This window comes from Lactiplantibacillus sp. 30.2.29 (assembly GCF_018991255.1).
Lineage (GTDB): Bacteria > Bacillota > Bacilli > Lactobacillales > Lactobacillaceae > Lactiplantibacillus > Lactiplantibacillus pentosus.
The window spans coordinates 57672-115342 of the sequence record NZ_JAGYGU010000006.1 but is presented as its reverse complement, the minus strand read 5'-3'; the positions used below and the strand labels follow the sequence as shown (position 1 = coordinate 115342).

53 protein-coding genes, 2 pseudogenes and 1 riboswitch (2 of these 56 cut by a window edge) are annotated in these 57671 nt (G+C 47.8%); of the genes and pseudogenes, 38 read left to right on the top strand and 17 right to left on the bottom strand.

All coding sequences use genetic code 11. The features are described from left to right. The 5 genes from KGF65_RS04995 to pgmB all read left to right on the top strand — a co-directional run. Positions 1-445, top strand: the 3' portion of a protein-coding gene (locus tag KGF65_RS04995; RefSeq protein ID WP_216748175.1) for an SDR family NAD(P)-dependent oxidoreductase. 416 nt of this gene lie to the left of the window's left edge; only the last 445 of its 861 coding nucleotides appear in the window; the start codon falls outside the window, past its left edge; its stop codon occupies positions 443-445. A gap of 32 nt (positions 446-477) precedes the next feature. Next, positions 478-1323 (top strand): acetoacetate decarboxylase family protein, encoded by an 846-nt coding sequence (locus KGF65_RS04990; RefSeq protein ID WP_216748174.1) that lies wholly within the window; start codon positions 478-480, stop codon positions 1321-1323. 25 nt (positions 1324-1348) lie between these two features. Next, positions 1349-2002, top strand: coding sequence for a nitroreductase family protein (locus tag KGF65_RS04985; RefSeq protein ID WP_101872586.1), 654 nt, complete (start codon positions 1349-1351; stop codon positions 2000-2002). A gap of 403 nt (positions 2003-2405) precedes the next feature. Further along, positions 2406-3941 carry a CdaR family transcriptional regulator gene (locus tag KGF65_RS04980; protein ID WP_101872588.1) on the top strand — a complete coding sequence of 512 codons (1536 nt, stop codon included), beginning with the start codon at positions 2406-2408 and terminating at the stop codon, positions 3939-3941. Between the two features lie 327 nt (positions 3942-4268). After that, a complete protein-coding gene (pgmB, locus tag KGF65_RS04975; RefSeq protein ID WP_003637315.1) occupies positions 4269-4940 on the top strand; it encodes a beta-phosphoglucomutase in 672 nt (223 codons plus the stop codon). Positions 4941-5038: 98 nt separating this feature from the next. On the opposite strand, the gene KGF65_RS04970 is transcribed toward pgmB, so the two are convergent. Beyond that, entirely contained in the window at positions 5039-6055 is a 1017-nt protein-coding gene (locus KGF65_RS04970; RefSeq protein WP_216748173.1) for a choloylglycine hydrolase family protein, read from the bottom strand. A 1535-nt stretch (positions 6056-7590) separates the two neighbouring features. Here KGF65_RS04970 and KGF65_RS04965 point away from each other — a divergent pair. Together KGF65_RS04965 and KGF65_RS04960 are read left to right on the top strand one after the other, a co-directional pair. Then, positions 7591-8934 carry a threonine/serine exporter ThrE family protein gene (locus KGF65_RS04965; protein ID WP_101872590.1) on the top strand — a complete coding sequence of 448 codons (1344 nt, stop codon included), beginning with the start codon at positions 7591-7593 and terminating at the stop codon, positions 8932-8934. Positions 8935-9148: 214 nt separating this feature from the next. Beyond that, complete coding sequence (locus KGF65_RS04960; protein WP_101872591.1) at positions 9149-9895, top strand: tyrosine-protein phosphatase; 747 nt, start codon at positions 9149-9151, stop codon at positions 9893-9895. A 99-nt stretch (positions 9896-9994) separates the two neighbouring features. On the opposite strand, the gene KGF65_RS04955 is transcribed toward KGF65_RS04960, so the two are convergent. Both KGF65_RS04955 and KGF65_RS04950 read right to left on the bottom strand, forming a co-directional pair. Further along, entirely contained in the window at positions 9995-11419 is a 1425-nt protein-coding gene (locus tag KGF65_RS04955) for a 4-hydroxyphenylacetate 3-hydroxylase N-terminal domain-containing protein (protein WP_105923456.1), read from the bottom strand. 77 nt (positions 11420-11496) lie between these two features. Then, the gene (locus KGF65_RS04950; RefSeq protein WP_021338311.1) at positions 11497-11946 is read right to left on the bottom strand and encodes an ASCH domain-containing protein; all 450 of its coding nucleotides are present in this window, start codon (positions 11944-11946) and stop codon (positions 11497-11499) included. A gap of 145 nt (positions 11947-12091) precedes the next feature. Here KGF65_RS04950 and KGF65_RS04945 point away from each other — a divergent pair, with 145 nt between their 5' ends. The 4 genes from KGF65_RS04945 to KGF65_RS04930 all read left to right on the top strand — a co-directional run bounded on the left by KGF65_RS04945 (position 12092) and on the right by KGF65_RS04930 (position 16755). Further along, the gene (locus KGF65_RS04945) at positions 12092-12757 is read left to right on the top strand and encodes a type 1 glutamine amidotransferase (protein ID WP_088770301.1); all 666 of its coding nucleotides are present in this window, start codon (positions 12092-12094) and stop codon (positions 12755-12757) included. A 296-nt stretch (positions 12758-13053) separates the two neighbouring features. Further along, a complete protein-coding gene (locus KGF65_RS04940) occupies positions 13054-15045 on the top strand; it encodes a GTP-binding protein (protein WP_216748172.1) in 1992 nt (663 codons plus the stop codon). A 166-nt stretch (positions 15046-15211) separates the two neighbouring features. Further along, a complete protein-coding gene (locus tag KGF65_RS04935) occupies positions 15212-16093 on the top strand; it encodes a DMT family transporter (protein WP_101872594.1) in 882 nt (293 codons plus the stop codon). Positions 16094-16269: 176 nt separating this feature from the next. Then, entirely contained in the window at positions 16270-16755 is a 486-nt protein-coding gene (locus KGF65_RS04930; RefSeq protein WP_101872595.1) for a GNAT family N-acetyltransferase, read from the top strand. Between the two features lie 65 nt (positions 16756-16820). Here the strand turns inward: KGF65_RS04930 and KGF65_RS04925 are convergent, their stop codons facing one another. Continuing rightward, complete coding sequence (locus KGF65_RS04925) at positions 16821-17498, bottom strand: type 1 glutamine amidotransferase domain-containing protein (RefSeq protein ID WP_216748171.1); 678 nt, start codon at positions 17496-17498, stop codon at positions 16821-16823. A gap of 18 nt (positions 17499-17516) precedes the next feature. After that, positions 17517-18542, bottom strand: a complete 1026-nt coding sequence (locus KGF65_RS04920; RefSeq protein WP_101872597.1) for an NADP-dependent oxidoreductase — start codon at positions 18540-18542, stop codon at positions 17517-17519. Positions 18543-18719: 177 nt separating this feature from the next. On the opposite strand from KGF65_RS04920, the gene KGF65_RS04915 reads away from it, so the two are divergent. Continuing rightward, positions 18720-19046, top strand: coding sequence for a helix-turn-helix transcriptional regulator (locus KGF65_RS04915; RefSeq protein ID WP_101872598.1), 327 nt, complete (start codon positions 18720-18722; stop codon positions 19044-19046). A 100-nt stretch (positions 19047-19146) separates the two neighbouring features. Here KGF65_RS04915 and KGF65_RS04910 read toward each other — a convergent pair whose 3' ends face one another. Beyond that, entirely contained in the window at positions 19147-20475 is a 1329-nt protein-coding gene (locus tag KGF65_RS04910; RefSeq protein ID WP_050337999.1) for an MATE family efflux transporter, read from the bottom strand. 253 nt (positions 20476-20728) lie between these two features. Beyond that, on the bottom strand, positions 20729-20884 hold the full coding sequence (locus KGF65_RS04905; protein WP_162985045.1) for a hypothetical protein: 156 nt from the start codon (positions 20882-20884) through the stop codon (positions 20729-20731). 137 nt (positions 20885-21021) lie between these two features. Here KGF65_RS04905 and pepI point away from each other — a divergent pair, with 137 nt between their 5' ends. Beyond that, positions 21022-21906: a proline iminopeptidase gene (pepI, locus tag KGF65_RS04900; protein WP_216748169.1), complete on the top strand. Its 885-nt coding sequence runs from the start codon at positions 21022-21024 to the stop codon at positions 21904-21906. 124 nt (positions 21907-22030) lie between these two features. On the opposite strand, the gene yaaA is transcribed toward pepI, so the two are convergent. Then, a complete protein-coding gene (gene yaaA, locus KGF65_RS04895; protein ID WP_050338351.1) occupies positions 22031-22777 on the bottom strand; it encodes a peroxide stress protein YaaA in 747 nt (248 codons plus the stop codon). Between the two features lie 424 nt (positions 22778-23201). Here yaaA and KGF65_RS04890 point away from each other — a divergent pair, with 424 nt between their 5' ends. From KGF65_RS04890 to KGF65_RS04870, 5 genes are all read left to right on the top strand, one after another. Then, the gene (locus KGF65_RS04890; protein ID WP_146127351.1) at positions 23202-23417 is read left to right on the top strand and encodes a hypothetical protein; all 216 of its coding nucleotides are present in this window, start codon (positions 23202-23204) and stop codon (positions 23415-23417) included. 89 nt (positions 23418-23506) lie between these two features. Further along, the gene (locus KGF65_RS04885; RefSeq protein ID WP_101872601.1) at positions 23507-23707 is read left to right on the top strand and encodes a hypothetical protein; all 201 of its coding nucleotides are present in this window, start codon (positions 23507-23509) and stop codon (positions 23705-23707) included. A gap of 89 nt (positions 23708-23796) precedes the next feature. Then, the gene (locus KGF65_RS04880) at positions 23797-24231 is read left to right on the top strand and encodes a hypothetical protein (RefSeq protein WP_050337995.1); all 435 of its coding nucleotides are present in this window, start codon (positions 23797-23799) and stop codon (positions 24229-24231) included. A 204-nt stretch (positions 24232-24435) separates the two neighbouring features. Next, positions 24436-24774: a helix-turn-helix domain-containing protein gene (locus tag KGF65_RS04875; protein ID WP_101872602.1), complete on the top strand. Its 339-nt coding sequence runs from the start codon at positions 24436-24438 to the stop codon at positions 24772-24774. After that, on the top strand, positions 24767-25576 hold the full coding sequence (locus tag KGF65_RS04870; protein ID WP_101872603.1) for an ImmA/IrrE family metallo-endopeptidase: 810 nt from the start codon (positions 24767-24769) through the stop codon (positions 25574-25576). The genes KGF65_RS04875 and KGF65_RS04870 overlap by 8 nt, the downstream gene beginning before the upstream one ends. 213 nt (positions 25577-25789) lie before the next feature. Here the strand turns inward: KGF65_RS04870 and KGF65_RS04865 are convergent, their stop codons facing one another. Next, positions 25790-27433: a peptide ABC transporter substrate-binding protein gene (locus tag KGF65_RS04865; protein WP_216748168.1), complete on the bottom strand. Its 1644-nt coding sequence runs from the start codon at positions 27431-27433 to the stop codon at positions 25790-25792. 669 nt (positions 27434-28102) lie between these two features. Between KGF65_RS04865 and KGF65_RS04860 the strand changes: the two genes are divergently transcribed. Together KGF65_RS04860 and KGF65_RS04855 are read left to right on the top strand one after the other, a co-directional pair. Continuing rightward, the gene (locus KGF65_RS04860; protein ID WP_101872604.1) at positions 28103-28852 is read left to right on the top strand and encodes a hypothetical protein; all 750 of its coding nucleotides are present in this window, start codon (positions 28103-28105) and stop codon (positions 28850-28852) included. A gap of 110 nt (positions 28853-28962) precedes the next feature. Further along, complete coding sequence (locus tag KGF65_RS04855) at positions 28963-29463, top strand: DUF3841 domain-containing protein (RefSeq protein ID WP_105923454.1); 501 nt, start codon at positions 28963-28965, stop codon at positions 29461-29463. Positions 29464-29624: 161 nt separating this feature from the next. Here KGF65_RS04855 and KGF65_RS04850 read toward each other — a convergent pair whose 3' ends face one another. The 5 genes from KGF65_RS04850 to KGF65_RS04830 are packed head-to-tail and all read right to left on the bottom strand — an operon-like array spanning position 29625 to position 33072. Continuing rightward, positions 29625-29858 (bottom strand): hypothetical protein, encoded by a 234-nt coding sequence (locus KGF65_RS04850; RefSeq protein WP_003637349.1) that lies wholly within the window; start codon positions 29856-29858, stop codon positions 29625-29627. Positions 29859-29876: 18 nt separating this feature from the next. Next, entirely contained in the window at positions 29877-30608 is a 732-nt protein-coding gene (locus KGF65_RS04845) for an energy-coupling factor ABC transporter ATP-binding protein (RefSeq protein WP_162255276.1), read from the bottom strand. Position 30609: 1 nt separating this feature from the next. After that, a complete protein-coding gene (locus tag KGF65_RS04840) occupies positions 30610-31431 on the bottom strand; it encodes an energy-coupling factor transporter transmembrane component T (RefSeq protein WP_216748167.1) in 822 nt (273 codons plus the stop codon). Then, complete coding sequence (gene cbiM / locus KGF65_RS04835) at positions 31406-32392, bottom strand: cobalt transporter CbiM (RefSeq protein ID WP_216748166.1); 987 nt, start codon at positions 32390-32392, stop codon at positions 31406-31408. Before cbiM ends, KGF65_RS04840 begins: the two co-directional genes overlap by 26 nt. A 14-nt stretch (positions 32393-32406) precedes the next feature. After that, positions 32407-33072: a Crp/Fnr family transcriptional regulator gene (locus KGF65_RS04830; RefSeq protein ID WP_003637353.1), complete on the bottom strand. Its 666-nt coding sequence runs from the start codon at positions 33070-33072 to the stop codon at positions 32407-32409. A 250-nt stretch (positions 33073-33322) separates the two neighbouring features. On the opposite strand from KGF65_RS04830, the gene larA reads away from it, so the two are divergent. The 5 genes and pseudogenes from larA to larE all read left to right on the top strand — a co-directional run bounded on the left by larA (position 33323) and on the right by larE (position 38337). Next, entirely contained in the window at positions 33323-34597 is a 1275-nt protein-coding gene (gene larA, locus KGF65_RS04825; RefSeq protein ID WP_216748165.1) for a nickel-dependent lactate racemase, read from the top strand. Between the two features lies 1 nt (position 34598). Further along, a complete protein-coding gene (gene larB / locus KGF65_RS04820) occupies positions 34599-35360 on the top strand; it encodes a nickel pincer cofactor biosynthesis protein LarB (RefSeq protein WP_050337986.1) in 762 nt (253 codons plus the stop codon). A 30-nt stretch (positions 35361-35390) separates the two neighbouring features. Continuing rightward, positions 35391-36762: pseudogene (gene larC, locus KGF65_RS04815) on the top strand (nickel pincer cofactor biosynthesis protein LarC). 4 nt (positions 36763-36766) lie between these two features. Further along, a complete protein-coding gene (gene larD, locus KGF65_RS04805) occupies positions 36767-37483 on the top strand; it encodes a D/L-lactic acid transporter LarD (RefSeq protein ID WP_050337983.1) in 717 nt (238 codons plus the stop codon). Between the two features lie 23 nt (positions 37484-37506). Next, entirely contained in the window at positions 37507-38337 is an 831-nt protein-coding gene (larE, locus tag KGF65_RS04800) for an ATP-dependent sacrificial sulfur transferase LarE (protein ID WP_050338349.1), read from the top strand. Positions 38338-38626: 289 nt separating this feature from the next. Here larE and KGF65_RS04795 read toward each other — a convergent pair whose 3' ends face one another. Then, positions 38627-39598 carry a zinc-binding dehydrogenase gene (locus KGF65_RS04795; RefSeq protein WP_105923448.1) on the bottom strand — a complete coding sequence of 324 codons (972 nt, stop codon included), beginning with the start codon at positions 39596-39598 and terminating at the stop codon, positions 38627-38629. A gap of 160 nt (positions 39599-39758) precedes the next feature. Next, positions 39759-39864: riboswitch (TPP riboswitch) on the top strand. A 79-nt stretch (positions 39865-39943) separates the two neighbouring features. On the opposite strand from KGF65_RS04795, the gene thiM reads away from it, so the two are divergent. The 5 genes from thiM (at position 39944) to KGF65_RS04770 (ending at position 44238) form a co-directional block, all read left to right on the top strand. Further along, positions 39944-40735, top strand: coding sequence for a hydroxyethylthiazole kinase (gene thiM / locus KGF65_RS04790; protein ID WP_216748164.1), 792 nt, complete (start codon positions 39944-39946; stop codon positions 40733-40735). Between the two features lie 25 nt (positions 40736-40760). Continuing rightward, positions 40761-41585: a bifunctional hydroxymethylpyrimidine kinase/phosphomethylpyrimidine kinase gene (thiD, locus tag KGF65_RS04785; protein WP_003637362.1), complete on the top strand. Its 825-nt coding sequence runs from the start codon at positions 40761-40763 to the stop codon at positions 41583-41585. Further along, positions 41575-42231 carry a thiamine phosphate synthase gene (gene thiE, locus KGF65_RS04780; RefSeq protein ID WP_216748163.1) on the top strand — a complete coding sequence of 219 codons (657 nt, stop codon included), beginning with the start codon at positions 41575-41577 and terminating at the stop codon, positions 42229-42231. The genes thiD and thiE overlap by 11 nt, the downstream gene beginning before the upstream one ends. Beyond that, positions 42228-43427, top strand: a complete 1200-nt coding sequence (gene cytX, locus KGF65_RS04775; RefSeq protein WP_101872614.1) for a putative hydroxymethylpyrimidine transporter CytX — start codon at positions 42228-42230, stop codon at positions 43425-43427. The genes thiE and cytX overlap by 4 nt, the downstream gene beginning before the upstream one ends. Before the next feature lie 82 nt (positions 43428-43509). Then, positions 43510-44238: a gamma-glutamyl-gamma-aminobutyrate hydrolase family protein gene (locus tag KGF65_RS04770; protein ID WP_101872615.1), complete on the top strand. Its 729-nt coding sequence runs from the start codon at positions 43510-43512 to the stop codon at positions 44236-44238. A gap of 175 nt (positions 44239-44413) precedes the next feature. Here the strand turns inward: KGF65_RS04770 and KGF65_RS04765 are convergent, their stop codons facing one another. Then, on the bottom strand, positions 44414-45439 hold the full coding sequence (locus KGF65_RS04765; protein ID WP_216748180.1) for a zinc-binding alcohol dehydrogenase family protein: 1026 nt from the start codon (positions 45437-45439) through the stop codon (positions 44414-44416). 167 nt (positions 45440-45606) lie between these two features. On the opposite strand from KGF65_RS04765, the gene KGF65_RS04760 reads away from it, so the two are divergent. Beyond that, on the top strand, positions 45607-45951 hold the full coding sequence (locus KGF65_RS04760; protein WP_216748162.1) for a helix-turn-helix domain-containing protein: 345 nt from the start codon (positions 45607-45609) through the stop codon (positions 45949-45951). A 371-nt stretch (positions 45952-46322) separates the two neighbouring features. After that, positions 46323-47915, top strand: a complete 1593-nt coding sequence (locus KGF65_RS04755; RefSeq protein WP_101872617.1) for an HIRAN domain-containing protein — start codon at positions 46323-46325, stop codon at positions 47913-47915. 359 nt (positions 47916-48274) lie between these two features. Here KGF65_RS04755 and KGF65_RS04750 read toward each other — a convergent pair. After that, positions 48275-48739 (bottom strand): annotated as a pseudogene (locus KGF65_RS04750) (NUDIX hydrolase). Positions 48740-48976: 237 nt separating this feature from the next. Here KGF65_RS04750 and KGF65_RS04745 point away from each other — a divergent pair. The 6 genes from KGF65_RS04745 to cas2 form a co-directional block, all read left to right on the top strand. Beyond that, positions 48977-50341 (top strand): amino acid permease, encoded by a 1365-nt coding sequence (locus KGF65_RS04745; RefSeq protein ID WP_050337973.1) that lies wholly within the window; start codon positions 48977-48979, stop codon positions 50339-50341. Positions 50342-50570: 229 nt separating this feature from the next. Next, positions 50571-51281: a hypothetical protein gene (locus KGF65_RS04740; protein WP_101872619.1), complete on the top strand. Its 711-nt coding sequence runs from the start codon at positions 50571-50573 to the stop codon at positions 51279-51281. A 24-nt stretch (positions 51282-51305) separates the two neighbouring features. Continuing rightward, on the top strand, positions 51306-52088 hold the full coding sequence (locus tag KGF65_RS04735; RefSeq protein ID WP_216748161.1) for an alpha/beta fold hydrolase: 783 nt from the start codon (positions 51306-51308) through the stop codon (positions 52086-52088). A gap of 242 nt (positions 52089-52330) precedes the next feature. Continuing rightward, complete coding sequence (cas9, locus tag KGF65_RS04730; RefSeq protein ID WP_216748160.1) at positions 52331-56407, top strand: type II CRISPR RNA-guided endonuclease Cas9; 4077 nt, start codon at positions 52331-52333, stop codon at positions 56405-56407. 193 nt (positions 56408-56600) lie between these two features. Then, positions 56601-57506: a type II CRISPR-associated endonuclease Cas1 gene (gene cas1, locus KGF65_RS04725; RefSeq protein WP_101872622.1), complete on the top strand. Its 906-nt coding sequence runs from the start codon at positions 56601-56603 to the stop codon at positions 57504-57506. After that, positions 57484-57671 carry the 5' portion of a CRISPR-associated endonuclease Cas2 gene (cas2, locus tag KGF65_RS04720; protein WP_003637377.1) on the top strand. Its footprint extends 118 nt past the window's final position, so 188 of the gene's 306 nt are visible here — the first part of the coding sequence; the start codon lies at positions 57484-57486; its stop codon lies off the right edge, out of view. The genes cas1 and cas2 overlap by 23 nt, the downstream gene beginning before the upstream one ends.

Below are 57671 nucleotides of genomic sequence, written 5' to 3'. Positions count from 1 at the left end.
AAACGTGGCATCAATCGCTGGCTTAGTAGACACCCCCGGAATGCCTTCCTATCACGCCAGCAAGTTTGCCTCAGTCGGGATGACGGAAGCCACGGCCTACGACTTACAGCGGGCGGGCATCGATATCGACATGCACGTCATGTGCCCCGGCTTTGTTCAAACGGACCTCTATCACACCGAGAATCACCGGCCTGCACAGTACAGTGACCCAACTGATCCGTACTATCAAAGTGAAGCTTATCTGAAGGGGCAACAATTTGCGAAGTACGTCATTACGAACGGTAAACCAATCGATACGATTGCGGACACCGTCTTCAAAGCCTTGGAAGCCAATCGGTTCTACATTTTGACGCATCCAGAATACAATCCATTGATTGAGGATCGGGTCAAACGAATCGTGACGGACGGTGCCCCTGACGTGCATATCATGGATGGCATTATGTAGCAGATATCAAGCAGACAAAGGAGTGTTTTAACATGGCAAGTTTTATCGCAAGTGATCAGGATGTTAAGAACTTTTTGACGGCTCCAAGTATGAATGACCAGGAAGGGATCGGCTTCGCTTACGCCACCGATGAAGCCGTCTTGAAAGCGTTGATTCCAGCGCCATTGAAATTAATGGCGCCAGTTGTTTGCGGCTACGTGGTGCATATGGGCAAACCAACGTTCAGTGCCCCTTACCTTGAAGAGAGCTTATTTGCACTCGTTAGTTATAAGGACAAGATGATGGGCGCCTATCCAATCAACCTATTGTTACACGGACCAGGTGCCGAAAGTGGCGTTATTGCTGGTCGGGAAGGGGCTGGGATTCCTAAGAAGTTGGCGGATGCAATTGAACTACGGCGTAACGACAACAGTGCGACGGCCACGGTTGAGCGGCACGGCAAGACTTTGCTGAATGTTTCCTGGACTGCCGGTGAGCTAAACGATCCGTCTATCATGAAACAATTTGCGGGCCAATTAGCGTTAGGCAAGGAAGCTGAAATGAACAGTTTCTTCTACAAATACAATATCGACCAGCACGAAGACGGTACCAACCACTTTAACAACGTCCAGTTAGTTGCGACCCAGTTACGGTCATTGGCAGACCAGGTTGAGCCTGGGAACTTGAGTATTCAACTCGATTCGACGGATGACGATCCATTCGGTGAATTGAAAGTCTTGAAGCCACTCGGGGCAGCTTGGTTCCACTTCAAGACGTCCGTAATGTTCAATACGTTGAAATTAGATGAGGTCGATGCGGCCACCACGATGCCAAAACTCTTAACGGGCCAGTATGACCGGAGCTTCTTCAATCCAAAAGCAGCGACTTATATTATTTAAGCATTCGGAAAGCGGGGAATAGCTGATGTCAGAAGCAGTAAAAAATTTGGTTAACAACGATTTAGCAGACGTGATGTTTAATCGGCACTCGGTTCGGCAGTTTGAACCGGATGTTAAAATCAGTCGCGAGGAGCTCCAAAAGATGATTGCCGAGGCCGCAACGGCGCCGTCAGCCTGCAATTTGCAGTCATGGCACTTTGTGGTCGTCGATACCCCTGAGGCTAAGGAAAAATTCAAGCAAGCGGTTATGAAGTTTAACTATCCGCAAGTCGACAGTGCCTCCGCCATCGTCTTCATCGCCGGAGATACGCAGTCGCACTACGTTTATCGCGACGTTTGGAACAAGGTCTATCAGGATGGCAATATTACCAAGGAACGCCTGGACCAGATTCTAGGAACCTTCCTGCCGTTATATGAACATGCGACGCCAGATTTCTTAAAATTTGATGCGACCATCGACTGTTCGATCGTGGGGATGCAACTCCTGTTGGTCGCTCGCGCTCACGGTTATGATGCTAACGCCTTCTCTGGGATTGATTTCGAGAAGATGATTCCAACACTCGGACTGGATCCAAAACGCTACGTACCAGTTATGGGAATTGCGATTGGTAAGGCCGCCCAGGAGCCACTCCACACGACTCGGTACGACGCCAAAACCCAGACGGATTTCTTAGCATAATTGAATTTGATTTGATTGAAGAAAGAGCGGGGCTGACCCACTCTTTTTGTGATTTAGGGCCGTTGTAACGATAGTTTAAGGTACAGATTTATCAAGCGGTTCAAGCACGACAGCAGCTTGAGCTATTTCCACATCACTAGCTTTATCAGCCGCTTCCCACACGACTGCAAATTGAGGCTCGCTCACGCTGACCGCTATTAGTATCTTCATGGCAGGTGCCAGTCGTGAATCGGCGCCCTGCCGCTTAGTCAGTGGCTCCGTCACCAATAATGTTCAGCTCCAGTTCAGGATGCACAACTGGCTGCCGTTTAAGCATGAAATCATTGATTTAGCCGCCTTTACAAAAGCGCTTACATTGCTTATGATGAAGGCGATAGGTGCGATGAAAAGGGGGACGGTTTTCATGAAATTGAACGCGATTCTACGGCAGCTAGCGCTGACCTTTGATGTCACTAAACAGTCGAGTTTTACCCATAATCCGGAGGTAGCGGAAGTCCAATTTGTGAGTGCGACTGAAGCGGTGGCAACGCATCGGCTGTATTTGCAATCCGCAGCGAGTCAGACGGTGCAACTATCCTACGACTGGCGCGGCCACCGCCAAATCGTGGGGACGGTCAGTCTTGGAGCAGGCCTGACGACCGTCATCGCGGCTCAAAATCAGCTGCTGAAATTATTGGTGACGCTTGGGCAGTCGCTGCATCATGACATTGAGCTCCAAAATATCATCAACCAGTTCGCCATCAACGCGATTACGGCGGATTTTGATACCACGCTCGCGCAGGCCGTTCGATTATTGGGCAATCCGTTGGCGATTATTGACCTCAACGGGGAGATTTTGTCGCGGTCCCACACGACGCAACTCAATGGTCCCAGTATCCACGCGGCGGTCGAAACTAATCGGGTCGGGCGCTGGCTATTAGACCACGGTTTCGCAGCGGATACGCCTGATTTTTTAACGCAGGTCTATGTCGCGGAGGACCGGCTTTCAGCGGGACCGATGCTGATTACACCGTTAGCGAATAGAGCTGAACCGATCGGGTACCTGGTCATGCCGGCACTCAACACACCGCTAAATGACCGCCAAGCCCTGTTGATTAATTCGATTGGGCAGGTGATTGCGGGTTCGCTAGTTAAAAATCAAATTATGCCGACTGCCGAGTCACAGCGAGACCGCTTATTAAACTTATTGTTGACGGAACGGCAGGGTGGCACATTTGCTGATCAGTTTGCTGAACAACATGTCAAGTTACCGACTGCGATGGTCCTGGTACGCTGTGAACCACTTGCCGACCAAGCGCCAATGATTTTACAGCAACGCTTGCAATATCTGATGTTGCCGCATTTTAAACAAGTGCTAGTGTCCATTTACCATCAGCAGTGTGTCGCGCTGATTTCCATTAGTCTGGCCGCGTATAATCAACCAGATTTTATCACCACACTACAGACCATCGCGCAACGGGCAGATTGCCGGCTGATCGTCTCACAACACTATGTGAATCCGGAAGACACCTACGCGGCCTATGTCGTGTGTCAGCGTACCGCCCAGTTGAAGACGAGCCGGGGCCGGGTGGTCTTTTGTGAAGATCAATTCTATGACCTCGCCTTAGCACGGGTCAATCATGTCGAGATCCTGCCATTCTTCATTAATCCCGCCTTGCGCCTGTTACTGGATTATGACCGCCAAAAACATACCGAATTAGTACCGACGCTGGATGCGTATTTGCAGGCGACTTGTCAATTGACGCGTACCGCCAAGCAATTATACGTGCATCCTAACACGCTCCGCAATCGACTTCAGCACATTACCAAGCTTACGGGATGCGATTTACGAGATGCCGAGACCTGTTTTAAATTAGCGGCCAGCTTTAAACTCCAGCACTTTCTGGTGCAACATCAGTATCGCTACCGAGCAGACGTCCCGATCCCCACGCAGGACTAGTGATCAGCCAGGCGTGCAACCGGTTGTTTATAACTGGAACTAACTAGCTTGGAAGCATTGGGAGCTAGTAACGATTAAAGACGAAGATTGTTGATGTGACAGCGTTTATCAGCTGAAGCTTCAGCCGTACCAGACCGATTAAGATTAAAATAGTTATGCAACCGGTTGCATTGAGGCTGAAAGCGTTTTATAATACTAAGTGAGATTGAACAGACGGCGTTAGTCAGAGATTGCGTGCTGACTGAGTTGAGCCCGTCTGCGAAGTGATTTTATACCGGTCAATAACGAGCGTCAAAACTAGTAGTCATTCACGAGGAGGAACTAGTAATGAGTAAATTTGCAGCAATTAAGGGATTCGTATTTGATTTAGATGGTGTGATTGCCGACACGTCCGTGTACCATTCACAAGCTTGGCATCAATTAGCCGATGAATTAGGCGTGGCTTGGAGCGAAGAACTCGCCGATAACTTAAAGGGTGTCAGCCGGATGGATTCCTTAAACCTGATTTTGAAAACTGGTGGTAAGGAAAACGACTATACGGAAGCCGAAAAAGTGGCGTACGCTGAAAAGAAGAACACCAACTACCTCAACCTATTGAAGGGGATGGATAAGACGGCGATCCTACCTGGAATCGAAGCCTTCTTAGCTGACTTAGCCAAACACGGCTATAAATTGTCACTGGCCTCCGCTTCTAAGAACTCACCATTAGTTTTGGAACAATTGGGCTTAGCGCACTATTTTGAAGCTCGCGTGGACCCATCGACTTTGAAGCATGGTAAGCCAGACCCAGAAATCTTTGCCCGCGGCGCTGAAGTGCTCGGACTCAAACCGGAAGAATGCGCGGGAGTCGAAGATGCCAAGGTTGGGATTCAGTCGATCAATGGTGCCGGCGAGACTTCGATTGGAATTGGCGACCCAGCCGTCTTAACGGGTGCTGACGTGAACTTCACTTCGACAGCAGAGCTAACTTTAGCAAATCTAGAAGCTGCATTAGGCTAATTCCAGCCGCAACTAAATAAAAGCTTACTTCACAATTACCCGTCAAACGGGCCACGATGAAGTAAGCTTTTTTGGTGCTGTTTAAATGATTCAATCGGTTAGCGTGCCGTGGGTAGTGTCGCGACATCTGCGGTCAGTAGTTGCACGTGCGGTGTCTGACTCAGCGCATATTCTAGCGGAATCGTCTGATGTTCCAATAATTGATCAGTCAGGTTGACTTGCTGAAGCACGCCGGGATTTTCATATAATTCCAGCGCGTAAGTCTGATGATTGAGGTCCATGTAGCTGCGGTATTCCGTGTAGGTTGCTTGACCAGTCGCGCTGACCTTAACGCCCTTAGGAATCGTGACCGCATTTAAAATGTGTTGAAGCAAGTTGACGGTCGCGGTGGTTGTTTCGGGGACCTGCGCGTAATGCTTGAGAAAGACGGTCCGTGCAAACCGAGACATGGATGTGTAGTCACCAGGCAGCCCGAGCGCGCCAGTACCGGGGCCCTGAGAACCAGGCTGATAGTTGACGAATTTATTGAGCGTCCGTTCAGTATTTGTCAGTGTGCCGTATTTACTTAGATTTTGGAGCTGCCACTTAAGGTTCGGCGAATTCGTCAAAACGCCAACGGGATTATTGATCAAATGCAGTTCGCCACTAGTCGGCTCCAAGACCGCAGTTTCACCGGAAGCGTCACTGACCATGAAGTGGAGCGGGGGAATTTCATTAATCAGTTCCGCCGTGCTACTAATTAGCTGCAGGTGTTTGACCCGGTCACGTAAATCAGCGACGCTCGAAATATTGCTCAGTGCCCAGGTGACAAAGTCGTGCGGGGCAAGCTCAATTTTAGCATGGTCGCTGTGTGGCTGATAAATGGCATGGTTAGGGAAATAGAGGGCGACGATGCTAACACCACATTCGTTGACCCCATCGGTAAAAATTTCGTGGTTCAATTGACGACCGGCGCCAATAAAGCCATAGGTCGTCTTAAAGTCGCCCAGGTCGCCGGCAATCCGATAATGCCGAGGCATGAACATGATGCGCGTGTCGAAGTCGACGTTAAAATCCATGGTACGGGCCAGAAAATGACCGCCGTGGCTATTGGTATAAGTTAGGCTGGTACACATACTAATCGCTCCTTTGCTAGATGATACCGTTAATTTAGCATGACGTAACCAGGAGATGCGATAATTGCGACATGCTCTGGCAGCATTGAACGGTCACCTTACGTTTGAGCGGGTAGTTGACTTAACAAGCGGACGGGTGGGGCGATTAAAGCAATCCGCTGGTCACGAGGGTCGTAACCGTCGTGAAAGCTCAAAGCACTTCTGCCAACTTGATGGTCAGTCGCCACGTAAAATTTCAATTTATTTAGGAGATGTTAGTTCAGGAGGGAAATTCAAATTGGCTTGATTACTGTTGATTTTATTAACTCATTTTACCCAGCTAGAAATTGCGTTACCTGTCTGATAGCCAACTTCATATAGGCTTTTAATAATTCCAGGACCAAAGTAGTAGATTATAAATAATACGACTAAAATCAGAATGATGGATATCATCTTTGGTGGATTTAAAAATTGAGAAAACAGTTTGTTCATCGTATTCACCTCGTTATAATTTGACAAGATCAAGATATGTTGCGACTTCTTAAACCGTCTATGCGCCGGACGAGCAGTTTCCGTCTGTAATAAACAGATTTGTAGAAACGATTCCAATACTGCGTCCAAACTATTCCGGTTCATTTTTAACGATGCTAGATAATTTTTGTTGTTTCCTACATATGATAACCTGCTCCATTATTTTAATAGTTGTACGTAATCGTATCTTTAAGTTAACATAAATTCACTTAATACTAAATACTTGTTTCCAAAACGTTTAATGGAATAGTCGGTAGTATCTTAAAAGCAATTCTTTACAAAGCTTGTATTCAACATAGTTAGGAGATAAATGCAGCGTACGAAGGATATTGTATAATTTTGTGTACTTTAAGAAATTGTCCATGCCTAACGATCCGGAGTGAAGAATATACCATTTCGGAAGAATGGGTATCGGATATATAACACGTATGATATATTAACTTTATGATATCGGCGTAGCAGGAATTATTATTGTAGATGTTGATGAACTTGCTTTGGGTGCATAACTCAATGCGGCAATAAGAAAAAATGGTGATTTATGACGCAAAAATTAGCAAATAACATTTTAATTGGTTGTGCGATTATAGCTTCGCTTACCTTGCTTGGTAGTTTGGTATCTTCAAGTATATGGGCGTATGGTTATTGGAATGATGGCACAAAAACAAGTGCAGTTTGTTTAATATTGATATGTATTTATTTGTACCATCATAGTTAGTATTTTGGACTTTAATCTTCCAAAAAGGTCTGAGATTACTTATTGCTTTAGCGATAAATAACCTCAGACCTTTGACTTTGCTTTGGAGTGGCAAACTAAAATTTAGAAGTGTCCGTTTCAACAACCTTATATTATTATGAAGAACTATCATTTCAAAAAATATTCTTCTATGTGTGACAAGTGGGTGGCTGAATGTTTCACGTGAAACATTTAGCCATCACAATTAAACGCCACGCTATCAAAAACCGACAGATTGGCCTAAAATGAAATAGAAGCGTTGTCACTTTAGGGATTAAGTCTGGAGGAAATCATGAATAATAATCAGAAGTCGCCGGTGCCATTATCACAACGGCACCATATGACGATTCCGTGGAAAGATTTTATTCGCAATGAAGACGCACCAGCTAAGCATGCCAGTATTCAGGAACGGACGTCGATCGTCGGGCGAGTCGGTATCTTGATGTTATCTTGTGGAACAGGGGCCTGGCGGGTACGCGATGCGATGAATAAAATCGCCCGGAGCCTTAACTTAACGTGTTCCGCAGATATTGGGTTGATTTCAATCCAGTATACTTGTTTTCATCACGAACGCAGTTATACGCAGGTGTTAACCTTGCCGAATACCGGTGTGAACACGGATAAATTGAATATTTTGGAGCAGTTCGTCAAAGATTTTGATCGTAAATATGCCCATGCGACGGTTGCTCAGGTTCACGCGGCCATTGATGACGTTCAAAAGCGGCCAAAACAATATGCGCCGTGGATGTTGGGCTTAGCAGCCGGGTTAGCCTGCAGCGGCTTTATTTTTCTGCTGGGCGGTGGTATTCCTGAGATGATTTGTTCCTTTCTTGGAGCTGGCTTAGGCAACTATGTGCGTGCAGCGATGGGTAAACGGTCGCTGACGACGATTGCTGGGATTGCGGTCAGTGTCGCGGTCGCGTGCCTTGCCTACATGATTAGTTTCAAAATATTTGAAGCCAACTTTCAGATTCTAGCGCAACATGAAGCCGGCTATATCGGGGCGATGCTGTTTGTGATTCCGGGCTTTCCGTTCATCACGAGCATGCTGGATATGTCCAAGTTGGATATGCGTTCAGGACTGGAACGGCTAGCGTACGCGATAATGGTCACCTTAGTTGCCACGTTGGTCGGGTGGCTGGTGGCAACGTTGGTTAATTTTAAACCCGAAGATTTTCTGCCCTTAGGATTGTCGCCCTGGGCTACCTTGCTATTACGCTTACCGGCAAGTTTTTGCGGGGTGTATGGTTTCTCGATTATGTTCAATAGCTCGCAGAAAATGGCGATTACGGCGGGCTTCATTGGGGCTATCGCGAATACCTTACGACTTGAATTGGTGTCTTTGACCGCCGTTCCACCAGCCGCTGCAGCCTTTTGTGGCGCACTAGTTGCGGGGCTGATTGCCTCAGTCGTTAATCGGTATAATGGTTATCCGCGGATTTCATTAACGGTTCCGTCAATCGTCATCATGGTGCCTGGACTGTACATTTACCGCGCCATTTACAGCATTGGTAGTAACCAGATCAACGTCGGGGCGCTGTGGCTGACAAAGGCCGTACTGATTATCATGTTTTTGCCACTGGGACTTTTCGTTGCCCGCGCGTTATTGGACCATGAGTGGCGCCATTTCGACTGATGCTGGGTTGATGATAGGTAAGCTACCCGCGTGGTCGCCTGCATGACTTAGCAAATATAAACGATGATTAGGTATTTCAATCGCACATCGCGTTTAATCCGTTGACTTCAGGACGTGGTCGACAGGTTAAACGCTTTTTTTTCGTGCGTATTTCTCTGAAAAACTAATGAATCAGATTTACAATAAGGTATCAACTCGCGGGGAGGCGTGGCAGATGGAACCAATTACGAATTTGCGCTCATTAGGCGGTCATCGTAACCGTCAGCATCAAGTAGTTAGGGACGGATTGCTCTACCGCTCAGGACAACTAGACCACCTGACAACGGCGCAAATCAATTACTTGGCATCGACACTTAAGATAACGAGAATCGTGGACATGCGCAGTCGAGATGAGCGCCAGCGATTTCCAGACGTGACTTGGGCGCAAGTCGATTATCAAGTCCTGGATGTGTTGGCGCAAGTGACGCAAAACGATGCTAGTTTACAGACGATGATAACCAGTACGGGTGCGGTACACGACCGCATGGTTCAGTTATATGAACAGTTGGCGTTGGATGCAACGGCCCGAGGAAGTTATCGGCAGTTTATTCAGGCCTTATTAGTTCCTAACGAACCGTTACTTTTCCACTGCTTTGCTGGCAAAGACCGAACAGGAGTCGGCGCGGCCTTGTTTTTAAAGATCTTGGATGTGAGTGAGACCCAAATCATGGCGGACTATTTATTGACTAATGAGGCGCGGGCAGCTGCAAATCAGCAGATCCTACAACAATACGCCGCCCAAATGTCGCCTGACCAACAGCGGGCAGTCAATGAAGCGTTAGTGGTGGATGAAGATTATTTGACGCACTACTTTGAAGTGGTTCAGGAGCACTACGGCACCTTTGACGCATACTTACACACCGGTTTAGGTTTGACTGCAGCAGAGCTACAACGGTTGCGACAGCTGTATTTGACGGATTAGTCAAGATGGACTGATTTTATAATGGTAATTTAAAACACGCCTCGTTTTCGGGGCGTGTTTTTGGGTTAATCATGATTAGCTGGATGGTAATGAACGCTATCAATCGACATGTTCTGCAAGCAACGAATCGAGCATATTATTGCCGGCTGTTAAATCGGCATGCTGATAGTGTTGGGAACGAATGCGCATTGGATCCCCACCGTGATAGTATTCATACATTAGCTGACGCTGCCCAAAGCCAGCACTTGTTAAATCAAATGCTAAGTTCAAAAGGCGCGTACGTTCTGTGGCCGTTGCCCGGTCAGTTGTCAGCGCCTGTTTTAGAATCGTAGCGTTATCGCCGTCAAATTCTGCATAGCCAGGGGTACCAACCATGGAGCCTGCTGCTAGGTGCTGTGTGACGCGGAGGGCTTGATCGTAGTAAGACGGTAAGGTGGATCGAACAGCTTGTAGTGCTTGAAGACTAGGGGTATAAATGCCGAATTGATCTAAGTGGCCCTGATCCTCTGAGCGTGTAATCGTACCTTTAATTAATTCAAGGTTAGCCGTTAAACGTCCGAGCTTTTCCTGAACACCAAGGAAGCCATCCAGTCCTAAGACGTGAGCGACCCGAATGGCGAGACTGGTTGCTAATTCTAACTTTGTAATACCGCGCACCTCATCTTGATGAGAGGTATGAATAAACATACCGGAATCAATAAAGAAGCGGTTACTCATTTCGACGTTATTGTCTACAAAAACTTTTGACCACGGAATGAAAGCATGGTCGAAAATAATATACGCGTCAATTTCGTCTAGCAGATTGCTTAGCGGATAGTCAACGGTGGTATAGCCTGGATGATCTAATAGCTTACGACAAATGATTTTGACTCCTGGATTGTTCAAAGGCGTTGCAAAGGCGACCGCATAACTTGTGTCACCTGGTTCGAGCAACAGTTCTGGAGGATTAAAAATCAATAAATCATCTGCAATCGGTGCCATCGTATTAACCATCTTGGCACCGGAAACGAAGATGCCATCTTGATTACGTTCGACTGTATGAACGCCGGCATAACCAGATGGAATCGCGTTGATGGCACGTTGCCGATTCAATTGTGGATTTTGAAGGGCATGACTGATAAAGATGTCGTTGGCTTTGACCCATTTGGCGTAATTTCGAGCATTGGCCGCAAAGTCAGCATATTGATTATGGCCTAGAAAATCTGCCCGTTCGGCAAGAACTGCCATACCAGTATTGAGAAAATCCGGTGTGCGTCCCAACATGCCACTGTTACTTTGAGCGATTTCTTGATAAGCTTGGTGCTTTTGACGTAAATCATCAACCGTACGCGGGACCTTAAACGCAATATCATAGTTTTTGCCATTTTCCTGATAGGTGTGCACTGCAGGATGTGTGCGCTGTAAATCGTAATATTGATTGTTCAGCGCTAAGGTTTTGCGAAAGATAGGCACCTCAGCGACATTGATCCGTTTGCCATTTAAGTACACCGCGCGGCCATCGTCGAGCTGTTCAATAGTATGCATGTGTGAATTCCCCCCTGATGAAATTAATTCCAATATACCATGAATGGAAGCGAATTCACTAGTGGGTGACGGTGATTTTACTGCACTGGATAAATCACATGAAACCGTTCCAAGACCATCTGTGCAGTTTGGGGGTCAAAAGTCTGATGTTCACTTGCATATTCCTGAGAAAAGAAGTCGTCATGGACGCGGCGCCAGTAATCATAAGTGCGGTCGCCTTCACCTTCAAGGTAGGCATGAGTTGCGTCGACATCACGGTAAGGAGTAATCGTGACTTGGTCGGTGTGTGTCACACAGACGGGTTGATCATGCGCATCTAAAATGACATCGTAAGCACCCACTTGAGGGAGTGGTTCGTCGGGTTCGTACAGGTCGTAAGCGCTAGTCGTTGCGGTTTTACGGCCAGTTAGGACGAGGTGTGCCAGAGTATCGGCGTCGCTGCCGAACTGGTAGGCACTCTGTAAGGTAGTGCTGGCTGGTAAGTTTAAACTGGTTTTAGCTTGTTCGAAAAAAGTTTGTGCGTTCATAAGCGAACCTCCGATTAGTTTCAGTTAAGTCTAAGTTTAGCATAATGCCTAATCGATTGTGCAACTGGCGTGGTATAATGACGCTATCTTGGGTAGTTGCAGGCGATACCCATACCAAACATTGCCGTTGTGGAAAGGAGCAGTTATGCGAATTAACGTACTGCAGCACACCCCAAATGAAGGGCCAGGAATGATTGCTGATTGGGCGCACGCCCACGGCCATACAATGTATGTCTATCATCCGTACCAATTTGGTGTACTCCCAACGGCGGATGAGACGGAAATGCTCGTTATCCTGGGTGGGCCGATGAGTCCAAACGATGACCTGCCATGGATCAAACAGGAACGGGACTTGATTCAACAATTACTGGACCGGGATGTCCCGATGTTTGGGGCGTGTTATGGTGCCCAACAAATCTCGAAAACCTTGGGCTACCCAGTCACGAAGGCACCAGCCAAGGAAGTCGGTTGGGCACCGGTTGCTCGTCAAAGTACGGTCATTCCAGGTATTCCGGCGACAATGTCGGTCTTACACTGGCACGAGGAAATGTTTGAAATCCCAGCCGGGGCAACGTTGTTATTTTCCAGTGACGCCGTCCGAAATCAAGGCTTTGTCATGAACCATCGAGTCGTTGGCTTGCAGTTTCATTTTGAACCCGCAGCTGACAATGTGCGTGAGATGGTCGTCAATGATTATCGCTATATCGCCGGTTCAGTTTTAGACCAATCAGCGAAGACAATCCTACAAACGCCAGTTCCACCCGAAAACAAAGACATTTTATACACTATTTTGGATTACATCACGGCTTAAGCACTGTGATGTTGAATAGCCACCATTAAGCAAATCTTGTCTTAATGGTGGCTATTTGTTTAGAAAACTGAACAATTAAACGAAGCTAGCCTGCTTTTTCGTTTTCAGGGTTGCTATTCGGTGGTTGAAAGCTCGCACACTGCGGCTTAAATGTGGCGAATTACCAATTTTTAGACGTTTAAGCTGGCATTCGACATAACTTAGTTGGCTACAGAGACTTTTGATTGTCCACGACGTCTGTAGAACCGGTATACTAATAACATAAGCATAAATCATCTAATACGAGGGAGCCCAATATGAAACAAATTGTAGCGGGAATGATTGCCCACGTCGACGCTGGTAAAACGACGCTATCAGAAGCGCTACTTTACCGTTCTGGGGCGCTGCGGCAATTAGGGCGTGTGGATAATGGCGATGCCTTTTTGGATACGGACACGCTTGAAAAACAGCGGGGCATCACGATTTTTTCGCACCAAGCTAATTTAAAATATAATAATCTTGATTTGACATTACTAGATACGCCGGGACATGTCGATTTTGCGACACAGACCGAACAAGTCCTTTCCGTCTTGGATTACGCAATTCTGGTCATTTCAGCGACCGATGGCGTTCAAGGCTATACGCGAACTTTATGGCGATTATTAGCGCGCTACCACGTGCCGACCATCATCTTCGTCAATAAGATGGACGCGCCTGGAACGGATGCGGCGCACTTGATGGCGCAAGTTCAACAGACCTTATCGCCTGGTTGCGTCGCCTTTAATACGGTTGAAGCCAATGCGACGGCTGCTGAATCGCCGACGGTTCCAGATGTGGCAATGGAAGACATTGCGATGCAAAATGACGACGTTTTGGCCGATTACCTTGAAACGGGGAAGATTGATGATGAGACGATTCGGCACATGATTCAGCGCCGCGAGATTTTCCCCTGCTACTTTGGTGCGGCCTTGAAATTAACGGGTGTCGATGACCTCATGACCGGGTTGGACCACTGGACGTTGCCAAAACCAGCTGCGGCTGAGTTTGGCGCTCAGGTGTTTAAAATCACGCATGATGAGCAGGGTGAACGGCTAACCTGGGTCAGAGTCACTGGCGGTGCGTTGCATCCTAAAGACGTGGTACTGGGCGCGCAAAAGGTCAATCAACTGCGCATCTATAGCGGGACGAAGTATGAGACCCAATCAGTGGTCAATGCAGGGACGGTCTGTGTGATTACTGGGCTAACCCAGACGTATCCTGGTCAGGGATTAGGCGCTGCAGCGGATGGGCAACAACCGCTGATGCAACCGGTATTAACGTACGCACTCGATCCGCAGTCCGAGGACCTGCATGCCTGTTTGACGGCACTACGACAACTTGAGGATGAAGACCCACAACTACACGTCACCTGGTCGGAATCGTTACAAGAATTACGGGTACAAGTGATGGGCACGATTCAACTAGAGGTGTTGCAACAGTTGCTCAAGGACCGGTTTCAACTAACGGTTCAGTTTGGCACTGGCAGTATTTTGTATCAAGAGACAATTACCGCACCAGTTGAAGGGGTCGGCCACTTTGAACCATTGCGGCACTATGCAGAGGTGCACTTGCTGCTGGAACCGGCACCCCGGGGTAGTGGCTTGCACTTCGCTGCTGATTGTTCCTTGGAAGTCCTCGGTCGTAATTGGCAACATCAAGTCTTATCTAACTTACAGGCAAAGACGCAACGGGGCGTACTGGTTGGGGCGCCACTGACTGATGTCAACGTGACCTTGATCAGCGGTCGGGCTAGCATCGTCCATTCAGTCGGAGGCGACTTCCGCGAAGCAACGTGGCGCGCTTTGCGTCAGGGATTGATGATGTTGCGGCAACGAGGTGCCTGTCAGCTGTTAGAGCCATGGTATCGTTTTCGATTAGAGGTTGGTCAAGACCAAGTAGGCCGGGCAATGACGGACATTCAACGGATGAACGGCCAGTTCGACGCACCGGTCGCAAATACTAGTGTTGCAACGGATGGCACGGAATTGACCACGATTACCGGCGTGGCGCCAGTCGCAGCGATGCAAGATTATTCGCAGACGGTGCGGGCCTACACGCATGGTCAGGGCCAATTGGAGTGTGTGGTGGATGGCTATCGGCCGTGTCATAATGCTGATGAAGTCATTGCGGACGAATCCTACGTCCCAACTGCAGACTTGGAAAACACGCCTGACTCCGTCTTTTGCGCACACGGCGCGGGTTATCCGGTGGCTTGGGATCAGGTGCCGGAGATGGCGCATGTGGCGTATGTTTATTCGGATACAGAATAAGTGCATTTTAATTTATTATCAAAATAGGAACTATGAAAAGTCGGATTGTGGGTGTGATAGTTAATACGACGCTTGTGGTAGCTTTTCAGTATGTCGACCCAAGCTTATTTGCGAGTGGCATCGTACACATATTCAATATATTTTTGTCAATGAGAGGATGATAAATGTGAAGAAAATCGCGCCCATTTTCGTTGGACTCGGGGCGATTAGTTTTGGTGTGCCGGCATCGTTGTTTAAAATTGCGCGGCGAGAAGGGGTGGCTAATGGCCCCTTGCTGTTCTGGTCATTCCTTAGCGCAGTTGTTATCTTAGGTGTTATTCAATTAGTTCGACACGCACGTTTAAAAGGCCAGGCAACGAGTTGGAAGCAAATTGGCCTGGTGATTGCGGCAGGAACGGCATCAGGGTTTACTAATACCTTTTATATTCAGGCACTGAAACTTATCCCAGTTGCCGTGGCTGCAGTGATGCTGATGCAGGCAGTCTGGTTGTCGACGTTACTAGGGGCAGTCATTCATCATCGGCGCCCCTCACGACTACAAACGGTCAGCATTGTTTTGGTATTGCTAGGCACGATTTTAGCTGCTGGCCTGTTTCCGATTACGCAGGCACTCTCACCATGGGGCTTGTTGCTTAGCTTCTTGGCCGCTTGTTCATATGCTTGTACGATGCAGTTCACAGCTAGCTTAGGCAATAACCTCGACCCGTTATCGAAAACGTGGTTGCTGTGTTTGGGGGCTTTCATACTCATTGCCATCTTGTGGTCGCCGCAATTGATTACCGCACCAACCACGCCAGCAACGGTCGGTTGGGGTGTGCTAATTGCACTCTTTTCCATGGTTTTCCCGTTGGTCATGTATTCACTATTCATGCCATACTTGGAGTTGGGCATTGGGCCAATTCTTTCTTCGTTGGAATTGCCAGCTTCGATTGTCGTGGCATTTGTATTATTAGGTGAAACCGTTGATTGGGTTCAGATGGTGGGAGTTGTTGTCATCATTACGGCTGTTATTTTACCGAATGTGTTGAATCGGCGGCGGATGCGCTAAAAATTAATAGTTACGTACAAAGCCACCAGCGAGGTTGAACTCGCTGGTGGCTTTTAGGAATGTTTCACGTGAAACATTCCTAAAAAATCATTCCATTACTCAACGTGACCACTGATTAGTTGCCTCAACGACACATTTTGGGTAATCTAGGACCAACTTGAAAGGTGGCGAGCAAAATGACTTATCATATTGAACCAGCGCGAGCGGACAGTGATTTTGCGTCGATTCGAAAGGTCTATTACGAGACTTGGTTATCAGCATATCGCGACTTAATTCCTGAAGCGGCCCTTAAGCAACTCACACCCGCTATTTGGCGTCCTGAACGACATTGGCGCAATATGTTACTGGCGGTAACGGCTGCCGGTGAAATCATCGGTGTCTGTACATATGGTCCGGCCCGTAATGTGGCATATGCAGGGTGGGGCGAGTTGTATTCGTTATACGTGCGCCCAGCGTATCAGCATGATGGGGTCGGGCACCATTTAATCACGACGGCCCTGCAACAGTTGCGTGCTGATTTTTTGCAAATCTATCTATTGGTCTTGGCTAACAATGACACTGCGCAACAGTTTTATCGTCAACATGGGTTCCGTGATACTGGTCGCCAATATGTCGATCAGGCGCCTTTTGGGACGTTACATGAACGCATTTTTATTACGTGATTTAAAAGATGAGCAGTCCGTTCAAGTGTGTCGGTATTCGGCATACTTGGTGGATTGCTCATCTTTTAAGCGAGCTTAGTAATTAATTGTGTCGCAACGGCGCGGACTGAAAATGGATTTTGGCCCGTAATCAGTCGACCGTCAGTGACGGCATATTCACTGTAAAAACTGTGTTGGCTAAACGTGGCGCCGTGCGCGGTTGCTTGGTCGCGATTAAGGAAGGGCACGACCCGTTTTTTGCCGGCGAGACGCTCTTCAGTGGCAGTAAAGCCGGTAATTGTTTTGCCCGCAATCAGGAATTGCCCGTTTGCGTCCTTGATGTTGAACAGGCCAGCAATCCCATGGCAGACGGAAGTGACATAGCCGCCGTGCTGATAGATGGCACTGGCAATGGCCTGCAATTCAGGATTATCTGGAAAATCCCACATGACACCATGGCCGCCGGTATAATAAATGGCGGCGTAATCCTCAGGCTTGATCTGACTGGGTGTCAAGGTATGGCTCAGGGCGCGGTCGATAAAATCAGGGTTTTCGTAAATCGCCATGGTTGCGGCGTCCGTGTACTTCATGCTGCGTGGATCTAGTGGCACGAAGCCACCCTTCGGACTGACGTAATCCACGTCAATGTGGGCTCGCTGCATTTCATCGACAAACTCTGCTGCTTCGCCCAACCATAAACCGGTGGGGTCGTTGGTACCTTGGTAACGCATGACGTTAGTTTCGACGATCAGCACTTTTTTCATTGTTAATCACTCCTAAAATTAGTGCGCATTCTGGTCAGCTGAAGTCGTTGCAACTTCAATGACAATTTTGCCAGTCGCGTGGCCGGAATGCGAATATTGTAACGCGTCATTAATTTGATCAAGTGGCATCACGCGGTCGATAATTGGCCGCAGTGTGCCTTGCGCCAGTAGTTCGTTTAGAATGGTCAACTGCTGACCACTCGGATGCATAAACAAGAAATCATAGGTCGCGTGCGTTTGCTTTTCTAACCGACTGAGGGACCGGGTCGCGAGAGCAAACAACCATTGTTTCCAGATAGGCACACCGTAAGATTTGCCAAACCGAGCGTTAGGTAAGCCGGCGATACTGACAACGTGGCCGCCCGGTTTAATGATTTTGAAGGCTGCTTGTAAGTCCTGACCACCCCGAGTATCGAGGACCGCATCGTAATCAGTTAATACGTCCGCAAAGTTTTGCTGATGATAATCGATAATCTTGTCGGCACCTAAGGACCGGACGAGGTCGAAATGTTGCAGGCTAGTGGTTGTGGCAACGAATGCGCCGAAGTACTTTGCCAGCTGAATCGCCAGACTACCGATACCACCTGAACCACCGGGAATAAAGACTTTTTGACCAGGCTGAAGCTGCATGATATCGTGTAACGCTTGGTAGCTCGTGAGACCAACTAGTGGAATTGCGGCGGCCTCGGTGAAAGTCAGGTTCTGTGGCTTGAAGGCAATGGCAGTATGATCGATCGCGATAAACTCAGCGAAGGTACCGATACGGTCTTTAGGCGCACGGCCATAGACTGCATCGCCAACTTTGAAAGCTGTGACTTGAGCACCAACTTCAGTAATTACGCCGGCAAAATCATTACCCAACGTTAACGGCATGTGATATTTGAGCAGGGGTCGGATACCACCGGCCATAATTTTTAAATCGAGCGGATTAATGCTCGCGGCCATAATTTTGACCAGGACGTCGTGGGCGCCAACGACAGGAACTGGCGTGTCTGTAAGTGTCAGAGTGGCTTGTTTATAATGGTTAATCTGTGCTGCCTTCATAAGGTTCCTCCGTATCCGTTCAAGCGTTTAACACCTTGAACAAAGCATGGTGCTGATTTTAGACCGTCGCTTACTAAAAGTCAACAATTATTGTTTGACTTTCGTCGTTTGCAAGTGTTAAATGGTTTAAGAATACGAACGAGTAAGCCAGCTTTTATCATTAAAGGACGTGAGTAGATGGCAGAACAAACGATGGCAATTTTCAAAGCAGGAGTGCCAATTTTCACCATTTTACAAGATACGCATCGCCAACAAATTCTCGTGATGCTATGCCGGACTGACCAGATGACGGTCAATCAGATTACGGCGCAAGTGGCCTTGTCACGACCAGCTGTCTCGCATCATTTGAAATTAATGCTGGACGCGGGCATCGTAGCAGTGAACCAGACTGGAACTGAGCGGTATTATCGTGCCAATATGGGGCCAACATTAAAATTACTGCGGGAGCTGACCGCTTCCTTAGAGGCTGATATTGCCAGTCAACAATCCTCACAAAACAACTAACACAACACGAAAAACACCTGCACAAGAAATGGCCCCCTGGTGGGTGTCTTCTTGCGCAGGTGTTTTTGTATGATGAAAGGGATTTGCTAAGAAATTTGGACTAAGCTGCCGTCCGAATGGCTTTGAACGCCTGGTGGTAAAGGGCCCAACCAATCAAGCAAGTTAGGACATCGGCAACGGGTTGTGCCCAGATGATCCCGGTTAACCCGAATAACTGGGCCAGGATCACGATGGCTAGTCCCAGCAAGACCGCCTGACGAGAAAGGGCCATCGTCAACGCACTCATAGCCGCGCCGATTGATTGGAAGACCGTCGTGAAGACTAGAATGAAGCCGACCAATGGTGTCGTCAGCAGCATCGCCCGGAGCATATGAGTTCCCATACTGATGATTGCGGCTTGATTCATAAATAATTTAATCAGTTGTGGGGCAAATAACATCAAAATAATGGCACAAATCGAAGCATAGCCGCCTTCAATTTTTAAGTCAAACCGGAGTGTCGCTCGCAGGCGGTCCCAATTCTTGGCACCGTACGTATAGCCGATGAGGGGCTGAGCACCAAAGGCAAAGCCAACCATCACCATCATGACGACCATGTAGATTTTTTGAACGATTCCCATCGCAGCCACGGCTTGGGCGCCATAAGCAGCCAAGTAACTGTTTAAAATCATCATCCCAAAACTCTGCGTTAGATTGGTCAATGAGGCGGGAATTCCGACTGCGACCACGGCCTTAAAGTCTGGCCGCGAAACGTGTGCGAGTTTTGGTGCCAGTGACAAAGTCTTCGTCCGGCGCATGAAGAGCACCAGCAATCCAGTATTCACGGCGTAGCCCAAGACGTTCGCAAAAGCGACCCCCGAAGCACCCCAGTGAAAGCCAAATAGGAAGAGGGGATCAAGGATGATGGTCAAAACGGTCCCGCTGATCGTCGCAATCATCGATAGTTGCGCCAAGCCCTCAGTCCGAATAATATTGCCGGGAACCAGTGAGACGATGATGAACGTTGACCCCAATACTAGGATGCGATAAAAATCTGAAATATAGGGCCGCGTGGCGGCAGTCGCGCCTAATAACCCGAGGATGGGCTGCTCAAAGACCAATAGTAACGCAGTAATCACGAGGCTGAGAGCAATCGCAATGTAAAAACAAAAACTACTGATACGCGCACTTTGCTCGTAATGATGTTTCCCCAGCGCCCGTGAAATTACGGCACTGCCACCGAGACCAAAAATATCGCCAATTGCTAGCATAAATGAAAACAGGGGGCTGCCGAGCGCAATCCCGGCGACTAAATCAGCGTTGCCAGTCTGAGCAACGAAGAAGGTGTCAGCCAAGTTGTAAATCATACTGGCAACCATTCCTAACACCACGGGTAAAGCTAGATGAAAGTAGGCTTTAGGAATCGGTGCCTTTTCGAATAAATCATTCATAAAAATAAGGTCACTCCTTAATCTGAACTGTCGGTCGTAGAAGGTGTGACGAGACGGACAGAAAAATAATCATTATTTTCATGATACGCTTGGGTGTCAAGGGGCTCAAGAAATTTTGCATGGTAGCAGGTCGTGGTTGTGATTGCTGCACTGAATTGTTGCAGTCAAAGTTGCGCTGTTAGCGAGACAAAAAAGGTATTGCACAGCCATTCAGCGTGCAATACCACAATAATTGGTTAGATTAATTACTGGATTAACGAAGGTCGATCTGGTGTAGGTTGACTGGCATTTGACCGGTATGATGGCCGACCGTACCAGCATGCATGGCTTGAGCGCCGTGAACAAAGTGCGCACCAGTCGCTGCAATTAATCCCATTCCTAAAACTGTAATAATACTTAATACCATCATAGTCACCCGTTTCTGATTATTTCTGCACATCTATTGTAGCGCTTACATCACCATTGTCCTTTGAGTTGTATTAGAATAGAATTAATATTTTCACTTTTATAAAATGAAGCGTTAAAAACCTGAAAGTGGGCGATTATTTGAAAATTACGGAAGGTTATTTACCGTTCCGAGGGTATCAGACTTATTATCGGATCGTGGGGGATCGCCAGTCTGAGTTGACACCACTCTTATTGTTACATGGTGGCCCGGGCTCAACCCATAATTATTTTGAAAGTTTTGATGAATTATCACGTCAGACAGGCCGACCAATTATCATGTATGACCAGTTGGGGTGCGGCCGCTCGTCGATACCAGATAAGCCAGAACTGTGGCAAGCAAGTACTTGGGTGGCGGAATTACAGGCTTTACGCACAGCGTTAGATTTGCCGGCTATTCATCTGCTCGGCCAATCGTGGGGCGGCATGCTCGCGATTATCTATAGTTGTGATTATCAGCCCCAAGGCCTTAAAAGCCTGATTCTAGCGAGCACCTTGTCATCTGCTCGATTATGGGCGCAAGAACAGCATCGAATGATTCGATTGATGCCGACGTCGGAGCAAACGGCAATTGCAGAAGCGGAGCGGCACCATGATTTCACTGGGGTGGCATATCAGGCAGCCAACCAACACTTTATGACCCAGCATGCGAGTGGCCCAGTCACGGCCGCTGACCCGGAATTCTTGCGGCGACCTAAACGAACGGGGACGCAAGCCTATCAGGCAGCCTGGGGACCAAACGAGTACTGCCCGACCGGCACGCTCGCCGACTACGATTACACGGACAAGTTGCGTCAGTTACAAGTGCCTACGCTAGTCACCAGTGGGACGGACGACCTGTGTACGCCCTTGATTGCCAAGACGATGGTCGACCAGTTGCCGAATGCGACGTGGACGTTATTCGCTCATAGCCGGCATATGGCGTTTATTGATGAGCCAACGGCCTACTTTGCTCGTCTGCAACGCTGGTTGGCCACACACGACTAACGAAAATCTGGGGTAATATTTCCCGGGAAATACTCGCACGAAAGACGGCACCCTAGCTGATAGGGTGCCGTTTTGAGCTGCATCGACGATGATAAAGGTTATTGAAGCAATCTTTTTGGTCTGACTAGTGTTGATAGACAAAGACAAATTGCTGGTCAGTGGATGCCTCAGGGTCAAATTGGTAATCGGGATGATCAAACTGGGTGATGGCCGCCACGTCGGTCACTTGATGCTCTGCGAGGAACCGAACCATGGCGCCACGAGCCATCTTCGCTAAGGTGGCCTTGGTCTTCAACTGACCATTAACGCGACTGGCAAAGACGATGTCAATCATCGGTTGCCCAGGCACCAGATATGGCCGAATCGCTTTTGTATACTCCTGCGAGGCCAAGTTGATGATTGGCTCTGGCTGGGGAGTCAGCGCCTGATAGAGTTGGTCATGCCAGAAATGATAGAGATCCTTGTAAGCACCAATCTTAAGCCGAGCCTGCATCTCTAGCCGATACGGGACGATACCATCAAAGGGGCGCAGAATACCATAAAAGCCTGACAAAATACGCAAGTGGTCCTGGAGATAGTCCAGGGCTGGTTGGGTAAAGATGTCTGGTGCCATGTATTGATACTGAATCCCACTGTAACTCAAAACAGCGGGAGTTAACTGTTGTGTTAGGTCAACTTTTTGCAGCCAATCATAGTTGGGTTGCGCGAGCTTGTCGCTACAATGCCACAATTGCTTGGCCTCGGGGTAACTCAATTGCCGCAACCGTGTCAGTAATTGTTGTGCTTGGTCGAGATAGACCGGGGTCGTGAGCGATGGAAAAGCGTCTTGATCGACAATCATTTTTTTAGCTGGAGCGATGATAATTTTCACGAAATCACTACTTTCAATCAAAAATAATGCCATTAATTTAATGGAAACGAGGTCACTTTTACGTAATAGCTTAATATAGACCTGAAGTTCTGACAATGGCAGACGAGTCGTCTGACCCGTTTTCATCATAGACGGGTCTACCGCTTTCACCTATACTAAGGCTAATGAAGCATTGGTGAAAGGAGGGATTGGTGTGGCCGTTAAAATTTCAAAACCATTGAAGCGACTGCTGAAGGCGAGCGTGTTAGGGCGCAACAAGAATCACCCACTGGCTGGGTGGAACGTCTAAACGATTTTATACCACGATGGGGGTAGTGGGACGGCGCTGACGCTTAATTTTTTATTAGATAAGTATAACCGCAATTACTTAGAAGCAGATGAGCGACCACTGAGCGATGCGGTTTTGAAAGAAGTACTGCGCGTCGTGAGTGAGGACGCACGGTTAGTGGATGTGGCACCCCGGAAAGTTCGAATGCCGATGCGTAATGGTGGCTTTCATATGCAGCAATCGTATGTTTATCGAATTACGAGCAGTGGAATTGAATATTTATCCATGATGCAAAAAGTGGTCGAAGCTGAAAGTACGGTTACTGCCATATTACGCGCATCAATGAATTCTGCGATTATGTGCATACTTTGAACGCACCGCAAGCTGATCTGACGAGCACGGGCATCTGAATTGCCGCCCAATTTTTCTCAATCCTAAAACACACGACAGCGGAACAGTTATTGGCCATTCAGACGCCGCAACAAGTTGTCGAGTGGTTGAGTCTGTACGGTAAAATCTCCCCGAGTCGAACGCGTGCGGTAACGTTAGAACCTGCGCCTTTTCAAGACGAAGCAAACACGATTCACGTCTTAGAACGCTTCGTCGAACAGGAACAGTTGATTGGCGATTATGAGCAACTGATTGGAAATTGGTTACAGTAACTGATGAATGCAAACTTATGTTCCCCAATCGAACCTGGTTGCGTTATAATTAGTTGAAGCACATTAAAGACTAAAAGGGGTTTGACATCATGGATTTAGCACTTTTAAAGCAAGTTGCGCAAACGACGAATAAGATTGCGCTTAGTACGGCAGTTAATAGCGAAGCCGACGTTAAAATCGTCAACTTTGTGTGGTATGCGGATCAGCCGGATACGTTATATTTTTCATCGGTTAAGACGAGTCCGGCCTTAAAGGTCTATGATCAGAACCCAGATATTGCCTTTATCACGATTCCTAATGACGGGACGCCCGGGAACCCTTATTTACGCGCGCAACACGTCAAGTTACAACGGTCCACTAAGACCATGGATGAGTTACTCCCACAATATTTAAAAACGATTCCGAACTATCAACAAGTATGGGATGCCATTGGATCAACCTTGGTCGTCTTCGAATTGAAATTATCCACACTGTTCGTCGATGCCGGTGTGGGTGGCGAAAAACAAACGTTACAGTTTGACTAGACTAAGTGTAGAAGAACAGTCGTTTTAAGCGTGCTGGTCCCTACCAAATTGATTGTTGAAATAATACAAGCTTTACTTTATTTATACGGCCTTATTCCAGTCTTTTGCTGGGGTGAGGTCGTTTCTGGACGTAAAGCATGATACAAGACTCGAGTCTAATAAACACGTTGTTGAAACTTAACCAGTGACTTGGAGATAAGATGAATGAATAATACAGTCGTAATTGAAAACATAAAGAAATGGCTGAAGCAAACGAAATCATCACAAGTGTGGTTGGCAGAACAAATTCAAGTCAGTCCGACGATGCTTAGTCAGATGCTTAAAGGGGAAAGAAAAATCCAAACTAAACATCTGATCGGTATTTGTAAAGTGACGGGCATGACACCCAATCAATTAGCTAAGGACGAGAACAAACAAGATTCTAATGAGCCCGCATACGTTTTAATGGGAGAACTTTCAAGTCGGGAATCCACAAGGGAGTTTAAGAAACTACTCTTAGACATTAAAAGCTATGTGGATTTAGAGGCGATGACCCATGAGTAAACAGAGTAGTTTATCGGAAGTAATCGCGGATAATGCAGCGGATGTCTTTTTAAAAGAAAACGTTGGATCGGATATATTTATTGCTTCAGATATAGAAAATCTAATTGCTAAAACGGCTCAAGTCATCTATCAAAATATTGACGATCCTAAATTTTTTGGCGCTTTGATTAACTATAAGGATAAATGTTTTGTCGTTTTAAATACACATCAAGATTTGAGAGCTCGCTATTATAGTGCTGCTCATGAGATGTGGCATCTGGCGTTAGAAGGTTCGATGTTGGGTAGACAAAGCGAGGTTATTAAAACTGCTGCAACCCAAGAAGATTTCGATAATGAACGTGCAGCAGACCATTTTGCAGTGGCTCTGATGTTACCAAAAAAGATAGTTGTTAACACTTGGTATAAGTATGTACAGCAGCGGGAAGTTCCCAATCCTGCACTTGCCAAGGAAGCGGTTGTTCGTATTGCTGAGGTATCTTCAATGCCATATGAGGCCGTATGCAGACGTTTAGATGAATTACATTTATTAATGAGCCGGGATTTACTACGATGGACAAGAGAGGAATGGGTGGCATATTTGGAACAAGTCGGTTTTCCACCTAGTCCTTTAGATAATGCCGCTAATTTTAAACAATTTGCCGGTCTGTCCTCCTTTATTAAAAAACAAGTGGATAAAGGTCAAATGACATTAATGGAAGCGGCAAATTTTTTAACGAATTCCGATCCAAAACAGGCTATTAATTATTTGAAACTGCGAAAAGAAAAAGTCGAAAGACAGTTGTCCGAGGATGAAAATGGTTGATAGAAAAAAGGTGAAAACCTTTATAGATACAAACATGCTAATTTTTCATAGAATTTCGTCAAACGCCAAAAACGAGATTTGCATGAGTTATGTTACTCACGCAAATCTCGTTTTTTTAAGACTGAACAAAGCTAGAAACGGTTGTCCAGACGCAGGTTAATTGGTTACCACTGATTAGCTGTTGCATGCTCTTTGCCCGCAACATCAGTTCAATTACTTAACATAAGCAGTTCGATAATTGGCGGCACCACTGAAGTTGTTATAAACGACACCTTGTAGATGAGATTTGACCAAGATGCTAGAACGACCTTCATACAACGGTGTGACTGCTTGGTCGTTCAATGCAATTTTGCCCGCTTGGACTAAATCTTGATAACGTTTCGTTGCATTTAAGGCGTCGATGCCTTCAGCGGCTTGCATTGCACGGTCATAGGACTTGCTTTGATAATGCCCCATGTTGGAGTTACTATCAGATGTCAGAATCGTCAGTGATTGCGATGGATCAGCGAAATCCATGGCCCAGCTGGTCAGATTCAACTGATAGTCACCCTTGGAGACTTTGCCCAGCATGGCAGTGAATGGCATTGCCTTGATATTGACTTTCAGACCGGGTAGATGGCTGGTGAGCTGACCTTGGATGAATTCAGCGATTTGATGCGAGGCATCATCATCACCACAAGTAATCGACAAGGTCAGCTGCTTTTGATGCAATTGTTGTTGTGCCTGGCGATAGGTGGTCCGGGCCTTGGCTAAATCATAGCTGACCGTACCGTTGACCGTGGCATCATCGGCAAAATCTGCCCCAGTCTTGGGATTCTTAGCCATATTACGAACACCGAAACTCTTCGCCGGAATCGATCCGTTGGCCAATACCTTGTGCGTTAACTGGTTGCGATTGATGGCTAAGGATAGCGCCGTTCGTAGCTTCTGGTTGGCGGCAACGTGGTCGTGCTGATTATACTGAATGAAACCGATGCGACCACCAGCGAGTGTTTTTAATTCAGAATTAGTCTTATTTTGGACACTCTGTTCACCGCTAAGGGTGACCGTATCAAGCTTGTTTGACTGGTACAGATTATAGGCCGTCGTATTAGACTTAATGACCTGATAATTGATTTGGTGGAGTCGAACGAGCTGATGGTCATAATAAGTCGGGTTCTTTTTCAGTGTCCAAGTATTATTGGTCCCAGTCCAGCCGGTGAGTGTAAACGGCCCGTTATAAACGGTCTTGGCGGCTGAAGTGCCGTACTTTTGCCCGTATTTCTGGACGGCGTTTTGATTGACCGGATAGAAGGTCGAAACGGCTAAAATCTTTTTGAAGTAGGCGACCGGTTTGCTTAACGTAATCGTCAATTGATAGTTGCCATTAGCTTTGACGCCGAGCGTGGACGGTTGTTTTTTACCCGCCGCAATCGCGTCAGCGTTTTTGATATTCGTAAAAACGTAAGTGAATTCAGACTTGGTCTTCGGATCAAGCGTCCGTCTCCATGAATAGACGAAGTCATGGGCGGTTACTTTGTGGCCGTTGCTCCAGCGCGCATCATGGCGCAGGTTGATGGTATATGTGTGGCCATTGTTGGTCACGGTCGTTTTAGTTGCCAAGGCGTTGACTGGTTTACTCTGGCTGTTCAGGCGGTATAGGCCTTCATCAACCTGCGTCAGTTGACTGTTAGAAGTGCTATCAGTCATTTTGGCCGGGTCAAGGCTCATGATTTCAGAGCCAGCGGATAAGTTGATGACCTGTGATTGTTTGGTATGACCGGCCTGCGAATGGGCGTTAACGGTGAATCCGATACCGCCAATAATTGCCACGCCGCCGATCGTTAATAATAATTTGTGTCCCCGTGATAAACTCATGTTGTATTCCTCCAAAAGAATAATTAGATTGGTTGAAGTTGTACAATGAGTTTTGCCATCGTTTTGTGACCATGTATTTCACCCCGTTTGAAAGTCAAAAAAACCGTCCTTATCCAGCCAATGCTGTGTTAAGGACGGTTTTTGAGAACCGCGGTGCCACCTTAATTGAGTGTTCACGAATTTAGTCATATAAATTCCGCAAACACTCCTACTCCATAGGGAACCAACATTCCCCTGACAACTGACGTATGTCGCACGTCTTATCGTACTCTCGACAAATGTCGATTTCGGAAAAGCCCTCGGTGGTCCATTTAATCATCTGCGTTCGGCCATACTCTCAGCAACGATGACTCTCTGTGCGGGCACGATAATCTTGATCTCCACCTCATTGGTTTATAAGGACGATATTTTGTTGAAAAGAGTATACCGCTAATGAAAATCAGTTGTCAAGGGCTGGAAAAATATTGGTCAGCGGATGATTGTCAACAATCAGATTTTTTACCTAACGGACTTTAACGGTAATAATACAGTGTTGGCGCTAAATGGCTAGTGGCTTTCGATAGTTCAGCTAAACTAATAGCTTTCATTCTGTGAGAATAGAAATTATAATGACATCAAGGATGTAAACGAATTCATAAATGAACAGTCACACAGAGGAGGCGCCACGACATGAGTTTTCGAGTAGTTGCCGGTTATTTTGGCGAATTTAGTGATGAAGCGAAGCAGGCAAATCAAGATTTGGGTGTTATTGGGATTTCATTTCAGTATCAGTGCAATCTCGTTTATCCAGAAGGGGCTGGTCCCAACTTTGGCTTTCGGACGAACAAGCAAGCGATTGATGTCTTTGATGCATTGCACGTGGCGTACGATGGCTTTAAGGTGCAAGCCGGCCTAGTCAAAGCCATGGGCCTCGTGGATTATCAATTAATTGGTGGACGCTATGAACTCACAGGGCATGATTTTCGTGAATTGAGTTTGGCGGAAATTAATCAAAACTTAGCGGCCATGCCCGGATTATTAGTCACAGGTCCAATGCCGATACGATATATCACGTATCAACGAACGACTGATTCGGTGGATACGACCACCTTTAGTGGGAACTGGACGTTAGGGGATAGCGTTGGCTTCCGTCAGTTAAACGACACGGCAACCGAGTCACTGCAAGCACCAGTGGCGGCGTTGATTACAGCAATTGACCAGCTAGGCGGCACATTACAGCAAATTGATAAACCAACACCACAAGCTTCAACGGCGCTTCCGGCACATTTAAGCGATGATGTTCATCAGGCTAATGTTGATGCTTGGGTGGCTTTAACGCAGCCACAGGGTGACGAACAGCAGGTTTTACAGGCGATTCACGCCGCAGAAATAGAGAACCAGCGCATGAATGAAGCACTGACCCGAGTTTATTTGAAGTAAGATGTTTCACGTGAAACAATTTTGTTTCGACAGAGAAGTTGTTGTTTTCTTAAGGACATCGCATGTTATGATATTGAGCAACATCAATCATAGATTCGGAGTGCAAAAACATGCTTTTAGAAACCTACCAGCATCGGCCATTTATCAAGCAGACAGGGGATATCTTAACGACGGCGCGGTTTCGTGAAATGCCAAGAGACCTTAATTGGCCGAAAGAGCTGTATGCCTATGACTGGTTGCGAACACAATATCAGCAGCGCCGGCTTCCACTTAATACGCAGCACGCTTTAATTTGGGCCTGGCCGCAATTACCAGTTGGGTTACCGGCTGTGGAACAAACAGATCGGCGGGTCGCCATGGTGCACTTGTGGCTAGATGTGCCGGATGAAATTGTATTATCGATGAATTTTCAGGCTTGGTGTCTGATTTTGATTGGCGCCAGTTTGGACCACGACCAAGCACTCGTCGATAGCTGGCAACGGTTATTTGATGAAGCGTGGTTAGTCGCCCACGACATTGCATCCGCAGACAACTGGGACCGTCAAGTGGTGCTGCCATACGTGAAACGAGATTGGATCAAACGCGTCAAGTATCTAAGGGGTGTTCGCTAACCACGAGTCTGCAATTGGTCGACAGGCTTGCTTAGTGCCAATGAGAAAGAGGCAACAACCAATGGCAGCTGTAACGTTTTACGTCATCATTATTCGTTAGCTTAACAAAAAATGCTTACCAGTGATCAATCACTAGTAAGCATTTTTTGTGTTGCCCCAACTTAAAGTCGGCTGTTGTAAATCAAGAAACTGATGTAGCATTTGTCGCCATCAGGTAAGTCGTAACCGGTATTTTCGTTACTACCGTCATTTTCATGTAAAACGACGAATTCACCTGAACCGTAATCTTGATCGTTTAAATATTTCACTAAACGTTCGTCACATTCAGCTAAGGTCTTACCGGTAACGACGCGCCGGTTCCAACCACGATGGATTTCAGTATTTGGATTAAGCATCTTCTCAACTCCTCTTAATTATAAAGTCATCAATTGCGCTTGCCGCGCGGGTTGCTGCGCTAGGGCAGTACGCGTTAGGTCAGCGTCGACTTGGTGGGTAGGATTAAAAATAATGAAACGTTCGCCAACGGTTTGAACTTGTTGATAGTTGTGGCTCGCCATAATGATCGTCTTGCCAGCAACTTGTAGCCGTTGCAGTAGGGTCAGCATGTGCTGTTGAGCGGCGATCGTGAGGCCGTTCAACGGTTCATCTAACAATAGAATTTCCGGGTTTAATGCGAGCACGCTAGCTAGTGCCACGCGCTTCTTCTCGCCACCCGACAGTTGGTACGGGACGCGGTCGGCCAAGTCGCCGCAGTCAGTTAATGCCAAACAATCGTCGACACGTTGCTTGATGGTGGCCGCAGATAATCCCAGTTGGCGGGGCCCGAACGCAACTTCGGCCGCGACCGAAGTGTTAAACAACTGGACGTCAGTGTTTTGAAAGACCATCCCGATTTGTTGATGGAGTCGCTGGCGTTGTTGTGCGTTGGCAAGGTAGTCAGCCGTAATGGCTTGGTCGTGCAACCAGTAAGTGCCGCTGGTGGGACTCGCTAAACCGCTGAGGAGCCGTAACAATGTTGATTTGCCCGAGCCATTGGGACCCATGAGACACACAAACTCACCCGCATCAATCGTCAAATTGAGCGCGTTTAACCCACATGTATCAGGATAATCATAGCAAATATTTACCAATTTAATCAATACCACGTTAATGCCTCCAGAAAATAAAGACGGCCCACACGATTAATGCCGGTGTTAAGGCCAGATAATCACGCCAATGTGTTGAATGTGTCGTTGCCCGTGCATAATGTCCGTTGAAACCACGTGCTTCCATTGCCGCATAGAGTTCCAGCGCGTACGCGTAACTTTTGAGATATAAATTACCGAATAACACACCAATCAAACGGTACGGATGAGCCGCTGGTGCCACGGTCCGTAATTCTAAGGCTTCCATCGTCAACAATAAATGTTGTCCGAGCATCCGCAAGTAAGTGATCGCAATGGCTAAAGTCATGATTAACAGGTCAGGGCAGTGGAGCGCCTTCAAGCCCGTTAATAACGCTTGAAACGGCGTTGTTAGACGGTAATACTGGGCGTTTGCCAGCATTAGACTGGTTTTGAGGCCGAAAAATAATAAGGTGCTAGGGCCAGCTAGCCAGTAGCTAGGCAGGACGAAGAGTAGCGCCGCCGCAACGCTAATGAGCCAACTTTTGATAAAGTGGCGGAGTTGGTGCGGTGGTAACCATAATAATTGGCCACCAATCAGTAGGGCCAGCCCCCATAACAGGATGGCGTTACGGCTCACAGCAATCAAGATGACCAGCAGTAGTAACCGAATCAACTTGAACTGCGGGGCGATTTGCCAGCGCGTCGTAACGGTGACCGGCGTCGGCTGCGCGAGGCGGCTCAGTAATTGGCGTAAATGCTGCTGATTCCGTTGCCACCACTGATGCTTAGCAGTGGCGGTGGTGACTGTCGTGGTCGTTTGCAGCCACGCTGGCAGATCAGCGGTGTGACGGGTTGGTTTCATGTTGAAGGCCTCGAATCAAAAGTAGAAAAATCAAAATGGCAGTTATTCCAGATAAAATGTATCCCAGACTAACCGGTAATCCGGCAATCGTATAGTCGCTAAATAGCGCTTGAAAATGAAAGCCGTGGACCATCCCTTGTGGCGCGTGGGTGCTAATGTGCTGTTGCACCAGACGTTGCTGGAATTCGTGGGGCGACCATTCGCCCCAAGCAGTATTACTTGCTAGGAGGCCTAAAGGTGAAAGCACGGCTAGTCCCAGCAATAAAGCAATCCAGGGCCGGTGATTTCGACGTGGTGGCGTCTGATAGAGGTTGGTCGGTGCGACGCGTTTCACGAATTGAAAGACGAGTAACGTGAACACAACTTCGACCCAGCCCGCGACCAGTAAGTGGGCCGCTAGCATAGCCGGTACGGTGATGTTGAGGCCATACGGGCAGTAGAGCGGGGCGCCACTTGCCGTATGAGCTAAGAGCGGTTGTAGTCCGAGCTCAATTCCTGCAACGAGTGCCGCCATGTTGATCCCCAAATAGGCGCCAACTGCGAGTCCTAATTTTTCATGGTGCCATTTTTGACCCAGCCAATAGCAAGCGTAACCGACGAACGGCATAATGACGGCCATATTCAGTGCATTGGCCCCAAAGGCGAGGATGCCGCCATCACCGAATAATAACGCTTGTAGCAGTAACGTCACGGTCAGTGCAAGGCAAGCCGCCCACGGCCCAATCAGCACCGCCAGTAGTGTGCCCCCAACGGCATGCGCCGTCGTCCCACCTGGGATCGGGAGGTTAAACATCATAATCAAAAATACCAATGACGCGGCGATGCCGAGCATTGGCAGGGTTTCACGATGTGTTTTGAGTTGAACTTTGACTTTCAAGACGGCAACGGTCCAAACGGGGACCATCGCGGTGACAAGGGTTCCGCAGGTCGCGGGACTTAAATAATTATCCGGAATATGCACGGATGAGCACCTCACTAATTTGCAATTTGGTCTAAGAGGTAGCTGACATCTTGAATAATAAACTTGTGATTTTGGACCGTAATCACGCCATCCGTGCGCAATTCTTTCAACATTCGATTAACGCTACTGCGGGAACTAATGCCACAGAAGCCCGCAATGTCATCATTTGTCACCACGAAGTCGATCAGGATACCATCGTTGACTTTGCGGCCAAATAAATCCACCAGACTATATATAAACGCACAAATCGCACCCTTCTTGCCATTCATCACCATTCGCTGTAGGCGCAAAATGTTTTCGGACAACTTTTTGCGGTAGTAGTTCTTGACGTAATTTTGAAGCTCCGGCGTGCTATTGACGTACTTCCAAAAGGCGACGCGATTGACTTGATAAAAGGTCGCGTATTCGGATTCGATGCGGACGTTAAACGGCTGGTCAGTCGATCGGGAGACCTCATCGCGCAACAGGGAGATCACATCTGGTTTGGCGATATAAGACAAATTATATTCGCGCCCGTCTTGCAAAATAATGCTGTTTTTGATAATGCCGTCCTTCAAAACGTAGGTGTAATGCTCGGCCAGACCATGATAAGTCAAATAAGTGTGCCGCTTTTTCTGGATCGTTGGCACGTGATGGGCTTCCAAATAACTCAGTAAATATTCAATATCAGTTAATACCATCTTAGTTTTTCAGTTCTTTCGTGAATAAATTTAAGGTTGAGTGCATTAAAATAGCGATTCTCAACGCTAATCACGACAATGACGCTTCTTAAGCATAGCGGTTTTCGTGATTGTGACAATCGCATTTAAAGTATACATTTGTTAACTATTTTTGAAAACTTGAAATGTAGCTGACAACCGTCGCGACTACTAGTATAACAAAACGTGCATGCAAAAATTAGCTTTTGAGGAAAGAGGATGGCTCAAAGTCATGGTTTCAATTGATTTACCCTATGACAAGCGCACACTTACGGCTGAAATTAGCGATGAAAATTATGCCGGTAAGTTAGTGTCGCAAGCTGCAACATATCATAACAAATTATCAGAACAGGAAACGGTCGAACAATCATTAGACAATCCGATCGGCACGCCTAAGTTAGAAGAACTCGCACGTGGTAAGCACAATATCGTCATTATTAGCTCAGACCACACGCGCCCCGTTCCTTCCCACATTATCACGCCAATTCTATTGCGGCGGATTCGGTCAGTAGCACCGGATGCCCGGATTCGAATTCTAGTCGCGACCGGCTTCCATCGGCCTTCGACGCACGAAGAACTCGTTAATAAGTATGGTGAAGACATCGTCAATCATGAGGAAATCGTGATGCACGTTTCGACTGACGACAGTAGTATGGTCAAAATTGGCCAGCTGCCATCTGGTGGCGATTGCATTATTAATAAAGTCGCAGCCGAAGCAGACTTACTGATCTCTGAAGGCTTCATTGAATCCCACTTTTTTGCTGGTTTTTCAGGTGGGCGCAAGTCGGTTTTGCCGGGCATCGCCTCATATAAGACCATCATGGCGAATCACTCGGGCGAATTTATTAATTCACCTAAAGCGCGGACTGGGAATTTAATGCATAATCCGATTCACAAAGACATGGTTTACGCCGCGCGGACGGCTAAGCTGGCGTTCATTATCAACGTCGTGTTAGACGAAGATAAAAAAATCATTGGCTCCTTTGCCGGCGATATGGAAGCGGCCCATAAAGTGGGTTGTGACTTTGTCAAAGAACTCTCCAGTGTGCCCGCGATCGACTGTGATATTGCCATCTCGACTAACGGTGGTTATCCGCTTGATCAAAATATTTATCAAGCCGTTAAAGGGATGACGGCGGCCGAAGCAACCAATAAGGAAGGCGGCACGATCATTATGGTAGCCGGTGCGCGTGATGGTCACGGTGGCGACGGCTTTTATCATAATTTAGCCGACGTTGACGACCCCAAGGAATTTTTGGACCAAGCAATCAACACGCTGCGGCTCAAGACGATTCCAGACCAGTGGACAGCGCAAATTTTTGCCCGCATCCTCGTGCATCATCATGTGATCTTTGTTTCTGATCTGGTCGACCCAGACTTGATTACCAATATGCACATGGAATTGGCGACGACCCTTGATGAAGCGATGGCAAAGGCCTATGCGCGTGAGGGGCAAGCAGCCAAAGTAACGGTCGTTCCTGATGGCTTAGGCGTCATTGTGAAGTAGCATGGCGACCACGACAGAAATCCTACAACAAGTAGCGGCTGGGCAATTGAGTCCGACGGCGGCCGCACAACAGTTAGAAGCGGACAAGACAGCGGCACTGGGTTTTGCAAACGTCGATTTAGACCGGCAACGCCGCAATGGCTTTCCTGAGGTCATTTACGGTGCGGGTAAGACGGCCACCCAAATCGTCGGCATCGTTAAGGCGTTATCACAGCAGTCGGTATCGGCACCAACGTCAGCATTACCGATTTTAACGACCCGGTTATCTGCAGACAAATTTGCGGCACTGCAGCCGGCATTGCCAACGGCCGTTTATCACGCGACGGCGCAGTGTATGACGGTCGGGGAACGACCGGCACCGAAAACTCAAGATTACATTGCCGTAGTGACGGCGGGAACGTCCGATCAACCGGTCGCCGAAGAAGCTGCAGTCACGGCCGAGACGTTTGGTAATCGCGTTGAACGGGTCTATGATGTCGGCGTTGCGGGAATTCACCGACTGTTTGCCAAACTCGATGTGATTCGTGGCGCCCGGGTGGTGATCGTGATTGCTGGGATGGAAGGTGCACTGGCCAGTGTTGTCGGCGGCTTAGTCGACAAACCGGTGATTGCTGTGCCCACGAGTATCGGCTATGGAACCAGCTTTCAAGGCATGACCGCGTTACTGACGATGCTCAATAGCTGTGCGTCGGGGATTACCGTGGTCAATATTGATAATGGTTTTGGCGCCGCCTATTCGGCTAGTATGATCAATCAAATGTAAGATTCAGTTAACTGAACAAGGAGAAGACGAATGCAAACACTTTATTTAGATGCTTTTTCGGGAATCAGCGGTGATATGTTTCTGGGCGCGCTACTCGATTTAGGCCTTGATTTTGAGCAATTAAAAACCGAATTGGCTAAGTTACACGTACACGGTTATGAATTGACCCGCCACCGGGAAGCTCAGAGTAGTATCTATGGCACGAGTTTTGACGTTCAGGTCGCTGGTGGCAAGGACCATGGCTTTGTGGAACAACATCATGAACATGGACATCATCATGAACATGAGCATGAATGTGAACATAAACGTGAATGTGACCATGACCATAAACATGACCATGATCATGTGCATGAATATGAGCATACACACGAGCATGACCATGCGGCCGGGCATCATCACGATCACGAAGCGCGCCATTTAGCAGATATTGAACAGCTAATCGATACGAGTGATTTATCAGATACCGTGAAACACCACGCGAAAGAGATCTTTATGGAAATCGCGCAAGCAGAGGCGGCGGTTCACCACATGCCACTAGCTGAGGTGCATTTTCATGAAGTGGGCGCACTGGATTCAATCGTCGACATTGTCGGTTGCTGCGTCGGGTTGGAATTGATGCAGATCGATACGATTCTGTCGTCACCCTTAAGTGATGGCAGCGGCTTTATCAACGTGGCTCACGGACAGATGCCAGTTCCCGTTCCGGCGGTGATGCAGATGCGAGTCGGAAGCGCGATTCCGATTCAGCAACGGTTAGATGTGCATACAGAATTGATCACGCCGACTGGGATGGGCATTGTGAAGACGTTAGTACAAGACTTCGGGCCGTTACCAGAACGTGCCGTTGCCACGAAGGTCGGTTATGGGTTTGGCAAACGAGATACGGGTGGCTTTAACGCGTTGCGAGCGGTCTTATTCGAAAAAAAAACTAAGTCAGCAAGTCGTTGAACAGACGGCCGATGCGGTCTTGATGATTGAGGCCAATCTGGATGACCAGACGGGTGAGGGACTGGGTTACGTGATGAACCAGTTATTAACGGCGGGCGCATACGATGTGTTTTTTACCCCGATTCAGATGAAAAAAGATCGGCCAGCGATTAAGTTAACGGTATTGGGAAACGTTGACGATCAAGACTTACTGACCAAGTTGATTTTACAGGAGACCACGACGATTGGTGTGCGTTACCAAACGTGGCAGCGCGCCATTATGCAACGGCACTTTTTGACCGTCGCAACGCCGTACGGGGCCGTTCGCGTTAAAGTGGCGACCTATCAAGATATTAAGAAGACAATGCCGGAATATGCGGATTGCGCACAGCTGGCGCAACAGTTGCATATTCCGTTTAGGACGGTCTACCAGGCAGCATTGGTTGCTGTAGACCAAATTGAAGAGGAGGCGTAATTTTTTGGGACATCAGCTAATTGCCGAGTTTATGGGCACGGCCCTCATGATTATTTTTGGGGTGGGCGTTCATTGTAGTTCCGTGTTGAAAGGCACTAAGTACCGGGGTTCCGGTCATATTTTTGCGATTACGACGTGGGGGTTTGGAATCAGCATCGCGCTGTTCATTTTTGGCAACGTTTGTATCAACCCGGCCATGGTGCTCGCACAGTGTTTACTAGGAAACCTGTCCTGGTCAGCGTTCATTCCGTATTCGATTGCCGAAGTGTTAGGTGGCGTTGTCGGTTCAGTGATTGTTTGGATCATGTATGCCGACCATTTCAAAGCGTCGACGGATGAAATCTCACCAATCACGATTCGGAATTTATTCTGTACCGCGCCAGCCGTTCGGAACTTACCGCGGAATTTCTTTGTGGAATTATTCGATACCTTTATTTTCATTTCTGGTATTTTAGCGATCTCTGAGATCAAAACGCCGGGGATCGTGCCAATTGGCGTTGGCCTGCTCGTTTGGGCGATTGGGATGGGACTAGGTGGCCCAACTGGTTTCGCGATGAACTTAGCGCGTGACATGGGGCCCCGGATTGCTCACGCGATTTTACCGATTGCGAACAAAGCGGATAGTGACTGGCAATATGGCATCATCGTTCCCGGCATCGCGCCATTTGTCGGTGCTGCCTGTGCCGCTTGGTTCATGCATGGCTTTTTTGGGATTAATTAAATTAAGAGAGAAGAATGGAATTTATGACAACTTTAGCAACGAAGAAAGCAACTTTAATCGCCGCCTTAAAAGATTTAAAACGGGTCACGGTGGCCTTTTCCGGCGGTATCGACAGTACCCTAGTTTTAAAAATGGCCTTGGATGTGTTGGGCCGTGATAACGTGACGGCAGTTGTCGCCAATTCAGAATTATTCACGGATGAAGAGTTCGACAAAGCCATTAGTTTAGCCGAAGAATTAGGCGCCGACGTACAAGGGACGACTCTCGATTATTTGAGTGACGACCACATCAAACACAATACGCCTGACAGTTGGTACTATGCTAAAAAACTATTCTACGACCGGTTGAACGCCATTGCTGAAAACAATGGGAGTGCCGCCGTTCTAGATGGCATGATCAAAAATGACGAAAATGATTATCGGCCAGGATTGAAGGCACGGACTGAAGCGGGCGCTCGGAGCTTATTACAAGAAGCCGACTTCTTCAAAACGGATGTACGGGCTTTAGCACAAGAACTTGGATTAACGAACTGGAACAAAGTGGCCTCATGCTCCGTATCTTCACGTTTCCCATATGGCACGACGTTGACGCATGACAACATTGCCCAAGTGATGGCCGCAGAAAAGTACTTGCGGGACTTAGGTTTCCCAACGGTGCGGGTCCGGTTCCACGATGACATTGCGCGGATCGAATTACCAGAAGCACGCATTGGCGACTTCTTGGTCTTCAACGACCGTGTCAACCGTCAATTACAATCGTTAGGCTTCCGTTACGTGACCCTTGACTTGGGCGGCTTCCGTAGTGGTCGCATGAACGACACCTTGACGAAGGCCCAATTGGCAACCTTTGCTTAATAATTGATTTAGTCCACCATGGACGAGGAGGTGGCGGCAAACGGGTCTGTTCGTCCATGGCGCCAATGACGATGATACCAGCCGAATTTCTACCAATGATGGTCATTGGCTAACACCCCAAAAATGCACTTCAAGGCCGCCCTTGAAGTGCATTTTTCTGTAGATTCGATTAGGCCTGTCAAAATCACCGTTCAGCAAGCGTAACAACGAGACTTGATATGCTGCGTTAAAATGCGTTTGTTGAAAATTGTTGAGATAACTGAATCATGGTGAACAAACGTGGCAACCCTTAGTCAAACGTTACCACTAGTTTACCGGCCACTTGGTCTGCTTGGAGTTGCTGCAAGCCATCAACAAGTTGGTCGCGCTTCAAGACTTCGCTGATCAAGGGGTCGACTTTGCCGGCTTCAATCAGAGCTAACAGGGCTGCAGCCATTTGACCGAGGTCTGCGACTTGGGCAGGATTGCCGCTGCGATGGGCGCCACCTAAATCGAGCTTGCTAACGCTGACGACTTGGTTCTTTGGGAAAGTCTGAGGCGTCTCGAGGATGCAAACCAGCTGTCCGTTGTAGGCCAAGCGGGGCAAGTCAGCCTCAGGATTACCGATCGTGTTGACGACCAAGTCGACGCCCCGTTGCTGGGTCAACGCTTGAATCTTAGCCGTCACGTCTTCATGGCGGTAATCGATTTGCGCATCAGGATGAAGCGGTGCGACAAAGGCCTGTTTGCGTTGTGAGACCGTCGTATAGACCGTTTTGCCCGCAGCTTTCGCCAACTGGATGGCCATACTGCCGACACCGCCGGCACCCGCATGAATGAGGACGGTGTGCACCGCATTCAGGTTGGCCTTGCGTAACAAAGCCTGGTAGGCGGTCAAACCAGCGCAGAGACTGGCCGCGGCAGTTTCGAAGCTGAGGGTCGTTGGAATTTTGGCGAGAGCGGCAGCGGGCAAGCAGGTATATTCCGCAAACGTCCCATCTTTGGCCAGATTCGCGTGACCGCAGACCCGTTGACCAGGGGCAAAGTCAGTGACTTTAGCGCCGACCGCTTCAACGATTCCGGCCACGTCCAGGCCTAAAATGTGGGGGTATTTCCAGGCGTCATCGCCACCTAGGACTAATTTGTAATCAACCGGATTGAGACCGACTGCTTGCGTTTTGATCAAAACTTCGTCGGCTCCCAGCTCAGGCATGGGCCGTTCTTGCCATTCAAGCTGTTCTAAGGAACGATCTGATGGCGCAGGGACAACTAGTGCTTGCATCGACAATCACTCTTTTCTTTAAAGTTTAGTTGTCTTTATTATAACCATTACGTCAATGAAGATTAAACGATAATACGTTGTGTTTGCGCGAATAATGGGCTGACACAAAGATTGACGTTACCGGTTACAATCGGTAAACTAGAGGGTAACAATTGAATTCTCAAAACACTAGGGGTGTCCAAAAATGGGCTGAGATGGTGCTGTAAGTGCCGATCCCTTCGAACCTGTAAGCTCAAACTTGCGTAGGAAAGTGTCATTGCTACTATTAGCGACCACTGGATCGATGTAAGTTGATCAGTGGTCGTTTTTTATTAGCCGTGACCAGGACTAAGGAGGAGACTTGAAATGACGTTACAATTATTGAACACGTTGCGCGATCAAAATCCAATCGTTTTTAACATCGCCAACTTTGTCACGGTCCAGGACGTTGCCAATGGGTTGAATGCGCTGGGCGCGTCGCCCATTATGTCAGCAGAAGTACAGGAAGCGGAGTCAATAGTCCAAATTGCGGGGGCAGTTTGCATTAACATGGGGACGTTGACGACGCAACAGGTCAATCAAATGGCCGTTGTTGGAAAGTTGGCTAATCAGTATCATAAGCCAGTTGTGCTGGACCCGGTTGCGGTGGGGGCGGTGCCCTATCGTAAACAAGTCGCTTTGGACCTATTAGCCAAGTTTTCGGTCGATGTGATTCGGGGAAACGCGGGCGAAATTGCCGCGCTAGCTGACATCGACTGGCAAGCGAAGGGCATTGATGCCGGTGCGGGCCAGGGTGACGTGGTCGAAATTGCCAAACGGTGTGCGCAGCAATTTAACTGTTGCGTGATTTTGTCGGGCCCCACGGATGTTATTACGGATGGCAAACGGGTCGCTAAAGTTGCCAATGGAACGCCACTCTTTCAGCTACACGTCGGGTCGGGAGACTTGTTATCCAGCATCGTTGTCGCGTTTGCCGCGGTGAGCCCGACAGCTATTTATGATGCGGCTCAAGTGGCCTGCGTCGTCTTGGCGGGTGCTGGCGAATTGGTCGCTAGTCAGATGACGGCTGCGCGGCCGGCGACGTTTGCCATCGATTTGATCGACCGGCTGAGCCTCGTCTCGGTGCAAGAGATTCAAGCAATTGCAAAATTAAACTAAATAAGTGAAGGGTCGCGAGAGTTTTATGAATGAATTTCCACAAGTTGCAACGATTGCCGGGACGGATAGCGGCGGTGGCGCCGGTGTCATGGCTGATCTGAAAACGATGCAAGCCCGGCACGTCTTTGGGACCGCAGTCGTCGTTGCCGTGACGGCGCAAAATACGTTGGGCGTGCAAGATTTTATGGCGATGCCAACTAAATTGATCGATGAACAGTTTGCCTCATTGGCGGCGGATTTGAAGATTCGCGCTTGTAAGACTGGGATGTTGGCGGATGCTGAACACGTCCATGCCGTTGTTGAAAATTTAAAACGAGTCGATTTTGGACCACTGACGGTCGATCCAGTCATGATTGCCAAAGGTGGCGCAGCACTGCTGGCTGAAGATGCTATTCAGACGGTTCGTGATGAGTTGCTCCCATTGGCAACGGTGGTGACGCCCAACTTACCAGAAGCTGAACGGTTGACGGGACACCACATCACCAGTAATCAAGACATGGTCGCAGCCGGGCACGCATTACAGGATTTAGGTGCGGCGACGGTCATTATTAAGGGCGGCCACGGCGACAATCCGGATTTGGCGAATGACTTTGTGTTGTTGGCGGATGGCACTGCCTTTTGGATGTCGGCACCCCGAATCGAAACGGTGCGGACGCACGGCACTGGCGATACGTTGTCGGCTTGCATCACCGCAGAACTCGCGAAGGGTCAGTCCATGGCAGCTGCCATTCAGACAGCGAAAGCTTACGTGGCGGGAACGATTCAAGACGGTATCCAAGTTGGGCATGGTCACGGTCCCTTAAATCATTGGGCAGCGCTCAGTGAGGAGGTGACCATCCATGACGCTTGAATTTGAACCAGTCCAACTACGCGCCTACTTTGTTTGTGGCACACAAGACGTGGTGGGTCGCGACTTAGAAACGGTCATACAAACGGCGTTCGACGCCGGCATTACGGCTTTTCAGTATCGTGATAAGGGCGCTAGTCAGTTGACGGCCGCCCAACGGTTGACACTTGGTCAGCGATTACGCCAGCGCTGTTCAGACGCGCACGTTCCGTTTATTGTGGATGATGATGTGGAACTGGCCTTAGCATTGCAGGCGGATGGCATTCACGTCGGTCAAAGCGATGACCGCGTGACACAAGTGATTGAACGGGTCGCAGGACAGTTATTTGTGGGACTATCTTGTTCGACATTAGCAGAAATTAAAGTGGCTAATCAGATTGATGGCATTGCTTATATCGGCAGTGGGCCGATTTTTCCGACCAATTCGAAGGCTGACGCGGATCCAGTCGTTGGGTTAGCTGGCTTACGGGAATTAGTGGCAGCGTCACAACGGCCGATTGTCGCAATTGGTGGGATTACGGTCGACCAGCTGCCGGCGATTGCGGCGACGGGAGCTGCGGGTGCAGCGGTGATTTCAATGCTAGCGCAGAGTCCTGATATGGCTGCGACGGTTAAGGCAATGCTAACGGCAAGTGAGGCGCAACTATGAAGACAGGGCGCTTGTTTCGTAGTCAATTCTTGCTCTGGCTCGGGGCGGCCATCTCAATTGCCGAAATCCTGACGGGAACGTTGATTGCGCCGTTAGGGTTAACGCGCGGGTTAGCGGCGATTATCCTCGGCCACCTGATTGGCTGTGGCCTGTTTTTGGTGCCAGCTGGGTACTTAGGTGCCAAGCTGCACCGCTCGGCGTTGGCTTCAGCTGAGCTGGCGTTTGGTCAGGGTGGTGTCTGGCTAGCTTCTGGGCTAAATGCCTTACAACTGGTCGGTTGGACCGCCGTCATGATCGTCAATGCCCAGCTAGCAATGAACAGTATCAGCGGGCAGCTATTTGGCTTCAAAAGTCCTATCTTGATGGCAACGATTGTGGCTGTTCTGATTATCGGTTGGTTATTGATGGGCAGTCAGCTCCTATTCAAAATCAACAATTTCGTGGTCGGTTTACTCGTGATTGGGACCGTCCTGATGCTCACGATGGTCTTCATGGCTCCCGCCACCGCACATTCGCTACCGGCAGACAGCCTGACTTTTGGTCAAGCAGTCGAGCTAAACGTCACGATGGCACTGTCCTGGTTACCGCTGATTGGGGATTACACGCAGCGGGTTGACCGACCGTTACCCGTTGCACTGGTCAGCGCTGGGGGCTACATGCTTGGGAGCATCGTGATGTTTGTGACTGGGTTGTTAGTCGTTTTGCGAACAGGCCAAACCGATATTACGGCCCTGTTGACACGCTCAGGTCTCGGGCTGATTGCGTTACTGATCATCGTCTTCTCAACGGTCACGACGACTTTCTTGGATACGTATTCGGCGGCCACCAGTCTGGCGAATTTGACCGGTAGTCGGCATATTAACCGACTCGCAATTGGCGTGACCGTCGTGGGGCTGGTGATTGCGTTGACCGTGGCAATGACCTACTATGAGAACTTCTTGTACCTGATTGGTTCTGTCTTCACGCCATTGTACGCGATTATCTTCGTCACCTACTTTATCCGCAAAGCAACGTTACCATACTGGCTCAATTTTAGTTGGTGGGTGATTGGCATCGTTGCGTACTATCAGCTCCAAAAACTAGACTTTATTGGTGGCACGACGCTATTAGTGCTAGTTGGTTTAGGGTTAGCGGTCTGGTTGAGTGGCTTAGTCGTCAAACTAGCGCCACTGACGCGCGGCGAGCTTAGTCGTTGACAATTTCTAATAAAAAGTAAATGATAATCCCATTGGTAATATTCAGTTACCGTGGGATTTTTTTGGAAAGAGGGCAAAGAGAATGAGCAAACCAATTATTGGCATTGCACCTGGTGTGATTACGGTCGACAGTCGGATGTTTCCGGGCCGGCAACGCGATTACGTGAACCGCGATTATTTGCGGTCGATTACGGCTAATGGTGGCGTGCCGCTAGTGTTGCCAGTGACGACGGATGAGACAACGATTGCGCGTTACGTCACGCTGATTGATGGCTTATTGTTATGCGGTGGCGCAGACGTGGCCCCCGCGACGTATGGTGAGGAGCCACAGCCCAAGCTGGGTGGGATCGACCCAGAACGAGATCAGTATGAAATGGCGCTGATTCGGGCGACCCACGCGGCAGATAAACCCGTTTTAGGCATTTGCCGTGGCTTGCAGATTTTGAACGCGTGCTACGGTGGTAGTTTGTATCAGGACATGAGTTATCTACCGGCGGGGCAAGGAACGCTCAAACACATGCAGGGCCAGTTAGCCGCTTATGGTAGTCATCAAGTGACCGTAACCCCTGAGTCGACCTTGGCGACATACTTAGGAACGACCAAGCTGGCGGTCAATTCATTCCACCATCAAGCATTGAAGCAGGTGGCGGATGGCTTTCAAGCTGTTGCTCAGAGCTCAGACCAGGTCGTCGAAGCCATCGAATCGACGGATGGCGCCTTACAATTAGGCGTTCAGTGGCACCCTGAAATGATGCAGCAAGCTGATTCGATTCAAGCACAACTGTTTGCGCGGTTTGTGGCGGCTTGCTGAATGGGTGAATCGAGATACAGTGATTAAAGTAAATGAACCAGAATAGCGTGCGTCGAGTAGGACCTTGCGCTAGAAATAATAATCACCCCGAGAATCTCCACAAATTCTCGGGGTGATTATTTTACTGTTCAATCTGTGTGTATTCGCGTGACTTAATATAATGGGACTCACGCCCTTAATCCCAACCCCTAACCACAACTTTCCCAATCATATGCTGACTTTCAACCAGCTGATGGGCCAGCCGCAAATTGGCGGCATTGATGGGTGTCAGTGCTTTGGTGAGGGTGGACGAAATCAGGCCTTGGTCCAGCCAAGCCGCAATTTGATTGAGAATCTCATGTTGAGACTGCAGGTCATCAGTGCCGTAGTAAGATTTCGCGTACATCCACTCCCAGGCAAAAGTGCCACGTTTCTTAGTCAGCTTTTTGAGATTGATGGGGCGGTGGTTTTCCGTAATTGAAGCGATGTGACCGGATGGCTTGATTAAGTCGCACATTTCATTCCAATGGCCATCAAGGTCGTTCAGCTCCAAGATATAGTCCACGTATTTCAGTCCGAGTTGATGGACTTCGTGGACCAAGTCATTGCGGTGATTGACGACGAAATCAGCGCCGTGTGCTTTTGTCCAGGCAATACTTTGCGGACGTGAGGCGGTTGAGATTACGGTCAAGCCGGCTAACTTCGCTAACTGGGTCGCAATGGAACCAACCCCACCAGCACCATTGATTATGAGAATCGTCTTTGAGGGTTGCGACTGTGAGGGCGCGGTCAATGGAATCTGTAACTGTTCAAATAGTGCTTCGTAGGCAGTCAGGGCCGTCAACGGCATGGCTGCAATTTCTTCTGGTCGGATGGTTTTGGGCGCCAAGCCGACGATGCGTTCGTCTACGAGCTGGTATTGACTGTCACTGCCGGGCCGTTTGAACGAGCCCGCATAGTAGACTTTGTCACCCACCTTGAACAGACTGGTCTGGTCACCGACCGCTGTCACGGTGCCATAAGCATCCCAACCAATGATCTTTGGTGCGGAAAGCGGCCGCCGTTTGGCATGACGAACCCCAACGTCGACTGGATTAACGGATACAGCCGCAACTTGGACCAACAAGTCATGTCCACTGACGACGGGCACAGGAAGCGTGACATCTTGTAAGCTGTCTTGTGATTCAATGGGTAATGGTGCATAGAAACCAACTGCCTTCATTTTCTTCATGAGTAACATCCCCCTTAGCTTGCCTTAAATATACGACGTTGTGAGTCAAAAACAAGACGTGAATTTGTTTGCACTTAGTTACAAGCGTGTAACGGTCTCAGGCTGACGCGTGAATGGTATACTGCTTATAAGTTAACCATCAGAAATGGGGATTGTGTATGCATACGAGAAAGATTTTTGACTGCCAGGCAGGGTGCCCGGTTGAAAGTACCTTACAAGTGATTGCTGGCAAGTGGAAGAGCGTTATTTTGTATCATTTGTTAACGAGTGGTGTTTGTCGGTTCAGCGAGTTACAGAAACGGATGCCGGATTGTTCGCGCCGGATGCTGGTATTGCAATTGCAGGAGCTCGAGCACGATCAGCTGATTAGCAAGCGGGTGTATCCGGTGATTCCGCCTAAGACCGAATACCGCCTCACTGATTTTGGCCTGACACTAAAGCCAGTCGTGATGGAAATGGAGAAATGGGGTCGGCTGTATAACGCACGTAAAGTGGCAGATTGACTGTGAAACATAAACTGACGTGGGTTAATGACCGGGCTAGCACTAGGCTTGGTAGCTTGATCTGATGCGTACATGATGGATAGCGTCGAGTTGGTGTAAGGATACTGCTGTGAAACCAGCCCTGTTATCAGGATTGGTTGTTGCTGGTTCTAAGAGGCTTTTCTAACCGCAAGTTTCTCGAGTGTGTAACTGGCGCAGAATGTTTCACGTGAAACATTTGGTCACACAAGTTGTTTCATCACAGCCAAGAGGTATCACAACCCAGTGGCCAGCTATGTAAGCTGAAATTGCGAAACGACTCATTAAACTATCAATGATGATAGCGGTTACGTATAATAGAGGTAGTTTAAATTGAATGTGGGGGTGATATTGTGAAACAAATTGAAATGGGTATGCGCATTACGACCAATCAGCAGCAGACGTATCGCGTGATTGCGGTCGTTAATCAGGGACAACAAATCTTGGCACGGCCAATCGAACCAGAAACAGCACCAGTCGAGGTGATTGCTATAACTGATATTGTTCAGATAACTGAACAAAAACCAGCTAAAGCAACCGGGCTAGCCTTGGATACCGTTGCGGTCGTTGGTCAACGATACATTGACAATATCATTCCAGTGCTGGCTGAACTAGAAGTCGGCTTACCAGTGCTGTTGCAACGCGAGTCTAACAATCAGTATGATGACAATGCCATCTCAGTATGGACGTGCCAGCATGAAAAACTGGGCTATATTGCTCGTTACCAGAATCAGCCCTATGCTGCCTTGATGGATCAAGGTCAACTGTTGTACGGTACAGTGACCGAATTGGACAAAAAGCAGCAGCATCTATCCGTGATGGTCTGGCGCACGACTACTGGCGAAAGTTCGGTAGAAGCGATGCAGGCGCGTCAACAGTTGACGACACAATCAACCTCACTGGGGGCGATGCCCAAGCACTTATTGCAAACGCCATTAGGGACCTTAGTCGTACTGTGCAATGGTCGGCCTATCAATTATCAACGCGTGCCACTGTCGCCCTGGTTGACGCCGGATGATGCCTTGCAAGTCACCAAACGTTATTTGATTACCCCGGATTGGTCACAAGTTCCGGCCAACAGTCTCGTCACGTGCCAGGTGACGGCTACCGCGGATGTCGTCCAGCGCTGGCAAGATGATCGCATCTCGGCGGCAGTATTGACTAATGCTAGCAGTTTCTACGTGGTCGGGCTCAGTGCGCAAGCGCGGACCGATTTGAATGATAATTTAGTCGATGATGGCAGTCAGGCGGCCGTGATTTATCGTGTTGGCCAGCTCAAGGCACACGAACAGGCCGGGTTCATGGTTAGCTGGGCCCCATTTGGCGATCCACGGGTGCAACCGGCGCTAAAACTGGCCTTGCAATTTACTTCTCAACCAGTGGTGCCGTATCAACCTAAGACGCCGAGTCAAACGCACGCGACCTTCACCCAACAAGAGCTCGCTGCCATCCTAGTGTCGGCGTTGCCTAATTATCAGGGTGGTCAGCGCTTAGAGCCAAGTGTGACAGCCATTACGGTCGAAAAAATCCGCCAAACACTTGGAGACCAAGCTTATCATGCACTGGCTAATTACCAACAATACGTACAGTTAGCGGCTACCAGCACTGAAGACGTGGACGAAACGTTGCTACAAGCCTTGATTCACGCGGTCGTCTATCATGAAATCACGACGATGCACTATTATCAGCCCACGGTCGGGATGGTCGATCACGTCATTTATCCGTTGCAGTTATTCAGTACGGCAACTAAGGATGATGAGTCCCAACTAATTGGTTGCCTGGCATTTTATAACTATGCGATGTTTGAAATTCAACAGGTACCGTTAACGGCAATTGCCCGCATTGCAATCATCGCTGACCCGGAGCATCCACAAATGACGCCCACCACCGAAAGCCCCGACTGGTTACGCATCTTTCTTCGTGGTTGGAATGATGATGTTGAATGAATGGTCAAAATTGTTTACGTGGCTGACAGAAGCACTCACCGAATAGGCGGTTTAGGCTAGAAAATCAAATAATCCCAAAAATAGACGGTTCAAGAATTGGAAGCTTTCTTGAACCGTCTATTTAGCGTCTAAAAGGGGCCGTAACTGCAGCGTCTCACGCATAGCAGCAGCGAACGTTTTTATTTAGCGCGCTTATCGCTGATAAAGTCACTAGCAATCGATGGCCACCGAGACCAACCGCTACGACTGCGAGTGACGATAATCGCCAAGTGATAGTCGCAAGCGGCGGTCGAATGACGGAGTGACCAAATTTCATCGGCAGCGCATCCACTGTCGGACTGATTGCATCAACACTGAGTCTACTGAGGATGCGTCTGTAAATATTGTTGCCCCGCGTGAATCATGTCGGCGTTTTGCTGATTCAATAATGGTGGCAAGTTGTCGAAGTCGAAATAATCTAGTTTGAGCGTTTCGTCAGTGGCGTGGGTCAATGCTTGACCGCCAACTGGTTTGACCAAAAAGAGGGCACTGATTGTCTGGGCGACGTCGCCATTAGGATAAGCTGTCTCGCCCTTGTCGAAGATGGCGATGCGATCAACGATTTCAACGTCGATCCCGCTATCTTCCTTATATTCCCGGACGCAAGCTGCTGCGTACGTCTCACCGTATTCCAAATAGCCTCCGGGTAAGCTTCAGTTATGCGTATCAGTGCGCAGATTCAGTAGGACTTGTTGTTGATCATTGACCAAAATACCAGCTGCGGTGTTTAAAATGATTGGTTTGTGACCGACTAAGGCCCGGATTTCTTTAATATAATTTGCCATGACGAAACCTCATTTCTAGTTTGATTACCCTTATTATACCGATTATTGCCGTTGAAAGTGGTGAGTTGATAAATTTCTACAGAGTTAGCTGAAACCGCGTGAAATCGGGTGCGTTCTGACCATGTGTCGGGAAATACGTTTGCGTCGGTGCGTTTTTTTAGCTATGATAAAGGCTATATACCATTCTGCCTGCTATGGGCGGTGTGAGTTCTTTGATTTATGAAAAGAGAGTATTTTATGCAGAGAAAACTAAGTACGGGCCAGATGCAAATGATTGCACTGGGCGGCACGATTGGGGTCGGACTGTTCATGGGTTCGAGCTCGACCATTAAGTGGACCGGGCCGTCCGTGCTAATTGCATACATCGTATCAGGGGCCTTTTTATACCTGATAATGCGGGCGTTGGGTGAGATGTTGTACGTCGACCCTAATACCGGTTCGTTCGCCAAGTTTGCTTCCGAATACATTCACCCAGTCTTCGGTTATCTCACGGCTTGGAGCAATATCTTCCAATTCGTGGTCGTCGGGATGAGTGAAATGATTGCGCTGGGCGGCTATTGTCGTTATTGGTGGCCGAACTTACCGGACTGGATTCCAGGTCTGATCGCCATCGTCTTCCTATGTGCGGCCAACTTGATTTCGGTCAAAATGTTTGGGACGCTGGAAACCTGGTTCTCGCTCATCAAAGTGATTACGATTATTTTGATGATTATTGCCGGATTGGGATTGATTATTTTCGGGATTGGAAATCATGGACAACCGATCGGAATTAGTAACTTGTGGACGCATGGCGGATTCTTCACTGGTGGCGTCAAGGGCTTCGTGTTCGCGTTAGCCATTGTTCTCGCATCATATCAAGGGATCGAGCTCATCGGGGTCACTGCCGGAGAAGCTGAAAATCCACAAAGTACGATCGTCAAAGCGATTCGTTCGACCGTCGCACGGATTTTGATTTTCTACGTCGGCGCCATCTTCGTCATCGTCAGCATTTATCCGTGGAATCAACTCAGCCAGATTGGCTCGCCGTTTGTGCAAACCTTCGCGAAAATTGGGATTACCGCGGCCGCTTCAATTATCAACTTCGTGGTCATCACCGCTTCGCTATCCGGGACCAACTCCGGGATCTACAGTGCGAGTCGGATGACCTACACGTTGGCTGAAAGTCATCAATTACCGAAAAAGATGACGTTGTTGAACCGCCACGGGGTACCCTTTTATTCCGTGATTGCGATTGCAACTGGGATTCTGATTGGGGTCGTTTTAAACGTCGTCTTACCAATGTTCTTCAAGGATGCCGGTGAAATCTTCGTCATGGTTTACAGTTCGAGTGTGCTACCCGGAATGGTGCCATGGGTCGTTATTTTAGTGAGTCAGATTGCTTTTCGGAAGCAAAATGCGGCTAAGATGAAAAACCATCCGTTCAAGATGCCATTTTCACCGTATTCCAATTATTTAACGTTAGCTTTCTTAGCCTTAACGTTGCTCTTTATGTTTATCAACCCAGAAACACGTTATTCGATTTTAGTCGGTGTCGTCTTCTTGATCGTGATGACCCTGATTTATTTCCGCAAATATGCTGGGAACAAGGAAGATAACTTGTAATTTTAGATGGACCAATTAAGGTTCTTGCTGGCAACGGCAAGAACCTTTTATTTTGGCCATTTGTTGCGGTAAAATTAGGTAACGTTATTAAGACTGCGTTGCTATTAATATTAATATCAAAGTTAATATCAAAGTTAATAGTAAAGTTGCTATCAAAGTTAATAGCAACTTTGATAGCAATGTTAATCGTAAAAACGAGCGCATAAAAACTCAGAAAAGTGGTGGCGAGATGGTTAAACAAGGACGTTATGCAGGTGTCAGTAAGCAAAAACGGCTCCGGCAATTAAAACAGCGACATCAAGCACAGGAACAGCGCGCGATTCGGCCTGGTGCAGTCGGTGAATTTCTGCAGGTGCGGTACCATTTAACACAGGCCGGCCAACAGCGGCCAGTCATGCGACAGACGATGCAACGCTTCATGTCGCGGTGGTTGGCGAATGCCCAAGATTTGCTAGATGAAGACGAGCAAACGACCTGGTCCATGACAGCACTCACCAAACAGGCAATGCAGCAATTCAATCGGCAACTGCCTTGGCAGGGGTATGCGTTGCTTGATCAGGAGATGCCCCATTGGACAGCGTTTTTAACTAAGGAAGTTCCGGCTGTACCACTGCAAGAACGGATTAGTCTAGTAGAACCACTGACCGCTGAGACGTGGCGCGCCTGTCTGACCGAGCAGTTAGCGGTCAACACGATGCTAGCGATGACCCACAATAATCGCCAACAACTGCAACAAGTCCAGACAGACCAGATTCAGAGCTTACAGACCAGCATTCAAACGGCGAATGGCGTTGACTGGGAGAAGGTTGCCCAATTATTGGGGCCGACCGTCACGGAACCGGATCCATTGACGAGCACGATGATGGATAACAAGACAAAGCAGTGGCTGGAACGGTTAAATAAATTGACACCAGCAAAGTTCAATACTGATGTTGAATGATTAGTCAATAAAGGAGCGAGTGAGATGCATTTCATAACGTCAGACCATGTTCAGTTAAATTATACGGACCAGGGTAGCGGGCAACCAATCGTTATTTTGACGGGCTTTGGTGGCTCGAAGGATATTTGGCACGCCCAAATCCCAGTATTGGTGCAAGCGGGCTATCGGGTCATTAATCTGGATGGTCGGTGTCAAGGTCTGTCGGAGCACACGGTTAAGGGATTGCGGATGAGTCGCCGAGCCGTCGATGCCCATGAATTAATTGAAAAGTTGCAGCTAAAGCAGCCGATTTTGTTAGGTAACTCAATGGGTGCGGCGACCTGGTTTGCCTACGTTTCACTATATGGTGATACGGGAATTAAGGCGTTGATCGATGTCGACCAGTCACCTAAGATGATCAATACCCCCGACTGGCCATACGGATTTAAGTCGGTTCAGTGGGTCGACTTTCCGGACTATTTCCGGATGCCACTCGGTCACTCGACGTTCAAACACATCGATGATGATACTTACGCGCGGGTTACGGCCGTGGAAGAACAGGCACCCTTTGATGGCAAGCTGATGTTCCCACTATTAGTCAACCATGCGGTCCAAGACTGGCGTGACATCGTTCGGCAACTCACCGTCCCATTTTTGATTATTTCAGGCGAGAAATCGCCATTCTTTGATTCAGACTTCGCTGCAGTGACGGCTAAAATGGCGCCATTGGGGCAAAGCGTCGTGATTCCAGATGCCGGTCATATTGTGATGGCGGAGCAGTCGGCGGCGTTTAATGAGGCGTTGTTGGCGTTTTTGAAGACGCTGTAGACTTTAGGAAAAACAAGTGACTTAAATAAGCAATCCAGTTGAAATGTGCAGTGCGATTGGCAAACTTTTGCCAATCGCACTGCACTTTTTGAATGCAACGTTAACAGTCGGATCTAGGTCGAATTATTTTAACTTAGTTTGCGCTTACAATCGTTGACACGAACAACTTTTGCCTGTTGCAAATGATTGGATGCTTGCGCGATAATAGGTGCATAATCTAAACATAATTGGAGGACATGTAAATGAACGAACCGTATGGTGTGGGCTTAGATATCGGGACGAATTCGGTCGGTTGGACCGTCGTCGATATGAACGGACGTGTTAGAAAGGTCAAGGGGAAGACAGCTCTTGGAGCACGGTTATTTAAGGAAGGTGCAACTGCCGAGGATCGTCGTGGCTTTCGGACAACTCGACGCCGTCTAAAGCGGGTAAAGTGGCGGTTGCGATTGTTACGCGAATTTTTTGATCAACCAATCAGTAAAATCGATCCGAATTTTTTTGCCCGGCGTAAGTATTCGGATATCTCGCCTCGGGACCCGAACTACAATGGATTGGCAAAAACGCTGTTCAATGACAGGACTGATCAGGAATTTTATCATGACTATCCCACAATTTACCATTTACGAGACAAGTTGATGACGAGCGACCGGAAATTTGACATTCGGGAAATCTACTTGGCAATTCATCATATTGTCAAATACCGCGGGAATTTTTTGCGTACCGGACCAGCCAGTCAATATGGTAGTGCAAGCTTGCATTTAGCGACTAGCTTCCAGAAGCTTAATGATCTGTTTACTCAGTCCGAGGAGACGTTAAATCTTAAGTTGGTAACTGATGAGGCACAACTTCAACAAATCCAGCAGATTTTGGTACGGACAGACTTGTCGCGTTCGGACCAGCAAACACAAATTTTGCCACTCATGGCAGTTTTGACGGGAGCGAGCGCTGCTGAAAAGAGGCGTCAAAAGGATTTTGCAAAAGAATTGGCGAACGCGCTGGTTGGTCTCAAAGCTAAGCTGAACGTGGTGACATTAACGAATGTCGATACCACAGTAGTAAAGGATTGGACCTTTACGTTGGAGGAAAGCCAAGACAAGCTTCCGGAAATTGAAGAACAACTAAGCGAAGTTGGACAACAGATTATGGACGAAGTAATTCAGCTATATGCCAGCGTCAATCTCGCGCAATTGATTCCAGCAGGTAAGCGTTTTTCACAACACATGGTTGAGAAATATAAGCATCATGAAAAGAACCTGAAGCTGTTAAAAGAATATATTCACTCACAGTCTGATTCCAAACGTGGGCGTGAGATTCGCGCAACCTATGATCGATATATCGATGGTGTCAAGAGCAAACCAGTCACGCAGGAAATGTTCTACAAAGATTTAATGAAATACGTTGAGGCTGATGCTACATCGAATCATCTGGCAGCGGAGATTAAAGCCGAAATTGACTCGGAGCAATTCATGCCGAAGCTGCGCACCAAGCAGAACGGCTCAATTCCATATCAAGTCCAACAATATGAATTAGATCAAATAATTAGTCATCAGAAAAAGTATTATCCATGGCTTGGTGAAGAAAACCCCGTTGCTGAACGGCGCGGCAAGTTCCCATATAAGTTGGATGAACTAGTTGGTTTTCGGGTGCCTTACTATGTTGGACCACTCATTACAAAAGAGGACCAACAAGCCACTTCTGGCGCTGGTTTTGCGTGGATGGTCCGTAAAGCAGAAGGTCCAATTACACCATGGAATTTTGATCAAAAAGTTGATCGGATTGCTTCAGCGACGGCGTTTATTCAACGGATGCAAACAACGGATACTTACTTGATTGGTGAGGATGTCCTCCCAGCACGTAGCCTGATTTATCAGCGCTTCATGGTGCTCAATGAATTGAATAATATGCGAGTTGAGGACCAACAGCTGGCGCCGCGACAAAAACAACGTCTGTATAATCAAGTGTTTAAGCAACACCAACATGTTAGCGTCAAAAATATTCAGCAGAATTTGATGGATGCCGGTGAGTATCGAGAAACGCCCAAAATAACGGGACTTGCTGACCCTAAAGGATTCAATAGCTCGCTATCAACGTATCATAATTTCAAAAAGATTTTGCCTGAAGCAATCGCCGACGAACATAAGCGGGCTGATATTGAAAAAATTATTTTATGGTCAACGACGTTTGAAGACAGTGCTATTTTTAAGCAGAAGCTTGAAGAAGTGGCCTGGTTGACGGATGCCCAACGTAAACAGCTTAGTGGACTGCGATACCGTGGTTGGGGACAGTTGTCGCATAAATTACTGACTGCTTTTAGGGATGACAACGGGCGTTCCATCATGGATGGCTTGTGGGAGACCAGTGATAACTTTATGCAGCTGCGCAAGCAACCTGCAATTGAAACGCAGATTAAAGAAGCGAATCAAGCTAACCTAACTGATGCGGATATCCAAGATACCATCAACGAATTGTACACGTCGCCACAGAATAAAAAAGCCATCCGTGAAGTAATGCTGGTACTTGACGATATCAAGAACGCGATGCACGGGCAAACACCAAGCTGGATTTTCATTGAAGCAGCGCGCGGCGGTGGTGTTGCAGGTCGGCGAACGCAATCACGGTCCAAACAAATTGTGGAAGCTTACAAGAGCACAGCTAAAGAAATCGTTAGTGAAAAAGTTCAGCATGAACTGAATGAAAAGATTAAAGCCAAGGCTGATTTTAATACGCGGCTAGTGCTCTATTTCTTGCAAAATGGTCGCGACCTATACACCAATGAAACCATCAATATTGACCGATTATCAGAGTACGATATCGACCACATTTTGCCGCAATCATTAGTCGAAGATGACTCGTTAGATAACCGGGTACTGACTAGTGCGCGGATTAATCGAGAAAAAAACGATACGTTTGCTAGTGAGAAATTCGGTCGTAAGATGGGCGCACAATGGCGAGAATTACATTGGAATGGCTTAATGACGCAACGCAAACTTAATCACTTGCTGATGCGACCAGATGAGATTAGCAAGTACGCGACGGGCTTTATCAATCGGCAATTGGTTGAAACGCGTCAAGTCATTAAGCTGGTGGAAGAATTAATCAGTTCGGAATACCCAGCAGCGTCAATTGTGGCCGTCAAGGCCAATCTAACGCACCAATTCCGACAGACATTCAACTTCCCGAAACTTCGTGAAGTCAATGATTATCACCATGCGTTTGATGCGTCCTTAACAGCGTTTATCGGAACATATTTATTGAAGCAGTATCCGAAGCTGGAACGATTCTTCGTTTATGGCAAGTTTGCTAAGCAGCCGGTTAATTTGACACGATTCAATGTCATTCGCAAGCTGGCAGTTGCGGAGGAACCGATTGCCAACATCGAAACGGGTGAAATTTTGTGGGATAAGACGGTTGATATTAAGTATTTTGAAAAGCTGTACAACTACAAGCGATTACTAGTGACGCATGAGGTGCGAGAGAATTATGGTGCGATGTTTGACCAAACAATTTTCAAAGCGACGGATAGCCGCAAGCGGTTGATTCAGAAGAAGAAAGGTTTCGCAACGGAGACTTATGGGGGCTACACTGGTCGTACGCTAGCTTACTTGACCATTGTTAAGGTAGTAACTAACAAAGACACCCAATATCAAGTGGTGGGGATTCCAACAACTATGGTGACTCAAATTCAACAACTGGAAGCAAGCGGCTTGACTAGTAAACAAGCGGTCACAAAGGCCATCGGGGCAATGATCAATGAAAACAATAAGAAGTTACAATCTTATGAAGTACTACTGCCCAAGGTCCGCTTTGAACAAGTCGTACGAGATGAAGTGAAGGGGCACATTCATCGGTTCGCATTAGGGACAGACACTTACTATCATAATATTCAAGAACTTTATTTACCGTTAACGATTCAGCGGGCGTTCTTAGGAAAGCGGAATGACACTGATATTCAAACGGAACAGAATTTATTGACAGTCTTTGAGACAACGCTAGCTCAAGTAAATCGGTATTTCCCGCTCTATGAGATGAATAAGTTCAAGCAGATTTTGAATAGTGCTCAAGAGAAATTTGCAGCGTTGCCGACTAAGAATAAAACGGTCAAAAATAAATTCGTGATCGGTAAAGATGGTGTGCTGAATAATTTGTTTATCGGTTTACACACAAATGCATCGTTTGGCAATTTAAAAGTTTTGGGAGCTAAAACTAGTTTTGAACAGCTACAGGTTCCGGGTGGATTGAAGTTAACCGACCAAGCAGAAATTATTTATCAATCTCCAACAGGATTATTTGAACGGAAAGTGGCACTAAAAGATTTGTAGAAAAAAAGATGTCGCCCAGTAAATGGGCGACATCTTGATACATATGTAATGGTCCGAATACGGACTCAAAAGGTGAAACTCGGCAAAATGCCTTGTTTGATCTTGACACTAGTAGTCATATCAAGAAGGTTTAGAACTTGATACAAGTGAATCTTATCATGGAAAGTGAATTTAATCAAGGGAGCTGTTATGAATGGGATGGCGCAATGTGATTATTACGCAACATGCTAAAGTTTCGTATTCGATGAATCGAATTATTGTTCAGACCAGCACTGACAAACATGTGATTCCAGTGAGCGATATCCAGTTATTGTTAGTGGGGACGACTCAAGCTGTGATTACTAGTGCGGCTTTATGTGCATTAGCTGAAGCACACGTGAAGGTGATTTTCACAGATCACCAAGGCGAACCAATCAGTGAGGTAAACGACTATTATCCAACACGCCGAACAGCAAAGTTAGTTCGGCAGCAAGTTGCCTGGCCGGAATCAAGGATTGCCAAGCTATGGACGAAGAATATTGGCAGTAAAATTCTTAATCAGATTCAAGTTGTTGATTTTGTTGGTGGCAACGTTCAGCCACTCGTTGATGAGTTAGACAAGCTAGAGCTAAACGATGTGACTAATCGCGAAGCTGTTGTGGCCAACAAGTATTTCTCATTGCTGTTTGGCGAGGACTTTTATCGACGAGATTTTAGTTCCATCAATGCAGCGTTGAACTATGGATACGCCATCCTACTATCGATGGTCAACCGTGAGATTGTTATGAATGGCTATCTCACTTGTATCGGAATCCATCATGAAAATAATGAGAATGAATTTAACCTAGGTTCTGATTTGATGGAGCCATTTCGACCAATTGTTGATCAATGGGTCAGTCAGCAACGTTTTGACGAATTCACGCCAGATATCAAGATTGGCTTGGTTTCATTGTTGGATTTAGAGATTGGATTCAACGGACATCAAACGATTGTCAGTCACGCGATTACAACATATGTTGCAGATTGCCTGCATTATTTAAGCAGCGAGACGGAAGAATTGAAGATTGAGGTGAAATTACCAGATGAGGTATCGAGTCATGCGATTAATAGTCATGTTTGATGTTCCAATGGATACATCGGATCAACGGCGTGCTTACCGGCATTTTCACAAGGCGCTGATTCGTGAAGGCTTTTTAATGATGCAGTATTCAACCTATGTTCGAGTTTGCGTTAATAAGAAGGCGGCTGAATTTGTGGAAAAGCGCATTGCGCCACTGGCACCCAA

Bases quoted from the DNA above. Each gene is read 5' to 3' on its own strand.
- KGF65_RS04990 (WP_216748174.1), top strand. From the start codon at position 478: ATGGCAAGTTTTATCGCAAGTGATCAGGATGTTAAGAACTTTTTGACG.
- KGF65_RS04985 (WP_101872586.1), top strand. From the start codon at position 1,349: ATGTCAGAAGCAGTAAAAAATTTGGTTAACAACGATTTAGCAGACGTG.
- KGF65_RS04980 (WP_101872588.1), top strand. From the start codon at position 2,406: ATGAAATTGAACGCGATTCTACGGCAGCTAGCGCTGACCTTTGATGTC.
- pgmB (WP_003637315.1), top strand. From the start codon at position 4,269: ATGAGTAAATTTGCAGCAATTAAGGGATTCGTATTTGATTTAGATGGT.
- KGF65_RS04970 (WP_216748173.1), bottom strand. From the start codon at position 6,055: ATGTGTACCAGCCTAACTTATACCAATAGCCACGGCGGTCATTTTCTG.
- KGF65_RS04965 (WP_101872590.1), top strand. From the start codon at position 7,591: ATGAATAATAATCAGAAGTCGCCGGTGCCATTATCACAACGGCACCAT.
- KGF65_RS04960 (WP_101872591.1), top strand. From the start codon at position 9,149: ATGGAACCAATTACGAATTTGCGCTCATTAGGCGGTCATCGTAACCGT.
- KGF65_RS04955 (WP_105923456.1), bottom strand. From the start codon at position 11,419: ATGCATACTATTGAACAGCTCGACGATGGCCGCGCGGTGTACTTAAAT.
- KGF65_RS04950 (WP_021338311.1), bottom strand. From the start codon at position 11,946: ATGAACGCACAAACTTTTTTCGAACAAGCTAAAACCAGTTTAAACTTA.
- KGF65_RS04945 (WP_088770301.1), top strand. From the start codon at position 12,092: ATGCGAATTAACGTACTGCAGCACACCCCAAATGAAGGGCCAGGAATG.
- KGF65_RS04940 (WP_216748172.1), top strand. From the start codon at position 13,054: ATGAAACAAATTGTAGCGGGAATGATTGCCCACGTCGACGCTGGTAAA.
- KGF65_RS04930 (WP_101872595.1), top strand. From the start codon at position 16,270: ATGACTTATCATATTGAACCAGCGCGAGCGGACAGTGATTTTGCGTCG.
- KGF65_RS04925 (WP_216748171.1), bottom strand. From the start codon at position 17,498: ATGAAAAAAGTGCTGATCGTCGAAACTAACGTCATGCGTTACCAAGGT.
- KGF65_RS04920 (WP_101872597.1), bottom strand. From the start codon at position 18,542: ATGAAGGCAGCACAGATTAACCATTATAAACAAGCCACTCTGACACTT.
- KGF65_RS04915 (WP_101872598.1), top strand. From the start codon at position 18,720: ATGGCAGAACAAACGATGGCAATTTTCAAAGCAGGAGTGCCAATTTTC.
- KGF65_RS04910 (WP_050337999.1), bottom strand. From the start codon at position 20,475: ATGAATGATTTATTCGAAAAGGCACCGATTCCTAAAGCCTACTTTCAT.
- KGF65_RS04905 (WP_162985045.1), bottom strand. From the start codon at position 20,884: ATGATGGTATTAAGTATTATTACAGTTTTAGGAATGGGATTAATTGCA.
- KGF65_RS04880 (WP_050337995.1), top strand. From the start codon at position 23,797: ATGGATTTAGCACTTTTAAAGCAAGTTGCGCAAACGACGAATAAGATT.
- KGF65_RS04875 (WP_101872602.1), top strand. From the start codon at position 24,436: ATGAATAATACAGTCGTAATTGAAAACATAAAGAAATGGCTGAAGCAA.
- KGF65_RS04870 (WP_101872603.1), top strand. From the start codon at position 24,767: ATGAGTAAACAGAGTAGTTTATCGGAAGTAATCGCGGATAATGCAGCG.
- KGF65_RS04865 (WP_216748168.1), bottom strand. From the start codon at position 27,433: ATGAGTTTATCACGGGGACACAAATTATTATTAACGATCGGCGGCGTG.
- KGF65_RS04860 (WP_101872604.1), top strand. From the start codon at position 28,103: ATGAGTTTTCGAGTAGTTGCCGGTTATTTTGGCGAATTTAGTGATGAA.
- KGF65_RS04855 (WP_105923454.1), top strand. From the start codon at position 28,963: ATGCTTTTAGAAACCTACCAGCATCGGCCATTTATCAAGCAGACAGGG.
- KGF65_RS04850 (WP_003637349.1), bottom strand. From the start codon at position 29,858: ATGCTTAATCCAAATACTGAAATCCATCGTGGTTGGAACCGGCGCGTC.
- KGF65_RS04840 (WP_216748167.1), bottom strand. From the start codon at position 31,431: ATGAAACCAACCCGTCACACCGCTGATCTGCCAGCGTGGCTGCAAACG.
- KGF65_RS04830 (WP_003637353.1), bottom strand. From the start codon at position 33,072: ATGGTATTAACTGATATTGAATATTTACTGAGTTATTTGGAAGCCCAT.
- larA (WP_216748165.1), top strand. From the start codon at position 33,323: ATGGTTTCAATTGATTTACCCTATGACAAGCGCACACTTACGGCTGAA.
- larB (WP_050337986.1), top strand. From the start codon at position 34,599: ATGGCGACCACGACAGAAATCCTACAACAAGTAGCGGCTGGGCAATTG.
- larE (WP_050338349.1), top strand. From the start codon at position 37,507: ATGACAACTTTAGCAACGAAGAAAGCAACTTTAATCGCCGCCTTAAAA.
- KGF65_RS04795 (WP_105923448.1), bottom strand. From the start codon at position 39,598: ATGCAAGCACTAGTTGTCCCTGCGCCATCAGATCGTTCCTTAGAACAG.
- thiM (WP_216748164.1), top strand. From the start codon at position 39,944: ATGACGTTACAATTATTGAACACGTTGCGCGATCAAAATCCAATCGTT.
- thiD (WP_003637362.1), top strand. From the start codon at position 40,761: ATGAATGAATTTCCACAAGTTGCAACGATTGCCGGGACGGATAGCGGC.
- thiE (WP_216748163.1), top strand. From the start codon at position 41,575: ATGACGCTTGAATTTGAACCAGTCCAACTACGCGCCTACTTTGTTTGT.
- cytX (WP_101872614.1), top strand. From the start codon at position 42,228: ATGAAGACAGGGCGCTTGTTTCGTAGTCAATTCTTGCTCTGGCTCGGG.
- KGF65_RS04770 (WP_101872615.1), top strand. From the start codon at position 43,510: ATGAGCAAACCAATTATTGGCATTGCACCTGGTGTGATTACGGTCGAC.
- KGF65_RS04765 (WP_216748180.1), bottom strand. From the start codon at position 45,439: ATGAAGGCAGTTGGTTTCTATGCACCATTACCCATTGAATCACAAGAC.
- KGF65_RS04760 (WP_216748162.1), top strand. From the start codon at position 45,607: ATGCATACGAGAAAGATTTTTGACTGCCAGGCAGGGTGCCCGGTTGAA.
- KGF65_RS04745 (WP_050337973.1), top strand. From the start codon at position 48,977: ATGCAGAGAAAACTAAGTACGGGCCAGATGCAAATGATTGCACTGGGC.
- KGF65_RS04740 (WP_101872619.1), top strand. From the start codon at position 50,571: ATGGTTAAACAAGGACGTTATGCAGGTGTCAGTAAGCAAAAACGGCTC.
- KGF65_RS04735 (WP_216748161.1), top strand. From the start codon at position 51,306: ATGCATTTCATAACGTCAGACCATGTTCAGTTAAATTATACGGACCAG.
- cas9 (WP_216748160.1), top strand. From the start codon at position 52,331: ATGAACGAACCGTATGGTGTGGGCTTAGATATCGGGACGAATTCGGTC.
- cas1 (WP_101872622.1), top strand. From the start codon at position 56,601: ATGGGATGGCGCAATGTGATTATTACGCAACATGCTAAAGTTTCGTAT.